The 57,671-nt window shown below is 61.8% G+C and carries 51 protein-coding genes and 1 tRNA gene (1 of these 52 running past the window's edge); 16 read left to right on the top strand and 36 right to left on the bottom strand.

Features of this window, described 5'->3' with window-relative positions; all coding sequences use genetic code 11:
• Positions 1–2,027, top strand: the 3' portion of a protein-coding gene (locus P3T23_RS37570) for a beta-galactosidase (RefSeq protein WP_429321117.1). It extends 448 nt beyond the left edge of the window; only the last 2,027 of its 2,475 coding nucleotides appear in the window; the start codon falls outside the window, past its left edge; its stop codon occupies positions 2,025–2,027.
• A 49-nt stretch (positions 2,028–2,076) separates the two neighbouring features.
• Here the strand turns inward: P3T23_RS37570 and P3T23_RS37565 are convergent, their stop codons facing one another.
• From P3T23_RS37565 to P3T23_RS37540, 6 genes are all read right to left on the bottom strand, one after another.
• The gene (locus tag P3T23_RS37565; protein ID WP_429321116.1) at positions 2,077–2,838 is read right to left on the bottom strand and encodes an ABC transporter permease; all 762 of its coding nucleotides are present in this window, start codon (positions 2,836–2,838) and stop codon (positions 2,077–2,079) included.
• A complete protein-coding gene (locus tag P3T23_RS37560) occupies positions 2,835–3,761 on the bottom strand; it encodes an ABC transporter ATP-binding protein (RefSeq protein ID WP_429321142.1) in 927 nt (308 codons plus the stop codon). Before P3T23_RS37560 ends, P3T23_RS37565 begins: the two co-directional genes overlap by 4 nt.
• Before the next feature lie 123 nt (positions 3,762–3,884).
• Positions 3,885–4,310, bottom strand: a complete 426-nt coding sequence (locus P3T23_RS37555) for a PRC-barrel domain-containing protein (RefSeq protein ID WP_429321115.1) — start codon at positions 4,308–4,310, stop codon at positions 3,885–3,887.
• A 93-nt stretch (positions 4,311–4,403) separates the two neighbouring features.
• The gene (locus P3T23_RS37550; RefSeq protein WP_429321114.1) at positions 4,404–5,231 is read right to left on the bottom strand and encodes a DUF72 domain-containing protein; all 828 of its coding nucleotides are present in this window, start codon (positions 5,229–5,231) and stop codon (positions 4,404–4,406) included.
• Positions 5,232–5,516: 285 nt separating this feature from the next.
• Entirely contained in the window at positions 5,517–6,359 is an 843-nt protein-coding gene (locus P3T23_RS37545) for a class I SAM-dependent methyltransferase (protein WP_429321113.1), read from the bottom strand.
• 68 nt (positions 6,360–6,427) lie between these two features.
• Complete coding sequence (locus P3T23_RS37540) at positions 6,428–6,784, bottom strand: GFA family protein (protein WP_429321141.1); 357 nt, start codon at positions 6,782–6,784, stop codon at positions 6,428–6,430.
• Positions 6,785–7,069: 285 nt separating this feature from the next.
• Between P3T23_RS37540 and P3T23_RS37535 the strand changes: the two genes are divergently transcribed.
• Positions 7,070–8,185 (top strand): AraC family transcriptional regulator, encoded by a 1,116-nt coding sequence (locus P3T23_RS37535; protein ID WP_429321112.1) that lies wholly within the window; start codon positions 7,070–7,072, stop codon positions 8,183–8,185.
• 153 nt (positions 8,186–8,338) lie between these two features.
• Here P3T23_RS37535 and P3T23_RS37530 read toward each other — a convergent pair whose 3' ends face one another.
• The 3 genes from P3T23_RS37530 to P3T23_RS37520 all read right to left on the bottom strand — a co-directional run bounded on the left by P3T23_RS37530 (position 8,339) and on the right by P3T23_RS37520 (position 12,213).
• Positions 8,339–8,788 carry a (2Fe-2S)-binding protein gene (locus P3T23_RS37530; RefSeq protein ID WP_133664575.1) on the bottom strand — a complete coding sequence of 150 codons (450 nt, stop codon included), beginning with the start codon at positions 8,786–8,788 and terminating at the stop codon, positions 8,339–8,341.
• A 16-nt stretch (positions 8,789–8,804) separates the two neighbouring features.
• On the bottom strand, positions 8,805–11,075 hold the full coding sequence (locus P3T23_RS37525) for a molybdopterin cofactor-binding domain-containing protein (protein WP_429321111.1): 2,271 nt from the start codon (positions 11,073–11,075) through the stop codon (positions 8,805–8,807).
• 532 nt (positions 11,076–11,607) lie between these two features.
• On the bottom strand, positions 11,608–12,213 hold the full coding sequence (locus P3T23_RS37520; RefSeq protein WP_429321110.1) for a histidine phosphatase family protein: 606 nt from the start codon (positions 12,211–12,213) through the stop codon (positions 11,608–11,610).
• 304 nt (positions 12,214–12,517) lie between these two features.
• On the opposite strand from P3T23_RS37520, the gene P3T23_RS37515 reads away from it, so the two are divergent.
• Positions 12,518–13,372, top strand: a complete 855-nt coding sequence (locus P3T23_RS37515) for a PA4780 family RIO1-like protein kinase (RefSeq protein WP_429321109.1) — start codon at positions 12,518–12,520, stop codon at positions 13,370–13,372.
• Positions 13,373–13,441: 69 nt separating this feature from the next.
• On the opposite strand, the gene P3T23_RS37510 is transcribed toward P3T23_RS37515, so the two are convergent.
• Both P3T23_RS37510 and P3T23_RS37505 read right to left on the bottom strand, forming a co-directional pair.
• On the bottom strand, positions 13,442–14,008 hold the full coding sequence (locus tag P3T23_RS37510; protein ID WP_429321108.1) for an HD domain-containing protein: 567 nt from the start codon (positions 14,006–14,008) through the stop codon (positions 13,442–13,444).
• A 266-nt stretch (positions 14,009–14,274) separates the two neighbouring features.
• Entirely contained in the window at positions 14,275–14,826 is a 552-nt protein-coding gene (locus P3T23_RS37505) for a YdcF family protein (protein WP_429321107.1), read from the bottom strand.
• Here P3T23_RS37505 and P3T23_RS37500 point away from each other — a divergent pair, their 5' ends adjacent.
• Positions 14,827–15,150 carry a hypothetical protein gene (locus P3T23_RS37500; protein ID WP_429321106.1) on the top strand — a complete coding sequence of 108 codons (324 nt, stop codon included), beginning with the start codon at positions 14,827–14,829 and terminating at the stop codon, positions 15,148–15,150.
• Here the strand turns inward: P3T23_RS37500 and P3T23_RS37495 are convergent.
• The 4 genes from P3T23_RS37495 to P3T23_RS37480 all read right to left on the bottom strand — a co-directional run bounded on the left by P3T23_RS37495 (position 15,142) and on the right by P3T23_RS37480 (position 19,382).
• Positions 15,142–15,915 carry an N-acetylmuramoyl-L-alanine amidase gene (locus P3T23_RS37495; protein ID WP_429321105.1) on the bottom strand — a complete coding sequence of 258 codons (774 nt, stop codon included), beginning with the start codon at positions 15,913–15,915 and terminating at the stop codon, positions 15,142–15,144. The two genes, P3T23_RS37500 and P3T23_RS37495, sit on opposite strands and share 9 nt — an antisense overlap.
• 2 nt (positions 15,916–15,917) lie before the next feature.
• Positions 15,918–16,493, bottom strand: a complete 576-nt coding sequence (locus P3T23_RS37490) for a PAAR domain-containing protein (protein ID WP_429321104.1) — start codon at positions 16,491–16,493, stop codon at positions 15,918–15,920.
• Positions 16,486–16,866 carry a PAAR domain-containing protein gene (locus tag P3T23_RS37485; protein WP_429321103.1) on the bottom strand — a complete coding sequence of 127 codons (381 nt, stop codon included), beginning with the start codon at positions 16,864–16,866 and terminating at the stop codon, positions 16,486–16,488. Before P3T23_RS37485 ends, P3T23_RS37490 begins: the two co-directional genes overlap by 8 nt.
• A 203-nt stretch (positions 16,867–17,069) precedes the next feature.
• Positions 17,070–19,382, bottom strand: a complete 2,313-nt coding sequence (locus P3T23_RS37480; protein WP_429321102.1) for an FdhF/YdeP family oxidoreductase — start codon at positions 19,380–19,382, stop codon at positions 17,070–17,072.
• A gap of 164 nt (positions 19,383–19,546) precedes the next feature.
• Between P3T23_RS37480 and P3T23_RS37475 the strand changes: the two genes are divergently transcribed.
• From P3T23_RS37475 to P3T23_RS37450, 6 genes are all read left to right on the top strand, one after another.
• Entirely contained in the window at positions 19,547–20,959 is a 1,413-nt protein-coding gene (locus P3T23_RS37475) for a PLP-dependent aminotransferase family protein (RefSeq protein ID WP_429321101.1), read from the top strand.
• Positions 20,960–20,981: 22 nt separating this feature from the next.
• The gene (locus tag P3T23_RS37470) at positions 20,982–21,257 is read left to right on the top strand and encodes a winged helix-turn-helix domain-containing protein (RefSeq protein ID WP_429321100.1); all 276 of its coding nucleotides are present in this window, start codon (positions 20,982–20,984) and stop codon (positions 21,255–21,257) included.
• A 156-nt stretch (positions 21,258–21,413) separates the two neighbouring features.
• On the top strand, positions 21,414–21,842 hold the full coding sequence (locus P3T23_RS37465; RefSeq protein WP_429321099.1) for a TOBE domain-containing protein: 429 nt from the start codon (positions 21,414–21,416) through the stop codon (positions 21,840–21,842).
• 219 nt (positions 21,843–22,061) lie between these two features.
• Positions 22,062–22,553: a molybdopterin-dependent oxidoreductase gene (locus P3T23_RS37460; RefSeq protein ID WP_429321098.1), complete on the top strand. Its 492-nt coding sequence runs from the start codon at positions 22,062–22,064 to the stop codon at positions 22,551–22,553.
• A 185-nt stretch (positions 22,554–22,738) separates the two neighbouring features.
• Positions 22,739–23,308, top strand: coding sequence for a nitrogen fixation protein NifQ (locus P3T23_RS37455; protein WP_429321140.1), 570 nt, complete (start codon positions 22,739–22,741; stop codon positions 23,306–23,308).
• 59 nt (positions 23,309–23,367) lie between these two features.
• On the top strand, positions 23,368–23,766 hold the full coding sequence (locus P3T23_RS37450) for a winged helix-turn-helix domain-containing protein (protein ID WP_429321097.1): 399 nt from the start codon (positions 23,368–23,370) through the stop codon (positions 23,764–23,766).
• A gap of 22 nt (positions 23,767–23,788) precedes the next feature.
• Here the strand turns inward: P3T23_RS37450 and P3T23_RS37445 are convergent, their stop codons facing one another.
• From P3T23_RS37445 to P3T23_RS37435, 3 genes are all read right to left on the bottom strand, one after another.
• A complete protein-coding gene (locus P3T23_RS37445) occupies positions 23,789–25,114 on the bottom strand; it encodes a DUF2325 domain-containing protein (RefSeq protein WP_429321096.1) in 1,326 nt (441 codons plus the stop codon).
• Positions 25,115–25,168: 54 nt separating this feature from the next.
• Positions 25,169–25,675 (bottom strand): hypothetical protein, encoded by a 507-nt coding sequence (locus P3T23_RS37440; protein WP_429321095.1) that lies wholly within the window; start codon positions 25,673–25,675, stop codon positions 25,169–25,171.
• 330 nt (positions 25,676–26,005) lie between these two features.
• Positions 26,006–27,172, bottom strand: coding sequence for a porin (locus tag P3T23_RS37435; protein ID WP_429321094.1), 1,167 nt, complete (start codon positions 27,170–27,172; stop codon positions 26,006–26,008).
• A 575-nt stretch (positions 27,173–27,747) separates the two neighbouring features.
• Between P3T23_RS37435 and P3T23_RS37430 the strand changes: the two genes are divergently transcribed.
• Positions 27,748–28,722 carry a lysylphosphatidylglycerol synthase transmembrane domain-containing protein gene (locus P3T23_RS37430; RefSeq protein ID WP_429321093.1) on the top strand — a complete coding sequence of 325 codons (975 nt, stop codon included), beginning with the start codon at positions 27,748–27,750 and terminating at the stop codon, positions 28,720–28,722.
• A 47-nt stretch (positions 28,723–28,769) separates the two neighbouring features.
• Here P3T23_RS37430 and P3T23_RS37425 read toward each other — a convergent pair whose 3' ends face one another.
• Together P3T23_RS37425 and P3T23_RS37420 are read right to left on the bottom strand one after the other, a co-directional pair.
• Positions 28,770–29,534 carry a glycosyltransferase family 2 protein gene (locus P3T23_RS37425; RefSeq protein ID WP_429321092.1) on the bottom strand — a complete coding sequence of 255 codons (765 nt, stop codon included), beginning with the start codon at positions 29,532–29,534 and terminating at the stop codon, positions 28,770–28,772.
• A gap of 454 nt (positions 29,535–29,988) precedes the next feature.
• Positions 29,989–31,677 carry a hypothetical protein gene (locus tag P3T23_RS37420; RefSeq protein WP_429321091.1) on the bottom strand — a complete coding sequence of 563 codons (1,689 nt, stop codon included), beginning with the start codon at positions 31,675–31,677 and terminating at the stop codon, positions 29,989–29,991.
• 605 nt (positions 31,678–32,282) lie between these two features.
• Here P3T23_RS37420 and P3T23_RS37415 point away from each other — a divergent pair.
• On the top strand, positions 32,283–32,549 hold the full coding sequence (locus tag P3T23_RS37415; protein WP_429321090.1) for a hypothetical protein: 267 nt from the start codon (positions 32,283–32,285) through the stop codon (positions 32,547–32,549).
• A gap of 218 nt (positions 32,550–32,767) precedes the next feature.
• Here the strand turns inward: P3T23_RS37415 and P3T23_RS37410 are convergent, their stop codons facing one another.
• The 6 genes from P3T23_RS37410 to tssB all read right to left on the bottom strand — a co-directional run bounded on the left by P3T23_RS37410 (position 32,768) and on the right by tssB (position 42,094).
• Complete coding sequence (locus P3T23_RS37410; protein ID WP_429321089.1) at positions 32,768–35,035, bottom strand: S8 family serine peptidase; 2,268 nt, start codon at positions 35,033–35,035, stop codon at positions 32,768–32,770.
• 36 nt (positions 35,036–35,071) lie between these two features.
• The gene (locus tag P3T23_RS37405; protein WP_429321088.1) at positions 35,072–36,337 is read right to left on the bottom strand and encodes a phosphatase PAP2 family protein; all 1,266 of its coding nucleotides are present in this window, start codon (positions 36,335–36,337) and stop codon (positions 35,072–35,074) included.
• A gap of 45 nt (positions 36,338–36,382) precedes the next feature.
• Positions 36,383–38,167 (bottom strand): adenylate/guanylate cyclase domain-containing protein, encoded by a 1,785-nt coding sequence (locus P3T23_RS37400; protein WP_429321087.1) that lies wholly within the window; start codon positions 38,165–38,167, stop codon positions 36,383–36,385.
• A 365-nt stretch (positions 38,168–38,532) separates the two neighbouring features.
• Positions 38,533–39,564, bottom strand: a complete 1,032-nt coding sequence (locus tag P3T23_RS37395) for a cyclic nucleotide-binding domain-containing protein (RefSeq protein WP_429321086.1) — start codon at positions 39,562–39,564, stop codon at positions 38,533–38,535.
• Between the two features lie 407 nt (positions 39,565–39,971).
• Positions 39,972–41,426, bottom strand: a complete 1,455-nt coding sequence (tssC, locus tag P3T23_RS37390; protein ID WP_429321139.1) for a type VI secretion system contractile sheath large subunit — start codon at positions 41,424–41,426, stop codon at positions 39,972–39,974.
• A gap of 164 nt (positions 41,427–41,590) precedes the next feature.
• Positions 41,591–42,094 (bottom strand): type VI secretion system contractile sheath small subunit, encoded by a 504-nt coding sequence (gene tssB, locus P3T23_RS37385; protein ID WP_429321085.1) that lies wholly within the window; start codon positions 42,092–42,094, stop codon positions 41,591–41,593.
• A 231-nt stretch (positions 42,095–42,325) separates the two neighbouring features.
• Between tssB and P3T23_RS37380 the strand changes: the two genes are divergently transcribed.
• A complete protein-coding gene (locus P3T23_RS37380; protein ID WP_429321084.1) occupies positions 42,326–43,960 on the top strand; it encodes an ABC transporter substrate-binding protein in 1,635 nt (544 codons plus the stop codon).
• Between the two features lie 95 nt (positions 43,961–44,055).
• On the opposite strand, the gene cyoD is transcribed toward P3T23_RS37380, so the two are convergent.
• The 5 genes from cyoD to P3T23_RS37355 form a co-directional block, all read right to left on the bottom strand.
• Entirely contained in the window at positions 44,056–44,388 is a 333-nt protein-coding gene (gene cyoD, locus P3T23_RS37375) for a cytochrome o ubiquinol oxidase subunit IV (RefSeq protein WP_429321083.1), read from the bottom strand.
• A complete protein-coding gene (gene cyoC / locus P3T23_RS37370) occupies positions 44,389–44,994 on the bottom strand; it encodes a cytochrome o ubiquinol oxidase subunit III (RefSeq protein WP_429321082.1) in 606 nt (201 codons plus the stop codon).
• Positions 44,994–47,018 (bottom strand): cytochrome o ubiquinol oxidase subunit I, encoded by a 2,025-nt coding sequence (gene cyoB / locus P3T23_RS37365; protein WP_429321081.1) that lies wholly within the window; start codon positions 47,016–47,018, stop codon positions 44,994–44,996. Before cyoB ends, cyoC begins: the two co-directional genes overlap by 1 nt.
• Positions 47,019–47,021: 3 nt before the next feature.
• The gene (gene cyoA / locus P3T23_RS37360) at positions 47,022–47,912 is read right to left on the bottom strand and encodes a ubiquinol oxidase subunit II (protein WP_429321080.1); all 891 of its coding nucleotides are present in this window, start codon (positions 47,910–47,912) and stop codon (positions 47,022–47,024) included.
• Between the two features lie 364 nt (positions 47,913–48,276).
• Entirely contained in the window at positions 48,277–49,824 is a 1,548-nt protein-coding gene (locus P3T23_RS37355) for a complex I subunit 4 family protein (RefSeq protein WP_429321079.1), read from the bottom strand.
• Between the two features lie 567 nt (positions 49,825–50,391).
• Between P3T23_RS37355 and P3T23_RS37350 the strand changes: the two genes are divergently transcribed.
• From P3T23_RS37350 to P3T23_RS37340, 3 genes are all read left to right on the top strand, one after another.
• A complete protein-coding gene (locus P3T23_RS37350) occupies positions 50,392–50,871 on the top strand; it encodes a lysozyme inhibitor LprI family protein (protein WP_429321078.1) in 480 nt (159 codons plus the stop codon).
• A gap of 768 nt (positions 50,872–51,639) precedes the next feature.
• Positions 51,640–51,951: a putative quinol monooxygenase gene (locus P3T23_RS37345; RefSeq protein WP_429321077.1), complete on the top strand. Its 312-nt coding sequence runs from the start codon at positions 51,640–51,642 to the stop codon at positions 51,949–51,951.
• Positions 51,948–53,108, top strand: a complete 1,161-nt coding sequence (locus P3T23_RS37340; RefSeq protein WP_429321076.1) for an iron-containing alcohol dehydrogenase — start codon at positions 51,948–51,950, stop codon at positions 53,106–53,108. Before P3T23_RS37345 ends, P3T23_RS37340 begins: the two co-directional genes overlap by 4 nt.
• A gap of 149 nt (positions 53,109–53,257) precedes the next feature.
• On the opposite strand, the gene P3T23_RS37335 is transcribed toward P3T23_RS37340, so the two are convergent.
• The 5 genes from P3T23_RS37335 to P3T23_RS37315 all read right to left on the bottom strand — a co-directional run.
• Entirely contained in the window at positions 53,258–54,499 is a 1,242-nt protein-coding gene (locus tag P3T23_RS37335) for a Zn-dependent hydrolase (RefSeq protein WP_429321138.1), read from the bottom strand.
• Positions 54,500–54,971: 472 nt separating this feature from the next.
• A tRNA-Val gene (locus P3T23_RS37330) sits at positions 54,972–55,048 on the bottom strand.
• Positions 55,049–55,168: 120 nt separating this feature from the next.
• Positions 55,169–56,026, bottom strand: coding sequence for a 3-hydroxybutyryl-CoA dehydrogenase (locus tag P3T23_RS37325; RefSeq protein WP_429321075.1), 858 nt, complete (start codon positions 56,024–56,026; stop codon positions 55,169–55,171).
• A 34-nt stretch (positions 56,027–56,060) separates the two neighbouring features.
• Positions 56,061–57,248 carry a beta-ketothiolase BktB gene (bktB, locus tag P3T23_RS37320; RefSeq protein WP_429321074.1) on the bottom strand — a complete coding sequence of 396 codons (1,188 nt, stop codon included), beginning with the start codon at positions 57,246–57,248 and terminating at the stop codon, positions 56,061–56,063.
• 60 nt (positions 57,249–57,308) lie between these two features.
• Positions 57,309–57,671, bottom strand: a 363-nt coding sequence (locus tag P3T23_RS37315; RefSeq protein ID WP_429321073.1) for a 4Fe-4S dicluster domain-containing protein, incomplete at its 5' end; no start/stop codon positions are given.

Below are 57,671 nucleotides of genomic sequence, written 5' to 3'. Positions count from 1 at the left end.
CGTGGGTGCATGCCGAGGTGCGCTATGGCGGCATCCCTGAATGGATCGTGAACCAGATGCCCACCCGCTCTGACGATCCCATGTACCTCGCACACGTCGAGCGGTTCTATCGGCAGATCGCCGCGCAGCTCGAAGGTAACCTCTGGAAAGACGGTGGTCCGGTAATCGGCGTGCAACTCGAAAACGAGTACAACCTCACGGGCCCGAACCAGGGTGCCGCGCATATCGCGACCCTGAAGCATCTCGCCGTCGACGCCGGCCTCGATACGCCGCTCTATACGGTGACCGGCTGGGACAACGCGGTATTCCCACACCGGGAAGTCACGCCGGTATTCGGCGGATATCCGGATCTGCCGTGGGCAACGACGAGCATCGCATCGCCGCCAAACGAAGTCTATGCGTTCCGCTTTACAAGCCGCGTCGGCGGCGACCTCGGCGCGCAGACCAAAGGCGGGGCGGCCGGCGACGCCGACGCTGTCGCCCTTGAAACGCCGTTCCTCGGCGCGGAATATGGCGGCGGAGTGCCGACGATGTACCGGCGTCGCCCGGTCATCGACCCCGACGACATCGGCGCGATGTTGCCGGTTCAGCTCGGCTCCGGTGTGAACCTGTACGGCTATTACATGTTCCATGGCGGACGCAATCCGCCTCACCCGCTGCACGGACAGGAATCGACGGCCACGGGCGGCTGGAACGACCTGCCTGTCATCAACTACGACTTCCAGGCGCCGCTCGGATCGAATGGCGAGGTGCATCCGGTGCTGGGCAAGATTCGTCCGATGCATCTGTTCCTGCACGAATGGGGCACGGCGCTGGCGACGTACGCGGTCTGTCAGCCCGATCTCACACCACGGTCCGCCGACGATCCCGACACGCCGAGGTTCTCGGTCCGCGCGAATGGCGAACGGGGTTTTCTGTTCTTCAATAACCACGTGCGCCAGCATCCGCTGCCCGTTCGGCATGGCGTGCGCTTTGCCGTAAAACTGCGGGACCGAACGGTGACGTTGCCTGCAGAACCGGTCGATATTCCGTCGGGGGCGTATTTCGTGTGGCCGGTCGCGTTGCCTCTGCACGATGCGCAATTGCGCTACGCGAGCGCGCAACCGATGACGCGGCTCACCACGCTCGAGGGCGACACCTGGGTGTTTCGTGCTGTCGATGGCATTACGTCGGAGTTCGCGTTCGAGACGCACAGCGTAAGAAGCATCACCTCGGACAGCTGCCAGAATGTGCCGGTACGCGTGGTGGACGACGCGCTGCTCGTGAACCTCAGCCCTGGCGACGCGATTTCCGTGACGACAGCCAGCGGCCGCCGGTTCATGGTCGCCCTGCTGTCGCAGCGCGACGCCGAACGTGCGACGGTCGTGCCGATCGAAGGCGCGCGCCGCCTCGTCATCACCGACGCCACCGTGTTCGAATCGCACGGACAACTGGTGCTGCGCTCGGTCGGTGATTCGACGTTCGCCTTCGGCGTCTATCCGCCGCTCGACGCGAAGCCGCCATCGACCTTGCCGCTTGACGCACAGCCCGATGCGGGCATTTTCCAGATGTACACGGCCCATGCGAATCCGCATTCCGGCACGGTCGCTGTGAGTCAGATACGCGGTGCAGCGGAAGTACCGCCGATCGCCCACGGTGGCCCGGCGAACGCGAGCGTCGAACCTGTGCCCGAAACGTACGGCAAATCCGCCGCGTGGCGCATCACCTTGCCTGCCGATGCGACCAAGGGGCTCAGCAACGCGTATCTGTCGATCCGCTACACGGGCGATGTCGGACGGCTTTTCTGCGGCGCGGATCTGGTCGACGACGATTTCTACACTGGCCTGTCGTGGAATATCGGGCTGCGCAATGTGCCGATCGATCCGGCTGTGCCGCTTACGCTCACCGTGCTGCCATTGCGGGCGGACGCACCGGTCTACCTCGACGAACGCTTCGACCCGCGTCAAAAAACAAAGGATCAGGTGGCAACGCTGGACAGCGTAATGCTCATCCCGGAGTACGAGATGCGGATCGGCCGCCCGGGTTGAGGAAACAGGAGGGATTCCACGCACATGCCCAGACAGGCATGCAGCGACGTCAAGTCTTCAGCCGGTATCCGGTCTTGAATATCCACGCCACGATCGCGAGAAACACCGCAAGAAACATCGCCGTCATGGCGAGACTGACTTCGACGCTCACATCCGCCAAGCCATAAAAACTCCAGCGAAAACCGCTCACCAGATAGACGATCGGATTGAATAGCGTGACGACCTTCCAGACCGGCGGCAGCATGTTGACGGAATAGAAGCTGCCGCCCAGAAACGTCAGCGGCGTGATGATGAGGAGCGGCACGAGCTGCAGCTTCTCGAAACTGTTGGCCCAGATGCCGATGATGAATCCCAGCAGACTGAACGTGATCGCCGTCAGCACGAGGAACAGGATCATCCAGAACGGATGAAGCACCTGAAGCGGCACGAAGAGGCCCGCCGTGGCCAGGATGATGAGACCGAGCGCGATCGATTTGGTCGCCGCGGCGCCGACATAGCTCACCACGATCTCCAGGTAGGAAACGGGCGCTGACAACAGCTCGTAGATCGTGCCGGTGAACCGCGGAAAGTAGATACCGAATGACGCGTTGGAAATGCTTTGCGACAACAGCGACAGCATGATCAGGCCAGGCACGATGAAAGCGCCATAGCTGATGCCGTCGACTTCCTTGATGCGCGAGCCGATCGCCGCACCGAACACGACGAAATAGAGCGATGTCGAGATGACGGGCGCGATGATGCTTTGCATCAGCGTGCGCCACGTGCGGGCCATCTCGAAGCGGTAGATGGCGCGGATGGCGTGAATGTTCATTGATCCTTCCTCACCAGACTGACAAAGATGTCTTCAAGAGAACTCTGTGTCGTCTGAAGATCCTTGAAACGGATGCCTGAATCGTTCAGGTCTTTCAGGAGCGCGATGATGCTGCTGCGTTCGCCTTGCGTATCGTACGTATAGGTCAGCTCGGTGCCGTCGGGCGACGGCTCCAGCTTCCACGGCAGCAGTTGAGACGGAATGGTTTCGAGCGCGCGCTCCAGTTGCAGCGTCAGCTGCTTCTTGCCGAGCTTGCGCATCAACTCGTGCTTCTCTTCGACCAGCATGATTTCGCCGCCGTTGATCACGCCGATCCGGTCCGCCATCTCTTCGGCTTCGTCGATATAGTGGGTGGTCAGGATGATCGTCACGCCGCTGGACTTGAGCGAGCGCACCAGATTCCACATGTCGCGCCTCAACTCGACATCGACGCCCGCGGTCGGTTCGTCGAGAAACAGCACCTGTGGTTCATGCGACAACGCCTTCGCGATCAGGACGCGGCGCTTCATGCCGCCCGAAAGCGTGATGATCTTGTTGTTGCGCTTGTCCCACAACGACAGGTCCCTGAGCACCTTTTCGATGTGCGCGGGGTTCGCCCGTCTGCCGAACAGCCCCCGGCTGAATGACACCGTGGCCCACACGGTTTCGAAGGCATCGGTGGTCAGTTCCTGCGGCACGAGACCGATCAAGGTCCGCGCGGCGCGGTAGTCAGCGACGATGTCGTGGCCGTCCACGACCACCTTGCCTGCAGACGCCTTGACGATCCCGCAGATGATGCTGATGAGCGTGGTCTTGCCGGCGCCGTTCGGCCCTAGCAACGCGAAGATTTCTCCTCGCCGGATGCTCAGGTTGATGTGCTTCAGCGCGTGAAAACCCGTGGCGTAGGTTTTCGAAAGGTCAGATACCGAGATGATTGGCTGCATGAACGAGACGATAGCAGGAGCAGTTGGATAGCTGGATGTGTCGAAAGCGATCATGCGGGTCCGGGTCCGGCGCCACGCAAGGCGCATCCCTCTGCCATGCGCGGCGCTTTTCCCGCGGACCGCTTACTGGGCCTGCAGCTTTTTGGGCTTCGGTGGCGACTCCACCTTGCTGTACTGGAACTCCGGCGTTGCCTTGAGCGCGTCCTTCGTCGCGCCGGCCAGATAGAAATTGCCCTCGCGGATATCCAGCGCGCCGATCGGAACGGCGACGTCATGCGACGCCACGCCAAGGAAACCGCCGGTCGACACGATCGCCGCCGACAGCGAGCCATCGGGCGAGATGACAAGATCGCGGATCGAGCCGATTTTCTGGTTGTTATCGTTGTAGACGGCCTTGCCCAGAATGCTTTTCTTCGCGCTCCAGCCGTTCAGCAACGCGGTGGACTGCTCGACGGTCACGCTGAGCGGTTGCGCCCCCGCGACCTGCGCATGCACGCCACTGTTGCATGCCAGTACTGCAGTCAGCACAATTGCCTTGTTCAAAGTCATGTGGTCACTCCGTGGTTGGGCCTGCGTGTGGACATCCCTTGAAGGCGACCTCGGGATCATACCCACTATGCCGTCACCCTGCTCGCAGCGTGATCAGGCGCCGCTGGCAAGCCGCTCGATCATCGCGATGCCGGCAGCCGGGTTAAGCGCCTTGAATCCGCTGATCACATACAGATAAACGTCGCGTGCTTCCTCTTTGGCCGGTGGCTTGCGGACTGTTTCGAGTCCCTTCGGCGTGCCGCCCGCTGCCCAGACACGTGCCCGTTCAGTCCACAGATCGAGCGCTTCGTCGGCATAGCCCTGAGGATGCGATTCGGTCGTGCCCATGATGCGCGCATAGACGAACGGCGCGGTGGGGTCCGCGATCTGCGGGTACTTCGAATCCCCCGCGACCACGATCGCGACACCATACTCGCGTGCGAGCGCAACGAATGCCTCGTCGCGAAAGCTGTCGTGCCGTACCTCGACGGCGTGGCGTATTCTCCGTCCGTCGATACGTTGGGGCAGCAGTTTCAGAAAGCCTTCGAAGTCTTCAGGGTCGAATTGTTTGGTCGGGGCAAATTGCCAGTTGACTGGTCCCAGCTTGTTCTTCAGTTCCAGCACGCCACTGGCGAAAAACCGCTCGATGGTTTCGCCGGCCCCGGCAAGCACGCGCCGGTTGGTCGCAAAACGCGGCGCCTTGAGGGAGAAGACGAAGTCGTCCGGCGTCTCGTCATGCCATTTTGCGAACGTCGTGGGTTTCTGCGAGCCGTAGAACGTGCCGTTGACTTCGATCGTCGTCAGCTTGCGGCTGGCGTATTCGAGTTCGTGCTTCTGCACGAGCCCTTCCGGATAGAACACGCCGCGCCACGGCTCGAACGTCCAGCCGCCGATGCCGACGCGGATCTGCGCCGCTTTGCCTGCTGTCTTTCGGGTTGCCATGAAAAACGCCTCTCCATGAACACGGGAAGCGTCCAGTGTAGCGAATCGCTGCCGCGCCCGTCTTATGCTGCTCGCAAGGCTTGTCCCCGTGCACCGGTCTCGCCCTCCAGGGTGGCTCGAGGCCGGCCGAGCAACGCCCACTTCAAAAAAAGAGCTGGGAACAAGTCCCAGCTCTAACACACACGCGACGACGGTCAGGGCTTGCGGCTCATCAACGGCATCCTGGTCCGCAAAAGCAGAACCCCGCCAAAGTGGGGTTCTGCACTAGCCTGTCGCTCGATGACATCATTTCCGTACGATCACGACCTCCAGATATTCACTCGGCAATACCAGTGTCCCGTCGCCCGAACGATTGCGGCTATGCATAAGTGCCATCAGGTCATCCGTGAAGGCGCTCTGCTTCTGCGAATCGAGTGCAGCGAACGCCTTGTTCATCGGACCATACCAGGTGCGGAACACTTCGATCCAGTGCGCCGGCGACCGGTAGCGAAAAACAAACTCACGGTTCGTCACGCGAATCTCGCCCGCGGTTTCGCCGAAGAGCTCTTCAAGCCGGGTTGTCGTACCCCACAGTGCAGGCGATCTCACCCCTGCCGCGGGCGGAATGTATTTGCCGATCGTCCTGAACACCTGTCCGATGAAACTGTCCGGCGTCCAGTTCGCGAGGCCGATCTTGCCGCCGGGCTTGCAGACACGCGCAAGCTCGCTCGCCGCCTTGTCCTGGTCTGGTGTGAACATCACGCCAAAGGTGGACATCACCGCGTCGAACGATGCGTCGGGGAACGGCAGGTTCTCGGCGTCGGCTTCCTGGAACTGGATCGCGTGGCCTTCGGCCTGTGCACGCGCCCGTCCCGACTCGAGCAGCGACGCCACATAATCGGTTGAGGTCACGTCGCACCAGCGGCGCGCCGCCGCGAGCGTGGCATTGCCATTGCCGGCCGCGACATCGAGCACCCGTGCGCCGGAATGCAGGTCGAGCGCCTCGCACAGGTTCTCGCCGACGATCTGTAGCGTCGTGCCCACGACAGCGTAGTTGCCCGCGGACCATGCGGCTTGCTGGCGGGTTTTGACTGCGGCGAGATCGGTTGCTGGCGATGAAGCGGAAATAGTGGAACTGATTGCGGACATAGCTGTACTCCGGATAGCCAGGGATCAAACCTGGCGTTGATATATGAATGCTTCAGGGAGTGAATGGGTCATTCCGGCAGTGCGACGCCCGAACCACCCATTTCCGCAGGCATGTCCTGCATCTTTGGCAGCCCGTCCCTCATTCGCAGCATCCTTTCCTGATAATTGACATGGACGCCGGCTTCGAACGGGAACTCTGGAATCACTGCCGCGTACACGTCGGTGACTCCCATGCCGGGATGCTCGGTGAAGACATGTCCTCCACACGTCTTGCACCATTTACGAAAGCTGTGCGGCGTTTTGTTGTAAGTGCCGATATTGTCCGCACCCTGGGTGATGCACACGGCTTCGGGTCGCCACAACGTGAAAGCGTTGACGGGCCCCGCGGACCAGCGACGACACGACTCACAATGGCAGTACCCCATTCCGGCCGGCTCACCGCTGACCGTGAACTGCACTGCACCGCAAAAACAGCTACCTGCATAAGCCTTTCCATTACTCACAATGCGTCTCCAAAGTTAGTTCGAACTCGTGCTGCTGACGACGTAGCGTTTGGGGCGCCTGCCTGCATGCGTGCGCCCTCGGGTGGTTTGTGGTTTGTAGTTGCTGCTTTGGGTGGATGCTAGTATCTTGCAATCAGCTTTCTGGATAAACGATCAGGCGTCCGGATTTATTGCGCGAGACGCCAAAAATTTTGATGGACGCTGTTCATGGATGCCGTTTCGGACGTCCTGCGCGCGGTGCGCCTCGACGGTGCGGTTTTTCTCAACGCGGAGTTCAGTGCGCCCTGGTGCCTGTCTGGCCGGACGGATGCGGCGCTCTGCGCGGCGTATCTACCGCGCTCCGAACGTCTCGTTTCCTATCATCTGATCACCGAAGGAAGTTGCTGGGCCGCCATCGCCGGCGACCCCGGCACGGCCGTTCACGTCAACGCCGGCGAACTGCTGGTCGTGCCGCAAGGTGAAACGCACCTGATGGGCAGCGGCCTGGATGTGCCCCCCGTGCCGTCGGCACGACTCCTCGCGAGCCAATTGGAGACGGCACCCGGCGAGGTGATGCGGCTCGCCTATGGCGGCGGCGGAGCACGCACACGCATCGTGTGCGGCTTTCTGGCCTGCGACGACACGCTGAGTAATCCGTTGCTCTCGTCGCTGCCGCGAATCTTCAAGATCGATATGCGCAACGATCCTCACTCGGCATGGCTCGAGTCGTCGCTCGAGTTCGCTGCCGCGGAGGCAGCCGAATTGCGCGCCGGTGGCTCGATCGTTCTGTCCAGACTGTCGGAGTTGCTGTTTGTCGAAGCGGTGCGCCGTTGCATCGATACGCTACCCGCGGACAGAAAGGGATGGCTCGCGGGGGTGCGCGACCGCTTCGTCGGGCGTGCGCTGTCGATGCTCCATGCCCAGCCGGCCCACGCCTGGACCGTCGATGAACTTGCACGCAAGGTGGGGTTATCGCGTTCGGCGCTGGCGCAACGCTTCACCGACCTGTTGGGACAGCCGCCCATGCAGTACCTCACACGTTGGCGCCTGCAGATCGCGGCGCAGGAGCTTCTGAGCGGCGGCACGTCGCTCGCGATCCTGGCGGAACATGTCGGCTACGATTCGGAAGCCGCATTCAACCGGGCTTTCAAGCGGGAATTCGGCATGCCGCCGGCTGGCTGGCGCAAGTGCCACAACCAGGCGGACGGCGCGGGCGCATCGGAGAACCCGTCAGGGCCCCTAGGCGAACCAGCGGCAGACGAGGGCTCGTCAACTCATATACCGCCAGATACTTTTACCGGACAACAACGGGTCAGGAAATCAGCAGCAGAATCAGGGTCGTGAAGGTCAGCGCAAACAGGGACCCGGCAAGCGCAAAGAAATACATGGGTTTCATCGAATGCAACGAAATGTAACGTGACCAGCCAATAGTAGTGGTTTACTGCTGGACCGAAAGTCAACCATTGCAAACCCCGTCAAGACGTTTCCCCGCGGGTACTATCGTTTTGCCGCCTGATGAATCGCCGCCCGGATGCGTGGGTACGTGCCGCAACGGCAAACGATGCCGGAAAGAGCCAGATCGATGTCGGCATCGGTGGGATGCGGCTTCTGCTTCAGTAGCGCGCTGGCCGCCATCAGTTGCGCGCTCTGGCAATATCCGCATTGCACGACGTCCAGATCGAGCCAGGCCGCCTTGACTGCCTGAGCCTCGGCGCCGCGCAGGCCTTCGATCGTCGTGACCTTCTGCTCGCCGACTGTCGAGACCGGCGTTTGACACGAGAGCGCCGCATGGCCGTCCAGATGCACGGTGCAGGCGCCGCAGATTCCCACGCCGCAGCCGAACTTTGTTCCGGTCATCCTGAGTTCGCACCGGAGCACCCACAGGAGCGGCATATCGGCATCCGTCTCGACACTGACGATCCTGCCGTTGACGTTCAGAGATGTCATCGCGCTTCTCCCGTATTCATGCGACTTTCAGCGGCAACGTGCGCAGACGCTGGCCCGTCAGCGCAAACAGCGCATTGGCCACGGCTGGCGCGATCGGCGGCGTACCCGGTTCGCCGACGCCTTGCGGGTGCGCCTCGCTCGGCATGATCTCGGTTTCGATGACCGGACACTCGCACATGCGCACAACCGGGAACTCGAGGAAATTCTGCTGCTGCACCTGCCCGTTGACGATCGTGATCTCTTCCTGCAGCGCGGCCGACAGGCCGAAGACAATCGCGCTCTCCATCTGCTGACGAATCAGGTTCGGGTTCACCGGCAGACCGCAATCGATCACACACACCACCCGGTGCACACGAACGGTCTTGTTGGGCGCCAGCGAAACCTCCGCCACCTGCACGACGACGCTGCCGAACGCCTCGTGCAGCGCGACGCCGCGTGCGCATCGCGCGCCATCGGCGGCTCGCGCGAGCGGCTTGCCCCAACCGGACAGCGTCGCCGCGCGCTGCAACACCGCCTGATGACGCGGATGCTCTGTCAGGAGGCCGAGGCGAAAGGCCACCGGGTCCTGGCCCGCCGCGACCGCGAGCTCGTCCATGAAGCTCTCGGTGAAAAACGCCTGATGCGAATGACCGACCGAGCGCCAGAAGCCCACGGGCACCGGCAGGTCGACGATCTTGTGGCCGACGCGCACATTCGGCCATTCGTATGGCTGGTCGAACGCGCCTTCGGACGTGGTCTTGTCGATCGGAATGCGCGGTATGCCGTAATTGCGCGCGAGTGACTCCGGCACGATCGCCTGGCTGGCCGACGTGTTGTGCCACGCGATCAGCTTCCCCGAAGCGTCGAGACCTGCCTTGAAGCGCGAGCGGCAGGCCGGGCGATAGAAGTCGTGCGTCATGTCCTGCGCGCGCGACCAGATCGTTTGCACCGGCTTGCCTCCCGCTTCACGCGCGATCGCCGCGGCCTGCGAGACGAAGTCCATCTCCAGCCGCCGTCCGAACGCGCCACCGAGCAGTTGCGACTTCACGCAGACCTTGTCGGCATCGATGCCCAGCACTTTCGCAACGTGCGTGCGAGCGAGCGCCGGCATCTGCGTCGACACCCACACGGTGGCCTCGCCGTCCCTGAACTGCACCGTGCAGTTGACCGGCTCGACCGGGCCGTGCGCAAGGTATGGCGCGCGATATTCCGCGGTGACGGTCTGCGCGGCCTTTCTCAGCGCGGCATCGACGTCGCCAAGTTTGTAGTACGTGTGACCCTCGCTGCTGTCGAGCGCCTGCCCGAGGCGGCGGTCGACATCGGCGCTCGACAGGGTCGCAGCCGCACCGTTGTTCCACTCGACTTCGACGGCGGTAACCGCATTCATCGCGCGAAAGGGGTTGTCGGCAATCACCGCGACGCCGCCGGTACCGCCGTTGTACGGCGCAACCGCGAACACCTTGACAATGCCAGGCTGCGCCGCGAGCGCGGCGCCGTCGAAATGCCGCACGGAGCCGCCAAGTGTCGGACACATCACCACGCTGGCGTATAACAGGTCGAGGGGCTGTACATCGATGCCGAAGCGCGCGGCCCCATTGATTTTCGACCCGGCTTCGATGCGCCGCAGGGGCTTGCCGATGAGCCTAAACTCAGACGGTTCCTTCAACACCACCCTGACGGGCAGCGGTTGCTGCGCAGCCAGCGCGGCCAGTTCGCCGAAGCGGGCTGCATGGCCGGACGCATGCAGCACCCTGCCCGCCTCCACGCGGCATTCGGAAGCCGGCACCTTCCACAGGTCGGCGGCAGCGCCGACCAGCATCACACGGGCCGACGCACCGGCTTCGCGCATGGGCATCCAGAGATCGTTGACGCTCGACGAACCGCCCGTCATCATCGTGCCGCCTTCGCGGGCAAGCTTGCGCGCCAGCCAGTCCGAGAGACGGCTGAGTGCGCTGTCGTCGTCCGGGCGAAACGGCAGGTCGTCGACGACGCCCTGCAGGTTGTTGTAGATCTTGTCGATGGGCGAGTTTTCGACCTTCACCTGCGACCAGTCGGCGTCGAGCTCGTCGGCCAGCACCATCGCGAGGCCGGTGTGGATGCCCTGCCCCATCTCCGCCTTGCACATCATGACGGTGACGCTGTTGTCCGCGGCGATCTTGACCCAGCCGTTGAGCGCCACCTGGGCACCCTCTGCCGGCAACGGCGCTGAAGCCGTCAGACGCTGGCGCGGCGGCAGCGCCGACCAGCCAATCAGCAGTGCGCCCACTGCGCCGGCACCACCGATCAGGAAGGTTCTGCGCTTCATCATGACGTGGCTCACCAAGAGTTCACGATAGAGAACCGGTACAGATATTCATGGGTGTCCATGTCGTATGGACACCCATAAAACGTGCAAGCTGGCGATAGAATGAAATGCGGCTGCCACCTCCCTGTGGGGCCGCGGCCCGCGCGGCTACCTGTATCTCCCAAGATTTGTCTCGCTATCGTACGCCCGGACCCCGCTCCGGAAGCTCCATGACAAACCCTGACTTCGCGGCTCGCAGGCCCGCGCGATCCGATCCTAGCTTCGTTGTGAAGACTGACGCCGATATCGGCTCGCCCGCACTTCAGCAACGTCGAATCCGGCCGTTGTTACATCCACGGAAATAATGGCGACGCGCTGGTTGAACCTGCAAAAAGTGCCGATCTTCAGCGATCTGGAAACTGCTCACTGGTTATCTGGAACACGCTAGAAGCGATTCGGTCCGGAAGATTGACGACCGGTCGCGCCGCCGGCATCAGCGTGCCTTGGCGCGGCGCACAACGATGCACCCACAGCATGTCGATTGACAGCGCGGCCTTCACGGCGCGCAACGCGTATTCCACTGACGGATCGCGCGGTTCTCGTGATCGAAGCCAAGAATACTGATCGACGCCGTGTCGAGAAAGAGATGCGCGCCGAGCGCGGCTGAATCGCCAATCCAGCAGCCGCCGAATACGCGAAGAAAATGCGCGTGCGAGAACAGCGCGATGCGCCCGCCTGATGCAAGCAGACGCTGAATCAGCGATCGCGCCCGCGCCTGAATCTGCTCGAGGCTTTCGCCCTCGGGAATCGGCGAATTCCACACGGACCAGCCTGGCACGCTGTTGCTGATCTCTTTGGTTGTGCGCCCTTCATAGATGCCGTAGTTCCATTCGCTCAGGTCCGGCTCCACTTCGGCCTGCTCGCCAAGCCCCGCCTGATGGCAGGTTTCCAGCGCGCGCGACATCGGACTCGTCAGCACGCGATCGAAGCGCTGCCCCACGAGATGCGATGCCAGCGCGTGCGCCTGTTCGCGTCCGCGCGGGGTCAACGGGATATCGGTGCGCCCCGTATGCTGGCCTGAGAGGCTCCATTCGGTTTCGCCGTGACGGATCAGCCAGATCTCGGGGCGGGCGACGGCTTGAGCGGCAGCGGTTGCGTTCATCGGCTAATCTCGAAGCTGAAGACAAAGGGGATGATCCGGACGATCACATCAAGGGCACGGGTTTCACAAGCCTGTCGATTTTACGGCTACAACCGGCTGCGCCCGTATAATCCGGCATGACTTTCATCCCTTCGCAGGCCGTTTGCCTGCCGGCCGCATTCTGCGGCCCAAGCCCCCGTTTCCCGATTGCGCTTACCGTTAAAGGGACTCAGCCTGTCCAGCGCCGCCCCCAGCGGCTGTCGGCTCGCACCTCACGATCCGCCCCTTTCTGCGCCGCATGTCCCGCGGTCTCCCGGGCGGCCGCATGAAAGTACCCAAACGACTCATCCCGCTTGTCGAAGAAGGTCTCATCGACGAAGTGATCGGCCAGTTGATGAGCGGCAAGGAAGCCACGGTCTACGTCGTGCGCAGCGGCGACTCGACGCGTTGCGCGAAGGTCTACAAGGACGCGAAGCAACGCAGCTTCCGGCAGGCGACTTCGTATCTGGAAGGCCGCAAGGTCAAGAACAGCCGACAGGCGCGCGCGATGGAGAAAGGCACGCGCTACGGCCGCCAGATGCAGGAAGAACTGTGGCAGAACGCTGAGGTGGATGCGCTGTTCCGGCTCGACAATGCGGGCGTGCGCGTGCCGCAGCCCTACATCTGCACCGACGGCGTGCTGCTGATGGAACTGGTTGTCGATGCAACAGGCGACGTCGCGCCGCGCCTGAACGACGTGGACCTGACCGAAGCACGTGCCCTGGAACTGCATGCGCTGCTGCTCAACCAGGTGGTCCGCATGCTGTGCGCCGGTGTGATTCACGGCGACCTGTCCGAGTACAACATCCTGCTCGCGGCGGACGGGCCAGTGATCATCGATCTGCCGCAGGCCGTCGACGCGGCCGGCAACAACGAAGCGGCGGCGATGCTTGAACGCGACGTCGACAACCTGGCCGCCTACTTTGGCCGGTTTGCGCCGCAACTTCTCACCGCGAGTTACGGCAAGGAAATCTGGACGCTCTTCGAAGCGGGCGCATTGCACGTCGATGTCGAACTGACCGGCCGTGTCGAGGAAGACACCCAACCCGTCGATCTCGATGCCGTGCTGCAGGAACTCGAAGAGACGCGTCTCGACGAAGATGCGCGGGTGCGCAGACAGCAGGAACTCAGCGCCGGTTGACCGGCGCATAGTGCAGTTAGGTTGGAACGAGGGAACGATCGGCGGGGCCAAGCCTGCGGCAGTGATCCATCAGGCCCGTTCGTCGGCCCTCTGCCGGGTGAAGTAATCGTCGATGATTGCGCGTACGTCACTTCGCAGGCGTGCATCAGCTCGCGTCAGCACGTCGAGCAATAGCCGTTTCTCACGCATGTAGATTGCAGCGAACTGCGGATCGCGAGCCTCTACCGTGCGCAGGTTCGATATGAGATCAGCCGCCTTGATCGTCTGCGCCGCTGCCGATGCGTGCGCTGTATGCGCACGGTCCAGTGCCTTGCGTGTGGCCCGGTCGCCATCATCAGGTGCCGATATCGCGGTCAGCTCGCCGACGAGTTGCCCGACGCGTGCACCGAACTCCGTCTCAATCAATGTCAGCGGAACGGCGGTATCCTCGACCGTATCGTGCAGCCAGGCAGCGGCAACCATTTCCGCTGTCACATCCTGAACCCGCAGTACCAGCGCCGCCACTTCGGCCAGATGCACCGCATAAGGCTCGCCCGTGTATTTGCGCCGCTGATTTATGGCAGCGTGCGCACCAAGCGCAAACGCTCGCGCGCGGCCTACCAGGGCGAGATCCTGGTCTTTGCAGTTTTCCTTCATCGTCATCCCCAGTCAAACCGCCATGTTCCGCATGTCTTGCCACATGGACAAACCTCAACATCATGATGCATCGACACGGCTTTTCCTGAGCAGCGACGGCCACTTATGGAAGCGTGGGCGAAACACGTGTGCAGCAGCCAGGCCGATCGTGCCGTGAGCCGACTGGTAGGGAACGCCGATTGTCGCGAAGCCAACAGGCTAGCAACTTCGCCCGCACGCTGCATATTCAGTGGCAACCCCGCCACCAGGCACCTTCAGACCCAACGCTAAAGCGGGCGGATGCCGTACCAGATTAAGGCCGGTACTTCACGCGCAATCGAATAGACGTCACGCACCTCCCAGAAAGCAGGATACGCACCGCTAACCTCACGCACGCCGAAGCGCTTAAGCGCGAACATCGCCCTCGGAAGATGAAAATACTGCGTCACTACCAACGCACTCGACAACCCCCGATTCCGCATGAAGGCGCTTGCGTTACGCGCAGTAGACCAAGTGTCGTTTCCCGCACGATCAACCATGATGTTGTCTGACGGAACGCCACGACGCACAAGATAGGTGTGCATCGCCTGCGCTTCGTCGGTACCGGACGCATCAATGCCACCGCTCACAAAAACGAGTTTGCATTGCCGTTGCTCATAGCACTGGAAAGCTCTGTCAAGCCTTGCCGCCAACCGTGGCGACGGACTACCATCGACATATACTGTGTTTCCCAGCACGATGACGACGTCTGCCGGGCGCGGCAGCGAAAACAGACCCACCGAAGCCAGCACTACCCCCGAAAACAAGCATAAACAAGCAATGATCTTTAAAAGGCGCAAATGAAAATCCTCATCGGCATCTGTTCTGTTATCGTTCTCGCGTGGCTTTTCGTTACTACCAGCGTACCGCGTGCCCCAGTCGTCCAGCCGTGTACGCAAGAGTGGTTTTCATATCTGGACAGCCACTACTTCGATATTTCAGATGGGGAAGGGCACGGGCCGGACTTGGGCAATAGTGAATGGTTCAACGCATTTGAGGAAAAAGCCAAGCTGCCCGTGACGAATCGTCTTCCAGGACAGCAACGCTGCCAGCTAATTCAAGGCCAGCTTGAGCGCCGCACCTACGTCATTAACGAACAGCTTGGCTGGACAATCTCACTTTGAAGGTGCCCTAAGCACAAATTTCGCGCGCATTTCCTCGACCACCTGCATGCCATACTCACCCGGACATGCCCGCCCCTCATTACCAGGCGCTAGAAGCTGATATTCGCGATGCCCGCCTAACGCCGTGATGTTGAAAAACTCTTTCAATGTTGCTATCAAGGCCGACAGGGCATCAATCTGCGCCTTTGTCGGCATTGCATGATCAAAGGCCACTGCATCTCTCGCGATATCCATCGACCCTTTGAACTTCTGCCAAAGCGATTTCCGGCTGTACTCCTGCTGCCAGGCTTCGCCGGCTTCGGCCAGATTCTCAAGCAGGACGATGCCAAGCTTACCCGTGTTGTCGCCTTTCACGTGGGAACCGGTGAAACGAATGTCACGGGCTTCGATCACCTCACCAGGGCATGAAACGGCATAGTGATAACCAACGTCATCAAACGATCGCTCGCCCATGTCATAGGATTGAACCTTCTTCATTTGTTCGTTCGCGCCGTGTTCGTCCACTGCACACGAATAACTGTGCCCTGCATGGTGAATCACAATATCGCGATAGTCCCAGTGTGATGGCGTTAATGTGTTCTTGGGTGGCATTGCGCCCCATGACGATCTTTCTCGTAATGTGTAGCCCTTTTGCTTCAACTGCGTGATAACGGCCTGTCGTGTTGCCGACCGATCGTCAACCTTGATCGAGACTGCATCGTCTTTGCTGCTGCCAACCATCGTACAAGCCGAAGTCCAATGCTCAATGTTGTAATCTGTTGCCACGACTAATTTCCTTGACGGGGTTTCAGGACGCGCTTCGGCGACGAAAAGATGACATGGATGTTGAATGGTTGCTCGCCGTTGGTCTCGATCTTCGCGTAGCCCTGTCCATCCGTCTTTCCGGACTGTCTTACGCCTTCAATATCGGCAACAAACTCCCGATTGGCCATCGACTCGCCAGTAACCTGGTCCCACACCAAGCACCAGCGAGTATGCTTCGCCTCATCAACGGCCTGCGATGGGGATACTGCGGCGGCAAGGCTGCTCGCGCTCGCCGCATTGCTCGCGCCCGTCGAACCCCGGTCGGTGTTGAGAAAGATTCCCGGATTGCTGCCGACGACAACCCGGTTCTTTCCGCACGGGCAAAGTACGGAATCGCCATCGACAACCACCGCCCGTCCCTTGTCCGACATTCCTTTTCCGGTTCCGAATATCCTGTATGTACCCTTGCAGTTACCACAGGTGGCGTGATCGTCAGTCAGGGCAACCTTCTTCCTCTGATCGTTAATCCTGGTCGAAGTGCCAATGACATACCCGCCCGTTGTTGTAGGATCGCCGTCGCGGACCGCTGCTCTACGCATGAATGCTTCCTCGATCCGTGGTGGCGCTCAGCGGCAGCATGTATGCTGGATCGAACAGGCCGGGAATCTGTTCGCCATCGCGAACCGTGATGCACCATTCATCCTGCAATGTTTCTGTGATCGTATCGCCGTTGCTCAGACGGGAGCCGACCAGGGTAAACGGCGCGTCATCCCACACGGCGGCAGAACCTGCGCCGTCAGCGATGGCAGCCTCGCTGCCGACCTCGTAGGTGACGATATCGCCGACACGGGCCAGCGCCATCCCCTGATACTCTGCCGTGGTCGTTACCCGGGTGACGCGCCCGCCGCGCTCAGTGTGCGAACCGATGGTGACAAAATGGTACGTCGTTTCGCTGTTCTGCTGTTCCGACATGCTTAAGTCTCCTACGTAAATAAACGCCGCGCCCGACAGGGTGGCCTCGCTAGAGTAACCGCAATTCCTCAGATGTTTTGTCAAAAATCGTCAGGCGTTGACAGGCTTCAATCAGTCGCGCGGATGGTCCGACCATGCCCAAACAAAAAGGCCGCCCCGTGCGTAAGCGGAACGGCCTTTTCTGTTACGTGCAACCTGCACAGTCAGGCCGCCACAGCCTCCACACACGCCGTCAGCAGCACCGGAATCGACTTTGACGTAGGCGTGCCGGCCCCATCCGCTACCGACGACAGCGGCACGAGCGGATTCGTCTCCGGGTAGTACGCGCCGAGGCATCCGCGCGGAATGTCGTACTCGACGAGCAGAAAGCCATCGGCACGACGTTCGATTCCGTCATCCCACACGCTCGTGATGTCCACGCGCTGGCCCGCCGCAAAGCCGAGCATCGCGATGTCTTCCCTGTTCGCGAACAGCACGCGGCGCTGGCCGTACACGCCGCGATAGCGGTCGTCCAGACCGTAGATCGTCGTGTTGTACTGGTCGTGGGAGCGCGTGGTCATCAGCGTCATCAGGCGCTGGCCGTGCCGGGCGCGGGCGCGGTGGATCGGCGTATCGACCGCGATGGCGTGCACGAGGAACTGTGCCTTGCCGCTCGGCGTCTTCCAGATCCGCTCCCGGGACGCGACGCCCAGATGGAAACCGCCCGGATGCTTCAGGCGCTCGTTGTAGTCGTCAAAGCCGTCGATCACCTTTGCGATGCCGTCGCGGATCAGCGCGTAATCGTTCGCGTGCGCGAGCCAGTCGACCTTGTCGCTGCCGAGCGTCGCATGCGCCATGCGCGCCACAATCGCGATTTCCGACAGCAGATTCGGCGAGGCCGGCCGGTTCATGCCGTAGGAAATGTGCACCATGCTCATCGAGTCCTCGACGCTCACGCCCTGCGCGACCCCATTCTGCAGATCGATTTCGGTGCGGCCGAGGGTCGGCAGGATCAGCGCATCGCGACCGTGTACGAGATGGCTGCGGTTCAGCTTGGTCGTGATATGGACGGTCAGGTCGCACGAACGCATCGCTTCCCACGTGCGCGGCGTATCCGGCGTTGCGATCGAGAAATTACCGCCGAGTCCGATGAACACCTTCACCCGCCCATCGAGCATCGCCTGAATCGTGTTGACGACATCGAGGCCATGTTCGCGTGGCGGTTCGAAGCGATAGACCTCGCCAAGCCGGTCGAGGAACTGTTGCGTGGGCTGTTCCTCGATGCCGACCGTGCGGTCGCCCTGCACGTTCGAGTGTCCGCGCACCGGGCACAGCCCCGCGCCGCGCCGGCCGATATTGCCGCGCATCATCATCAGGTTCGACAGGATCTGCACGGTCGGCACGGAGTTCTTGTGCTGCGTGAGACGCATGCCCCACGTCGCGATCACCGCGCGGCCCCGCGCGTAGATGTCGGCGAGCTTGAGCACCTCTTCGAACGGCACGCCCGCTTCCGCGACGATCGTGTCCCAGCTTTCGGCGCGCAGATCGTCGGCGAACGCATCGAAGCCGACCGTGTGCGCGGCGATAAAGTCCACGTCGAGCACGCGTTCCAGCCCGGACACGACAGCTTCGTCGTCGAGTTCGATCACGCGTTTGGCGACGCCCTTGATCAGCGCAAAGTCGCCGCCAACCTTCGGCCGGATGAAAACGGAACTGATCTTCGTGCTGCCCATCGTGAGCATTTCAACCGGGTGCTGCGGGCTGGCAAAGCGTTCGAGCCCGCGCTCCTTCAGCGGATTGATCGACACGATGGTCGCGCCACGCTTCGCGCACTCGCGCAGTTCGCCGAGCATGCGGGGATGGTTGGTGGCCGGGTTCTGCCCGAACAGAAGCAGCGTATCGGCGTGTTCGAAGTCGTCGAGCGTCACGGTGCCCTTGCCGACGCCGACCGTATGCGGCAGGCCACGGCTCGTCGCCTCGTGACACATGTTCGAGCAGTCGGGGAAGTTGTTGGTGCCGTACATGCGCACGAACAGCTGGTACAGGAACGCGGCTTCGTTGCTCGCCCGGCCGGACGTGTAGAAGGCCGCGCGGTCCGGATCGTCGAGTCCCTTGAGATGCCCGGCGATCAGGTCGAACGCCCCGTCCCAGCCGATCGGCACGTAGCGGTCGCGGAGCGCATCGTAGACCAGCGGGTCCGTCAGCCGGCCGTGCTGTTCGAGTTCGAAGTCGGACTGCCCCATCAGTTCCGAAACTGTGTGCTCCTCGAAGAAGGCGGGCGTCACGCGTTTGCCGGTCGCCTCGGCGGCCACGGCCTTGACGCCGTTTTCGCAGAACTCGAACGTCGACGCGTGCTCGCGATCCGGCCAGGCACAACCGGGGCAATCGAAGCCGTCCGGCTGGTTCTGGGAGAGTAGCGTCCGGTAGTTGCCGCCCGCGACCTTTTCCTTGATGAGATTGATGGCAACGTACTTCAGCGCCCCCCAGCCTGCCGCCGGATGCGTGTACGGTTCGATACGGGCTTCTGGTTTCTTCATGACTTTGGGGCTGGCAACAGCCTGATAAGCAGACGGAAAGGTGGATGAACGCAAGCGTACTGTGTTCCAAAAATGGCGCGGCACACAGAAAACATGAAACTGAAGGGATACAGTTACAGGCAATCTGACATAGACTTGCGTCATTCCACCCGCAACCAGAACCCGTGAAGCTTTACGAAAAACTTGCCGACGAGATCGAGGCAGCCGTGCGGCGCGGCGTGTTCGCGGCGGGAGAGCGGATACCATCGGTGCGCAAGGCCTGCCAGCAGCACGGCGTCAGCATCAAGACGGTGCTGCATGCGTACGCATTGCTGGAAAGCCGGGGTGTCGTCGAGAGCCGACCACAGTCGGGCTACTTCGTTCGCGAACCAGGACCTGCGCGCACCGCGCGCAGTCCGGCTTCCGCGCCGCCCGCGGTCGCCTCGGAAGTCGATGTCAGCCGCCTCGTGCTGTCGACGCTGCGCAGCATCCGCACGAACGATGCGATGCCGCTCGGCTCGCCCTATCCCGACCCGTCGCTCTTTCCGTGGCGCCGCATCAACCAGTACGCGAACGCAATCGCCCGGCGTCATGCAAGCTGGAACCTGATGGACGACCTGCCGCCCGGCAATCCCGAACTGATCCGCCAGATCGCGCGGCGCTACGCCGAAAACGGCGTACCGGTCGATCCCGACGAAATCATCATCACAGTGGGTGCAACCGAGGCGATCAACCTGAGTCTGCAGGCCGTCGCGAAGCCGGGCGACACCGTGGCCGTCGAATCGCCGACCTACTACGCGATGCTTCACGCGATCGAGCGGCTCGGCATGCGTGCCATCGAAGTCCCCACCCATCCCGTCGATGGCATCGATCTCGACGCACTCGCACAGATTCTCGCCAGCCAGAAGATCGCGGCATGCATGGTCATGCCGAACTTCCAGAATCCGCTGGGTTTCCAGATGCCGGACGAACGGAAGCAGCGACTCGTCGAACTGCTCGGCGCGCAAGACATTCCGGTGATCGAGAACGATGTCTATCAGGAGCTTTACTTCGGCGAATCGCGGCCCTCGACATTGAAAAACTTCGACACCCAAGGGCTCGTGCTGCATTGCGCGTCGTTTTCGAAAAGCCTGACGGCTTCGTACCGGATCGGCTGGGCAATGCCCGGACGATATCGGGCGCAGGTCGAGAAGCTCAAGTTTCTCAATACGCTGACGACGCCTTCCGTGCCGCAGGTCGCGGTCGCGGACTATCTCCGCCAGGACGGTTACGATCGCCATTTACGGCATGTGCGCAGGGTGTACCGGCAACAGGCGCGCATCATGACCGCGATGGTTCAGCGCTTCTTTCCCGCCGGGACGCGCACGTCCGCGCCGCAAGGCGGCTATGTGCTGTGGGTCGAACTGCCAGAGCGCGTCGATTCGATGCGGCTCTATCAGGCTGCGCTTGCCCGCGGCATCACGATCGGTCCTGGCTACATGTTTTCGACACGCAACGTGTTTCGCCATTTCATCCGGCTGAACTACAGTTATCCGTGGACGGCGCAGACGGAAGACGCGCTGAAAACGCTGGGCGAACTCGTCGCACAAATGGCCTGAAACGGCCCGCAAGGAGACGCAGATGAACGATGATATCGATCCTGTGCTGATCGATGTACTCACGCAACTGTGGCGCGCGGAGCATGAGACGCCGGGGCGCGCGTGGTCGCTCGCGAAGCTCTCGAAGCAGGCCGATGTGCCGATGAGCGGCTTGCGACGTCACTTGACGGCGCTCGTCGATGGCGGATTCGTCGAGACGACATTCAGCGAGGACGGCACCGGCACCGCGCGCCTGAGCGATGCCGGACGTGCGTTGTGCGCCGACGTTTTTTCCGGCTTGCCGCCCGCCGCCGGCTGACCTTTGCGGCGTGCAGAACAGCAATGTCCGTGGTCGCGGGTCCCGCCACCAGACTGGCCATGTGTGCCGGTCGCAGGTTCCCGGGTACACTCGTGCAAACACCATCAACCACCGTTTTCCCTGGGCACGGGGGAAATCCCGCACACGGAGATGACCATGCGAACCAGCGCCCGCAACCACTTTGTCGGTCAGGTAACCGCCGTCAAGCCAGGCGTCGTCAATGATGAAATCACGCTGCGCACGCAGGAGGGCCTCACCATCGTCGCTATCATCACGCACGGCAGCGTCGCATCGCTTGGTCTGGCCGCCGGCACGCCAGCGTTTGCGCTGGTGAAGGCATCGTCGGTGATCGTGATGGTCGATGTCGACAGCAGCAAGGTGTCGGCGCGCAACTGCATTGCTGGCAACGTTGCTTCGGTGACCAAAGGCGCCGTCAACTCGGAAGTCGTCATCACGGCGCAAGGTGGCACGCAGGTCGCAGCCATCATCACCAACGAAAGCGCAGACCGCCTTGGGCTTGCCAGCGGCAAACCCGCCGTCGCGATCTTCAAGGCGTCGAGCGTGATCGTCGGCATCGATCAATAAGGCCCTGATGCGCCGGCCGCCATCGCTGGCGGACGTACCGTTTCATTTCGGTGCGAAAGTAGACGCGTGACGGGTGTGGCCGCGCCAGATCCAGAATATGCCGCGCGATATGATGGATATCGATCGATTCGATACACCACAGCGCGCGATCGCATCGTAATATACCTGCGGATATAGCGATGAGCCAACCGGCTTTCGCAAGACGCAGGAGAAAAGGCAATGGAGAGCGCAGGCACTGCGGCAGTACCCGACGAACAGGCTATCGAAGGCGTGATCGCGCTGACGGGCGCCGTATTGCGCCCGATGTCGATTTCCATCGACGATCTCAGGCAGCATGGGAGCACGCTCGCCGATCCTTTCGATCTGCGCTGCTTCACGACGAACCGCTTTATTCGCACAGTCGACCGGTATCGGGGCGTGTTGCTGAAAGACCTGATCGGTCTGGCGGGACTGCGTTGCGACTCGCCAGGCGACTTCAAACGGATGGTCTTCGTGGCGATCGCACACGACGGCTACGCGGTAACATTTTCATGGCACGAAGTGTTCAATACGCCAGTGGGCGAACGGGTGCTCGTCGCGCATGAATGCGGCGGCCGGCCACTGAGTGTCGACGAAGGTGCGCCCGTGCTGTTCTCCGGCGCAGACATCCTGCCGGCGCCGCGTCACGTCAAGCGGCTTGCGAAGATCGTGGCGCGGATCATCGAACCGTGAACGGGCAAGCCTCGTAGACGTCGCGCCGCACGCGAGCGTTGCTGCGCGCACAGGAATGCCATCCGCAGTACCATGACGCGACTACCCTCGACGTCGACACCATGCACGACGACAACGCCTCGAACCGTGACTCCCCGGTCCGCTCCGCGACGACACACCCCACGCCAGACGAAGCCTGCGATGTCATGCGCGCCTGTGCGCAGCGCAGCGATGAACTGGTCGCCTGCGCCACTGACGCCGCAACGCCCGATGCAGTACTGTTCGCCCGACTGGTTGCAGCGCGCGAGATGCGTGGCGAGTTGCCGTTGCTGGGGCTGTCGCGTGCGCAACTGACGGATCTGTTCGAAAGACACTTCGCACACTGCGAGCTGCCGGAAGCGTCCCGTGACATGAGCCCGATACCGCTGAACGATGCGGCCCATGCCGACTTTGTGGCAGCGTTGCGCGCCCTGTTGCTGCAGCACGCCAACAAGTCCGTCGTCGTCGACGACGCCCAGTGCCTCGCATCGATCATCGCTCATGCGTGCCTGAGACCGGATCACCTGTGGCGCGACCTCGGGTTGAGCGGCCGTGAAGAGGTATCGGCGATGCTCGAGCGTTATTTCCCGACCCTTGTCGCGCGCAACGTCGCCAACCTGCGCTGGAAAAAATTCCTCGCCCAGCAGCTCGCGTTTTCATTGGGCGAGGAGCCCGGTCCCGCTCCAGGCTGTCCCGGTTGCGAGGACTTCGCCATCTGCTTTCCGCCCGGGCGTTAGCACGGCCGGCACCGCTCCAGCCGCGCCTGCCCGGCAGCCCGTCGTGCAGGGCTTCGTGTATGCTTTTGCGCATGGCTAAATCCCTGACTCCCAGAGATCCTCTCAAGAAAACCGGGCCGCAGGTGCAATTCCGGATGCGCATCCGCAAAGGCGACACCGTCGCGCTCGGCCCCGGCAAAGTCGCGTTGCTCGAAGCCGTGCGGGAGCACGGGTCGATTTCAGCCGCGGCCCGCAGTATGGAGATGTCCTACCGCCGTGCGTGGTTGCTCATCGACGAACTGAACCGCTCGCTCAAGTCTCCCGCGACCGTTTCCGAACAGGGCGGCCAGAGTGGAGGCGGGTGCGTTCTGACGCCCGTCGGCGAAGACATCATCCGTCTCTATCGCGACGTCGAAGTGCAAGCCCATGAGGCCTGCGCAAAACAGATCGCGGCGCTGAAGAGACTGATGGCGCTTTGAACGCGTCAGGACCGGCCGCTGCCTAGCCGTGCCGCAGACAGAACGCAGAAACCCGCTTCTGGCATGACGACAGATCCGCATCCCCAGCCTGCTCGCGCGCCATCAACGCCAGAAAGCTTGCGACACTCGCGGTTCTAACCGGGTAGTAAGCCACCTGATGACGGTCGCACAGGCGCTTAAGCGTATTCATCGAGTCGTGGTCGATGCAGTCGACCGGAAACACCACCATGTCCGCGCCGGGAACCAGTGCGGACAGGATGCCCTTGCGGTCTTCCACCCCGCCGTCGTGCACGGCCAGCCGTCCTCCGGCCGATTCCACGAGTTGCCGCAGCGCGGCATTGGAGCCAGGACGGCCGCCAACATACACGATACGCTTGCCCTCAAGCTGCCTGAGTGGCGACTGGTTTGCTGACGCATCCTCAATGGACTGCAGCACGGCCTCTTCCATCGCACTGGCTTCGTCCCTCAGTATCGTGAGGGACGCCAACGCATCGTCGAGGCGCTCCCGCAAGGCCTGTGAACGATCCTGCTCTTCCCTCAGCCGGCGCTCCGCGGCCTCGCAACGGCTGGCATGCAGCGCCACGCGTTCGTCCCGTTCCTCAAGCGCATGGCGAAGCCGGGAAACCTGTTCGTCCGCGTCGCTATTCGGGGCGGGCGACTGCCGGCTGGCCACCGCGCTCAGTTGCTCTTCCAGTTCGCGGATGGTGGCGTCCCGCTGCGTGACGATCTCGTGCAGGCGGCCTTGCTGGCGCTCGACCTTGTTCCGAAGTGCCGCATTGTCCCCTTCGAGGGCAACCAGGCGGCGGATATCGGCCCGGTTCGATGCCCCCACCAGATGCGACAGCATGTGGACGTCGCCAAACGCGAGTTGACGCATTTCCAGCGTCGTCGACGGGTGCGTCATGACGGCCCAGTATGCTGGTGGGACGTCGCCCGCCTTGAGCGCTTCGGCCCACAGACCGCGCAGACCGTCGACATCCTTTACCGCACTGAAACGTTTGATCGCCACCGCGTAGCGGCTGTCGAGCGCCTTGTGCACCGCCTTGGCGCCCTCACCGCCCTCGACTGCGAGTTCGACGGCGGCATGGTGAATCTGCAGGTCGGTCGCCCGGTCGCGGTCAAGATCCTTGAAACGCGGCACCAGCTTGCGCAATTCGGATGTGCTCAGACAGGTGCCGATCACCGAACAGTGAATGTGCATGTCGAGTTCCGCCAGCCGCGTCCGGCGCGGCGCGGCCGGTTGCTTCGTCGCGGCCGGTTCGCAGCAGTGCTCATGTAGCGGATGAAGGTGCCGCAAATCCGGCTGTCCGGAGGGCGACCTGGCGAGACGGAAAGGAGGAGCGTCCATCAGGAACCTCGTTCGGATTGAGTTTCGACGGGAGCGTGACGTGCAGTGTCCGGCTCAGGCCGCTGCGGCCGCTCTCGAACGCGACTGCGCATGGCGTTCGATGACATGTTCGACACACAGACCGATGAATGCGGCATCGAGCCGCTCGAGTTCCGTGGCGGCGCTGCGCAGCATGACCTCGCTGGCGGCCGGCGATTGCAGGAAGATGACGTCCCGATGGACTTCGGCCTGCGCGGCACGCTCGATGATCTGATCCAGTTCGGAGAGACGTGCGAATTCCGCCTGTCTCGCGAGATGTGCGAGCGACGAAAGCAGCGTCCCGAACGATGGCGCGACGGGCTGCGACGGCACCGATGCGCGCGGCTCCGCGGCGGCGTCGCGGGCCAGCATCGCCGTGAAGCGGAACACGCTGCCGCGCAGGCGCACGAACGCATCGACCACATCCCTGATCAGTTCCGCGCGCTGACCATCCTCGGCCGGCCTCAACGGCGTGATCTTTCCCGCGAACTCGTGCTGGCGATACCGGTAATCGCCTGGCACCGGCTCATCTGGCTCATTCATGTCCCGCCTCTTCGAAATGGCTCGATGCCCCCTGCCGCCTCCAGGGACGGCGAACTGCATCATCGCTGGTCGATGAGTCGTAATATACAGCAGAATATAACGACGGGTGTAAGAGCGGTCACGCTTTACGTGGTGGATGAAGATGTCGTGTCGGTGAAGAAATGATGACGCCGGTTAGTCGCAACAGGTGCGACTAACCGGCGTTGTACATCGCATACGAGGCCGAAGGCAGGGAGCCTTGGGACGACCTGCAGGTGAGGTTCCGAGGCGGGACGCTTTCAACTGCAGAAATCGTTGCAGCAAAGACCTCTCACGTTCACGCAGACAAGCTTAGAAACGCGTGCGCAGTCCCACGGTGCCGACCACCTGATTGCCCGTCGACGACGCGCCACCCGCCGTATTGATGAACGCGACATAGTTCTGGCCGATAGCGCGCTGATACATGCCTTCGGCGTAAACATCCGTGCGCTTCGAAAACGCGTAGACGGCCTGCAGGTTGACCTGATTGAACTTCGGATCCGTGCCGAACGCAGGCTTGCCCGCAAGAGTCGCGCCCGACAGACGGCCGTCGGTGTACGTGTCAGCGATGCCGAGCGTAATCGCCGGTGTCAGCGTGTACTTGGCATTCAGTTCATAGTTGGAGAAACGTTGCGAGCCGTTGTTGAGATTGAACGAGTTGGTGCCCTGGAAATGGCTGTTCGTATAGACAAAACCCACCACTGCCGGACCGAAGGTGTAGTTCAGGCCTGCGCCGAACGTACGCTGAACGTTCGACCCGAGCAGGAAACCACCCGTGCCGTTCGCGGTCGATTCGCCCAGGTCAACTGCGCCGCCGGTATTCGTCGTGCTGTTCGAACCGTTGATCTGCAGGTAGCCGGCGGCCACGTTGAACGGGCCATAGTTGAAACTTGCGCCAGCGCTGTAAGCACGGTTGATCGAGAAGTCAGTGCTGTTCGAGAACGCGTAGAGGCCGCCGAACTTCAGGCCTGAGTAGTTGTTGCTCGTGTACTTGATCGCGTTGCTCATCCGCACCGAGTGGTTCAGATTGTCGTTGTCGAACGGGTGCGCAAAGCCGGTGTCGCCGAACGTCCCAGCCGTGGCCGACAGCGGCGCGACGAAGTCGACCAGCGAATCATACTGGCGGCCCAGCGTCACAGTGCCGAACTCGCTGCTGCTCAGGCCCACGAATGCCTGACGACCGAACAGGCGGCTATTCTGCCCAAGCTTGCCGTTCTGCACGTTGAAGCCGTTTTCCAGCACGAAGATGGCCTTGAGACCACCACCGAGGTCCTCGGCGCCTCTCAAACCGAAGCGGCTTCCGTTGATGTTGCCGCTCGTTGCCTGAAAGAGCGAGCCCGAGGTGCCGCCCTTGGCGACGTTGTTGGTGTACATCAGACCGGCGTCGATCAGACCGTACAACGTCACGGAGCTCTGTGCGTAAGCAGACGATGCAGCAAGCGCCGACGATACCGCTATGACGAGAGGAATTTTTTTCACGAGGAAACTCTATGGTGTTGGAAGCCGCGGGAGGAAGTCGACCCCAAGTATAGAAATCCGCGCGCGTCAAAGTAATGACAGCAGACGAGGAACACTCTTGCGGTATCCGGAACAGACTTTAATAATTCTGTAGCAATAGTCGTGTTCGAGAGAGCTGAGGCGGGCACGCGAGGCGCCGCGCCTTGACGAGTGCCCGCCTCGCCAGGCACCGCTTCAAACGTCGGTCGAGAGCGAAGGTCTCCGCGCGCAATGCCTTGAACAAACCCGACATTATCGCGTTAGAAAATACTGGTAGGATCGCGACCCATGGTGCCCCTTAGCGAACCACAGCGCCCGATAGCGGGACAGTGCAGCGCGCTCCACTGTTCCGCTTCGCGCCCATCCAGGTCATCACGCTGCAGTCATGATCCACCGATCCGCATGCACATGCCCCAGCCTGCCCAAGCTCAGCTTGCGATGAAAAATCCAACCGCGTCGGCGTTGTTGAGCGACGCACGGACCTCGGCGCTCGCCGCCCTTCAGCGTGCACCAGGGCGGCCCGTTTGAGCGGATCCCGCGTCCGTAGTGCCGCCTTGATGCTGGCCCTGCTCGGGGGCGGACTGGCGATGGCCGCGCCTTTCCTGCTGGGGGCGCATGAGTTGGCGGCCGGTTTGCGGGCCGTACCTGCGCATGTGTTTCTGCTGCTGGCCGCGAGCGCCGCCGTGAGTGCGCTGGCCAAGGCCGGCAAGCTGCAGTTGCTGCAAAACGCGCTTGGCCTGCGGCTTCGTTTCATGCGCACGGTCGCCATCACCTTCGTGACTGACTTCGCCTTTCTCGTCTCACCGCTCGGAGCCGCGGGGTACGGCGTCAATATCGGCTTGCTCCAGCGCTCAGGGGCCTCGTGGGCGAAGGCCACCACAGTCGTCAGCGCCGACCAGGTGCTCGACCTGACGTTCTTCGCGGTAGCAGTGCCGATCGCCCTGTTGTCCCTGGTTGGCCCGCTAGCGACGGGTCTGCCGGGGATCAACCTCTCCATCATCGCGGGAGTGGTGGCCAGCGCGGCAATTCTTGTGGGTACGCTATGGGTTTCCCGCCGGCCTCTTGAGCACGCGCTAGACGCCGTTTGCCGCCGCATTCTGTGGTTCAGGGCACGGACGGCCCAACTGGCCCGTTTCCGCCAGAATGTGCGCGCGCAATGGGCGAGCCTCATGACCGGACCTCGCGACCGGTTTTTCGCATTGGTGCTGCTCACCACACTGCAATGGCTGCTTCGCTACGGCGCGCTGTGGTTTGCACTGCTTGAGCTCGGCTACCCGTTGCCGCCCGGATTCGTTCTCGCGGTGCAGGCGGTGGTGCTGCATGCCGCGCTCTGGACCGGCATCCCCGCCGGCGGTGGAGGCGGCGATCTTGCACTAGCCGCGGTGTTCGCCAGTTGGGTGCCGCGGGCGACGATGGCGACGGCGCTGGTCCTGTGGCGCTTCGCCACGCTCTATTGCCCGCTGATGCTGGGCGCCGCGGGCTTCGCCGCCCTCGAGTGGCGCCGGCGTTCGCGAATGCCGGCGGCGGAATAGGGCCTGTTCACGCTAATAACGGGCTTGCGCTGGCCCCTCGACGCAGCTCAGGCCAGGTTGCCGCGCGGCTTCCTGATCCGTACGAGAAACGGCACGCGGCTGGCATGATCGACCCGCAACGAAAACAGATGAAACGTCTGCGAAAGGAGTGCGAGCGGGTAAGTGACCTTCAACAGGTCGGCGATCATGCGCCATTCCGCGCGCATACCCTTCCAGTAGCCGAGCTTTTCGGTCTTCCGGGCCTGCGTGACGTGAGGCCAGTGCGTGACCGCGATCGGCAGTCGCCGCGCGATGATGCGGCGATTCATGAACACCTCGATTCCAAAGCGCGGCAAGCCGCGAATTTCATTGAGCGTGTCCCCGAGCAAGGCCTTGCTGACCACTCGCTCGCCAGAAACGAAGTCGAGACCGATTGCGCGAAACACCAGCAGACTGTTTTCCCGCAGGCTCATGCTGACAGCCGCGGCGCCACTCAGAACGGGAGCGGCGAGCGCCGTGATGTGTCCGGGAGCGAGTCCCTTGAGATCCGCATCGAGCAACATCAGCCACTCGTTGCGCGCGGCGTCGATGCCTTTCGCCATCGCTGCACTCTTGCCCTGGTTAGAGGGGGATGTAATCAACCTTACCGAAGGAAAACGCCTGACGACCTCGGCGGTGCCATCGGTTGAGCCGTCGTCGACCACGATCACTTCGTCCAGCAGCGGATGGGCGGATGCAACCGCCAGCACCGCGCCGATCCGGGGCGCTTCGTTGAATGCGCAAATAATGCATGAAACACGGGGACGGCTGGACACTATGGGATTGTCGGTCATGCGGGATGGCAGATGAACGATGCGAGAAAACAGCCCCATGAACCCGGGGCCACGGCCGATCATGAAAACAGTTTGCGATCCGGCATGGGCCGCCTGCCAGCAATCCAACGCGTTGCCGAATCGAAGAACTCTCAGTGATCCGCCGGCAGGAGCGTACTGACTGTTTCGCAAATTGCGTAGTGCGAAGGCCATGCTACCAGACAATCATTCCGCGATTGTGGCGACTGCGTGATCAGCACAACGAGAACGAATCCTGACGGTGCTTGAGAGTGGCTAACCGCGGGTACGAGGGAGATCAATCGAATCGGCGGCAGCGAAGATACCGCGCATCCCGGGCCACCCACACTGCCCGGCGCGTGGCCAGTCTCGGCCACGCCAACCTGCTGACATCGCAGAACGGACGCGGCAGATTCCCGACCGCCCGCCCGTTCGGTTTCAAAACAACATCGCGATATCAGAACCGGTGATCCAGGTCCGTGCCCGGTGTGAACGACACCCCGCGCAGCACTTCGGCAAACCCCGCACTGCGCAGCACGACAAATTTCTCGCGCGCAGCACCGGCAGCCGTGGTGTTCTTCAGCACGTCGCGAATCGCTACCAGTCTGTTCGGATCAGCGCCGACATCGCCGTTACCGCTGACCGTCGACGTAATCGCCCAGATCGTCACCGAGCCGTCGTCCTCGACGCGTCCGGTCAGGTTGCGCAGGCCGTCTGTCGAGGGTGCCCAGGGCAGACCGGTCGCCGTGTTGGAGCCGGTCGGATAGCCGGGCACCGTATACTGCGTGCCGAGATTCAGACCCGCCTGCAACGTGTAGGCCAGTGTCCATTTTTTCGCAGCCGCGTTGTACACCCACTTCTCCAGGCCGGCGCCCGTCTGTGCGGCCGCGTGCGAATAGAGGTCCGTGCCGCCGGTATAACCGTCGCCTTCGTCGGCCACGTAGAGCGTATTGGCATCGGCGAACCAGACTCCGAACGGGTAGGAGAGCGACGTCGCGGACTTGTTGGGGGTTGACGGGAAACCTGCCAGCACGCACATGTTGCTCGGCAGGCCGCTGGTTTGCAGCGTGGCCGGGTTGTAGGCGAGCGGCGCGGTGGGCAGCGTCGCCGTAGCCGACGGCACACCTACACCCGACGGACAGGCCTTACCCGTCGTATCGAGGAAGTACACCGTGTTCACGCCGTTGCTGCCGCTGCCCTTCGTGAAGTACAGCACGTTGTTGAATACCGTCATGCCGCGGAAGTTGTCGTCCTTGCCGATCTTGTCGGCTTTGGCGCCGAGTTCGGTGACCGAGAAACTGCCGAGCGGCGTCGGTGTGCCAGGATCCTGCTGCGCTTCGTGCTGCTTCGATGCATCGATGAACTGGGCGCCCGCGCCGAGAATCACGCGATCCGGTTGCGGGTTGGCGCCGTTGCCGGCATTGCCCGCCGTGTAGAAGATGTCGTGACCGTTGCTGTCGTTCAGGATCGCCGAGCGACCGTTGTTGCCGCTATAGGCGTTGGTTTCGGTGAAACGGAAATGTCCATCGCGGTCGACGCGAGCGACAGCACGATAGATATTCTCTCCAACGGGGTTAGTCGGATCGATCGCACCCGGAGTGTTCGAGTTCGATACGTCGAGCGTATTGACCGGCGCGACGTAGCCCATGAAGGTCAAATACTTGCCGTCGGTGGACAGATGCAGGCCGAGTTCCGATTTCGAACTGAAGCTGGTCACCATCTGGTCGCGCGCGAAACCCTTCTGCAGGCTGTTAGGCACTTCGAGTGTGCTCACGAACCCGCCTCCCGGCGTGATCTGATCGAGGAAAATCCGCGACGTAATGCCGAAACTGCCGTCATAGCCGTCGTTGTTCCATACGTACGGATACATGCCGTCGCTGGGCGCACCGGTTGATGCAGAGCAGCCTCCCATCGTGTTCGCGCAGTTCGGCGGCAGGATCGAGCCGACCTGAACGTTGCTCGACAGATTGTCGTAGGTACTGCGGCTGATCACCAGGAAACCTGGCTGAAAGCGGCTTTCGCCACCGACAGAAGACTGTTGCGCATGCGCGGCGATACTGGCGGCAACGAGTGTGAGCGCAACGAGTGGTCGACGGCCAGCAACGAGAGGATGGCGAGTCTTCGGGGGAAGGGCGGTGGTTTGCATTGATAGTCTCCGTACGGCATTAGGGGGATTGTTCGTATACGGACTGACAGGTGTAACCGCGCTACCCTAGCAGCGCTTGATGAAGGATTGATTGCGTGACCGTTACGCGTTGCTGGCGGCGCCAGCATTCCGTGGTCGTGCTGGCGCCGGATGCATTGATCATGAAATTATCTAGAAAGCTTATTGTCAGATTAAACCTGTGCTTGCGCTCGTTCGGATGAGCGTCCGGTACGCGTTCAGTTATTCCGTCACGCTCCCGATGAGCTCTGCTCCAACACTTCATACAAATGAAATCAACAGGATAACTTACTATATGTAATCAACCTTCTCTTGCGCTATCCAACCCGAGGGCTGGGGACGGGTTCAATTCCCGCGCACTTCGCTCGTCTGATCTGCATGGCGGACTGCGGGCCGTGCTCCTTCTCAAAGCTCGTTTCCTCACGCACGTTTCTCGTGCATCCAGCTGGCTGGCTATCAAGAATGAGAACCGCCGCCATCACGTCCCGGTGAGTGTGCCTGTCTGTTCGGCGTCATTCGTCGTACGCGTCGTTCCTGCGAATCTGCGCAGTGCAAAACCGCACTGACTATCTTGAAAGGAGACTCAAATGAAAGTGGCTTACATACTTGCAGGCGGACTGCTTTGCGCATCGTCATGGCAGGCCAGCGCTGCGGACGTCAGTCCGGATTCAGCGACTGCACCCACCCAGGCAACCATGGACGCCGAGGGGCCCTCAACCTCTGGTGGCGCCATGTCAGGCGGCCCCGCCATGTCCGGTCCCAAAACCCGGAACGACACCTATCAGGATTTGCTGAGATCGCAACGCAATGGCGAACAGCAGCGCATGCAGGAGTTTTACAAGGGAGGCAGCTGACCGCATAGATTGACGCCATCGCGTCGTGCAAGCTCTTGCCGTTGAAGTCGAGAACCGCCGCTGGCCGCCAGACGACCGAAGACATGTCCGCAATACCTGACACACGTCGCTGGGGCCACACGGCTTGCGTTACCTGCGTTGCCTCATTTTGCGTTGCCGGAAAGAGATCCGCCAACGGAAGGGGCGCCAGTCGCGCTCCCATCCGGGTCGATCGCGCATCAGGTATCGAAATCGAGCGTCTTGATCCTGTCGCCGGCAGGCGGAGGAATGCGGCCAGCGCCGGCCCGCTCGTCCGGAAGTCCTGTGTTGTCCGCGTGCGGTACGGCATGTGGAGACGGCCCCTGCCCAGCGTTCGTTTCGTGCTTCTCCGACCTCGCCCGCTCGTCCTTCGCCGCCCTTGACTCGACCCAGTTACGCGCCCACTCGTGGTCCGTTACGCTGTGGGCGGTCAGGACGGCCGGTTCTCCGGCGATACACCGGGCGTGCATCTGCCGCAGCTTTTCCTTTGCCAGCATTCGCGCGATCTGAGGGCCAGCGACACTGGTTCCATCCATGGCGACTACGCTACGGCTTCGCGTACCTGCACCAAGGACGCCAAAACATGCGGCCGAGTCGTCGCTGACAGCGGCTGCGTCCGGTCCCTTCCGCAGCGGCTTGCCCAGGTGCCCGGGCTCTACGCCAGGTCCGGTGGCAGAGTAGCGCGCCGCCTCGCCGTCGCTGCCGCGAAAGCCGGCAACGACAACCGTGTATTGACCTGTCGCCACGGAGTTGATCGTCCCCTTGCGTTTGACCCAGCTATTTTCGTTGCCATCGTCCGTGTCCTTCTCATGCCCCCAGCGATCGAAGCGCCTGTACCGGCAATCTTCGAAGCGTGTCTGGCGGCCGCGCAGCGGATACCCGTACGCGGTCTCATCGCGCTGTATCCACGCATGCACAGGAAGATCGAACTTCCCGCTGTTTGTGACGCGGATCATCCACATGCCAACGTCCGCTGTATCGCGTTCGGGATCGTGCGTCGTGGTGGGCGCGAGTGCGACGAGAATCATCTGCCGGTTCCCCGATGCGACGCGACGCAGATAGACCACCGTGCACAGGACGTCGCCCGCCGGCTTCCACGTATGCACTTCGTTTAGCCTGATAGACGGGCTTTTGTCGCCACGGGGCGTGGTGATCTCGATTTCGACCTGGCCTGCATCGGCGTTGGGCGGCAGCCAGACTTCCAGAAAACTCGGCGTGGCGTCATCGGGCAGCGTGCGCCAGTTGAGCGTATGGGACTTGTCACGTTCGAGAAGAAATTCCGCATGACACCGGGCCAGATTGCTGTTGCCGACGGGAATCACGATGGAAAGATCAGGATGCCGTTCAATCAGTTCATCGATCGCGTCTTCGATCATCGAGCTGCCGTCGTGCGGTCCTGCAATGTAGCCGTAGCTCAGGTTGACGATCACCGGACACGGGCCCCTGGCAAGCTGGTTCGCGCGATGCAGGATATAGCGGAGCGCGTCGAGCGCATATACCCCGAACCAGAGACCCGAGGTGTCGCGGATCGTGCGTCCCGGCGGGTGAAACTGGACACAGATGATGTGCGGCTCGCCCACCTCTTTCGCGCCGGCGGCGCCGTGCGCGTGGTGCGTGGGCTGAGGCGCTTGCGCGCCTGCCGCCTGCGGTGCTTCGGCCGGCTTCGCACCGCATGCCAGGTCCATGATCTGAGTACCGTGCGCCCATCGGTGCCGCACGCTCATGTATTCGGCCTCTCTGTACAGGGCGTCCTCATCCACCAGTCCGCCGTACAGGCATTGCTTCATCAGGTCATCGATGTCGCGCTTCAGAAACTCCCGCCCGTAGACCGCATCCGTCGGTATGCCGGGCGGCCCCTGGTCCCAGAAACATTCGATCCGCGTCGACGGTTCGTCAGTATCGACTTCGCGAAAGCGTTGATGGGCAAATGCCAGGCCGTCGTCGATAACGCCCATGAAAACCGGGTGGCATCTTTCATCCACTCCTGCAAGGGAGGCGAGCGGACGATCGGGATCGAACGGGTGACTGACCTCCGGTACGGGCACGACGGCATCGTCGGGGACCACGGGCAGTCCAAGCTGGACACGCGCCACGATACCCTTGAGCAAACCGTCGAGTTCTGCAAAGAACCGCTTCTTGACCACTGCGGTGAGAAAGCGGGTCTGCACAAGTTCCGCAGGCGGGTTCAGATACAGCGGCGACACCTGAAGCCATCCTCCCCAGTCCTGGCTCTCGACCATACGCGCAAACTGCTGCGCATTCTCCGCTCCCTGGGGTGGGTGCTGGTCCACCAGTTCGATCATCACGCGAACCCGATGTGCCGGCGCCGGCGGGTGGCCTAGATCGACGAACTGCGTCGCGTCCGCCCAGACGAGATACGGATCGATACGCGCGGCATCATCCGCGCGCCCGGTCCAGTCCTGACGAGTCCAGCTATCCGCGATGCCCGACATCCAGTGCGTGCCCATGAGTCCACCTCTTTTGCAGAAAGACGGGAGGTCAGTTCAGGTACCGGGAAGCCGCGTCGTGGCAAGCGCCCGGTTGTCCCACTCTGCGGCTGCCTGATTCCATATCCACGCGAGAAGTTCAGATCCTTCGACCTCCGATTCGGTATCGCACCATTCGATCCACCCGAACTCGTCGCGACGTACCGTCTCAGGGTCTTTGTCGGGGACCCTTCTGCACCAGGCAAGGAGTTCGGCCGTATTCAACGGCTGGTGCGGCTCGAAGTCGAGATGCCCATTGAACTTTGGACCGTTGAACGTTCTGGGTGTGAATCCGCCTCTCTTCCCAGGCACGTATTTGCAGCGGTGAACGAAATACTCGGCAAGCGTGGTGCCGAGCAACCGCCCCGCGATGTGGTCCACCGGGAAGTGCACACCGGCGATCGTCCGGTTGATGGTGACGCGGTACGCCTGGCGCATGAGCTGTTGCCCGAACACCGACGTTTCCGGCTGGCCGCGCAGCGCGCACAGGACGTTCGAGACGATATAGGCCTGCGTGCCGTGACCGCTCGGAAGCGAGCCATGCCCCGGTGTCTGGATCATCGGCTGCACCTGCGGCGAGTATTCGATGGGGCGCGGTACCGCCAGCGCGTGTTTGAACCTCATTTCCACGAAGATCGCAAAGCGCACCACTGTATCCAGCAACTCCAGGGTCTTGGGCGTACGCGCCGGATGAAGGTTCGCGATCGAACTCCAGAACGCGAGCTGCGGCCCCATCTGGTAAAGAATCTCCGACGCGCGGTCCTCCCGCAGATCGGCGTATTCGTCCATCTTTCCCAGTTGCTCGATGAAGGCCCTTTCCGGCGGCCGGATCATGCTCGCGATCCGGGTCATGCTGGCTCGCCCGCCACCCTTGCCGCATTCGTCCTGACCGCTCCCACCCGTCCCCTGTCCGCCCGGCGCACCGCCCTTGTGCCACAGACTCACCCTGCCATCGCTCGACCTGGAGAAGTGAAGGTTGGACAACAGCTCGAAATCGAATACCGTTGCCCGCACCCACGGTTCCCATCTCCAAAGCTGCGCCGGGTCTTCGACGAGCCGCAGCGCCGGTCCCTCGTTGAGGTCGACCTCGAGCTGCTTGCCCTTCCAGCTGCCGACTATCCCGTCGCGGTGACCGATCAGGGCATCCGCCAACAGCCAGGATTCGTAGGTCACCCCTCCGCCGGAGGCGGGTGCGCCGCCCACGTCGTTCCCTCCGCCCGCACCACCGGCGCCGCCAGCGCCACCCGCGCCGCCTGCCCCGCCTGCACCACCGAGTCCGCTCACGATCGCTCCTCCGTCTTCGATATCAAACCAGCCCGTGAACTGCGGCTACGCGGGCAATCCTGCCCTCCTCAACGCCTCGGACCAGATCGGACCGGTCTTGTACCCGGCACATGGCGAACGCTCCAGATAGCTCGTGACGGTCAGCGTCGAATCGTAGGCGAGTACCTCGTTGACCGTCGCGTGAGCCGCTTCAATCTGCCCCAGCAGCGATTGGGCAATGGCAAGCGCGCGCAGCGTCGATGTGTTGGTGCGGTTGGCGCGCAACGAGCGTTGCGCGAGTTCGATCGCCCGCTCGTAGCGACCCGCGGACAGAGCGGCCGTGGCGCCGAGCGATTCATAAAACGAGCGCCGCGGATCGAGGGGAGACAGCCTGAGCGCGCGCTCGGTGGCGTCGACCGCGGCCGACCCTTCGCCCTTGAATGCATGCAGGGTGCCGTCGAGAAGCCAGGCGAGCGAATCGTTGGGATTGACGCTCAGCGCCTCTTCATAGCGCTCCTGCCCGATATCCAGCCGCTTGAGCAGACTGGTATGGACGAAGCCGTCGATGGCCAGTGCCAGCGAACAGCGCGGATCGACGTCGAGCGCCCGCTTCGTGCAATCGAGCGCGGCTTTGGCCTCGCTCAGCCTGTCGTTAGTCCAGCCGCGGTTGAAACGCAGTACATGCCATTTCGCCAGCCATGCGTGCGGCGTCGCCTGACGGCGCGCGCGCTCAGCGAGGACATCGAGCATGTCCCGCGCACGGTGAAAATCGTAGGCCACGCCGCGATGCATCAGCACGATCGCACTCATCAACAGCGTGCAGCTTTCGAGTGTCGGCAATGCCTGCGACTGGGCACGCTGCACCTCGTGGGCAATGATCGCCGTGCTGATTTCGGCGACGACACAATGAGTCAGGTCATCGTCGCCATTCATGATTTCGGCTATGCGGCCCGTGAGGCTGTCGCTCCACACGACACGGCGCGACTTCGTTTCCGCCAGTTCGGCGACGAGTATCAGATGATCGCCCGAGATCCGGTAAGCACCCGACAGGACGTAGTTGACGCCGAGAAAATTGCTGACGTCGTCAAGCGTCGCGTCGCGTCCGCGAAAGGCGGTGGTGGATAAACGCGAGATGACTTCCAGTTCCGATGTGCGGCACAACGACGAAATGATCTCATCGGCCAGCACCTCGCCAAGCACAAAGTGCTCGGGCTGGACGCTGCGCGCGGTGAAGGGAATGACGGCGATCGTCGGACGAAGCTCAGGCAGAAATGAGCTATGCGGCTCGATCACAGGCCGCGGCCCCGGAGCGCCAATGCGATACGCCCGCACCGGACGCTTCAGGTGCTTGAGGTGGCAATCGCCGAGGTCCTCGATGTCGGCGTCGAGTTCCGCGGTCAGCTGGTCGCGAACCTCCGCCGAGACCACGATTTCACCGGGCCCGGCCAGGGTGTAGAGGCGTGCGGCCAGATTGACGCCGCGCCCGTACACGTCGCGCTGGTCCTCGAACAGTTCGGTGACATGCAGGCTCATGCGCAGCAGCAGGTGCTGGGCCGGCACAAGGTTGGCGTTGAGGCTCGCGCACGCACGCTGGATCGCGAAGGCGGCCAGCACGGCGTGGTGCACGCTGACGAACGTGACCATCAACCCGTCGCCCTCTGTCCTGATCAGGCGGCCGCTATGCGCCGTTACGATCCTGCTTTCGATATGGGCTCGCAGATCGCGCCATCGCGTGGCCGCACCCGCTTCATCGTCCTCGATCAGGCGACACGATTCCACCAGGTCGGCGAACAGCACTGTCCGGACCACGCGCACGAATTCATCGGATGAATGCGAAACGGTTGGGGTCACTTTGTTGGAACCTGCTTTTTGGAAGCCCTTGGCATGGTGAGGTCCGTCGGCCCTGACGGACGTCCTCATGCCTCGGCTCACGCGTTGCCGGATGGCGCGACAGCACCTGGCGTGCTGCGCCGACGCCTGGCGCACGCTACTGAAAACCTGTCTGGATAAGGCGCACGTATCAATGGATGATGCGTGACTCTGGGTCGTCTTCACCGGATTCGGGTTTGTATGAGTTATAGGCGATAAACGGTTTTTCACTGCGCATTTTTAACGCGCTGCGGAGCGTTGCAGGCGAGCATGTCATCGCATGCATGACACGCGGGCAGAGGTATCAGAGTGGTTCGTGCGAGGCTTCGCAAGCGGTGCACGCGAAGCTAGGACGAGGAGCGCCGTTTGTCCGCCTCTAGCCGGCGCGTAATCAGATGAATGAGGTATACCGCGAACTCCGGGTCCTGGTAGTAGAGCCGCATCGCGTCGGTGGCCGTGACCGTCAGCAACTCCGTGTCGGTTTCGCAGCGGGCCGTGCAGGTGCGTCTGTGATCGGGCGAGAACAGTCCGATTTCGCCGAGCATCGTACCGGGACCCACGTCGACATCGATCTCCTTCAGCCGGATCGTTCCCCGCACGACGTAGTACAGCGCGTCGGCAGGATCGCCTTTGCGAAAGAGCGTCTCGCCGCGGCGGTACTGGGTGCGCGTCATGTATCCGAGCAGGCGCCCGACTGAAAGCTGTCCCTCCAGCGCCTGGCGGATCTGCTCGTCGGCAACGGTTTTCAGGCGCGTCGCAGCGACGCTGGCCTGACTGCGGCTACTCACCTTGAGTGCCTTGTACGCCGTGTAAAGATGCACCTTGACGGTCCCTTCGGCGATGTCCAGGTGACGCGCGATCGTCTTGTTCGATTCGCCGCGCGCGGCCCTCGCCAGCACTTCGATCTGTCGTGGAGTCAAGGCGCGCGGGCTGTCCTGCGACTCCTTGTCCGGCTTTGCATGCGGAATTTCGCGCGGTCCGTGCTGGTTCACCGCGAAGTCCACCAACGCCCTCGGCAGATAGATGCCTCCCGATAGCACCAGACGCAATGCGTCGAGCAGTACGGAGGAGGATTCAGATTTGTCGAAACAGCCTGTGACGCCTGAGGCGATCAGGTTTTCGACAGTGTTCGGATCGGTTGTCGTGAGCAGCACCACGATAGGCGGAGCGGGTACGCGTTTGTGTATCGCGTCGATCGCCTGCAGCGCCTCTTTCTGATAGTCGCCGTCGAGCACGACGAGATCGGCCGGCGCGCTGGTGTCGAGCACTGCCCCCGCATAGTCGACGCACGTGACTTCTGCCGCCGGATCCATATCGCGCAGAATGCGTGCAACTCCGTCAGGAAGTAATCCGGCGGGGCCGGCGAGAAGAATGTGCATGCGTTTCTTCGCTTTAGGAGGAGCCTTCTTCCTGCGGCGTCGGTCATGCGCAAACGGTCGACGAATGCGCGCCCGGTTTCGAACTGCCTCATTACATTATGGTCTGCTTCGACCCAGAATATTTTCGACCGGGTCAAATTCTCGGACAACGACATGTTGCTTATTTGAATATCGGGAAAACCGGCATTTACGCAAGGGCAGAAAGTAAGCCAGATGGCGCTAAACCGTTGCGGTACCGCGCGGAGTAAACAGTGGGAGGCATTGTTTCAATCTGAGAGCCAATGACACAAAGTGGCTGGTGCCAATCGAACGCGTCGCTGAAGACTGAGAAGGAAGACTCGCGATGAAGAAACATCGCGCATGTGGCGCAGGAGAGCGGCGGGCAAAACCGCTTGCCCGCTCGACGCTTAACCGGCAAATTTTCCGGAAGGCAGCGTCGACACGATGCATAGCGAAACGGTGAGCCCTTCCAGCTGGTAGTGCGGCCTCAAAGAAAACCATGACGTGTAGTAACCGGGCGCGCCTTCGACTTCCTCAATCCTGACTCTCGCAGCGGCAAGCGGCTTTTGCGCCCTGGTGAATTCGGACGAATGGGCCGGATCCCCATCGACATAATTCATGATCCAGTTGTTAAGCCACCTCTCCATGTCGGCGCGCCCCTCGAATGTCCCGAGCCGGTCGCGCGCAATACACCGGAGATAGTGCGCAAACCGGCTGCAGGCGAAGCAATACGGCAGGCGTGCGGCCAGAGCGGCATTCGCCGTCGCATTGGGATCGTCGTATTCAGCGGGCTTTTGCACGGACTGTGCGCCTATGAAAGCGGCGAAGTCCGCGTGCTTGCGGTGAATAAGCGGCATCAAGCCGTTCTTCGCCAGTTCCGCTTCACACCGGTCCGAAATCGCGATCTCGGTCGGACATTGCATCTCGACGCTGCCATCGTCGCCCGGAAAACTGTGCACCGGCAGGCCTTCGAGCGCCCCGCCCGATTCCACGCCGCAAATCCTCGCACACCAGCCATACAGATTGAACGACCGGTTGATATTGACGGCCATCGCATACGCCGCGTTGGCCCACACATATTTCCCATGCTCCGCCGAACCGGTGTCCTCCTCGAAGTCGAACTGGTCGACCGGCGCGGTGTGCGCGCCATAGGGCGTGCGCGCCAGAAAGCGGGGCATGGCGAGGCCGACATAACGCGCGTCCGCGGACCCGCGCAGCGACCTCCAGCCAGCATATTCGGGCGCGTTGAAGATCCCGGCCAGCTCACGCCGGTTCGCCAGCTCCTGCCACGAATCCATCTGCATCAGGTTCGGGCTCACGCCCGCGATAAACGGCGCCTGCGCAGCGGCCGCGAGCCTCGCCATCCCGCCAAGCAGTTCGAGATCGGGCGGTCCGTGATCGAAGTAGAAATCGCCGATCAGCGCGCCGAACGGCTCACCGCCGACGTGCGCGAAAGGTTCCTGGCAGACCGACCGGAAGAGCGGACTCTGCTCCCACGCGTCGTCCCTGAAACGCTCGAGGGTTTCGCCAAGCTCGCGCTTCGCGATGTTCAGCGTGCGAATCTTCAGCATCTCGCTGGTGTCGGTGTTGTTGACGAGGTAGTGCAAACCGCGCCACGAGCCCTCTAGCTGCTGAAATTCCGGATGATGCAGGATCAGGTTCAACTGCCCTGCGAGCTTCCCGTCGATCCCCGCGACCAGTGCCTGGATCGTCCGAACGGCATCGTCCGGGACAAGCTGGTCTTGCAACAGCGCCTGCTGCGCCAATGTCCGCACCGCACTCCGCAGCGCCGTCTTCGCCCCCTCCGTCTTCGACCTGAACTCCTTTTCCAGCAGGGCGGCAAGGTCGTCGCCTGCGGGCATCGCCCCCTGTGCATCTGGTCGAGTCGGCGGCGGGCCGGAGGATCGAGGTGTCTTGCACATGGTGGCACTCTCCCGGTACATGCTTTCGATGAGTGGTATCGACCGGCGCTTGTAGCCCCTCGGAGCGGCGGAGTTGCGACAGCTGCGCAAACCCCTCTGCGTCATCATGTGCTTCCGACTGGCGGACCGTTTGATGCAAGCGTCTTGAGCCACGCCGGATCTTTCAGCATCTTCGCAATCAGTTCTTCCGCGCCCGCCTTGCCGTCCATTCTGGTGAGCAGCTCGACAAGCTGGGTACGCGCCTCGAGCAGCTGGCGAAGCGCGTCGATCCTGCGGACGAGTGCGCCGGGCGCAAAGTCGTCCATGCTCTCGAAGGTCATGTCGACGCCGAGGTCGCCTGCCTGCGTCAGCGTATCCGGCACCTCGAACGCGACGCGCGGCTTGATCGCCTTCATCCGGCTATCAAAGTTATTGGCGTCGATCTCCTCGAATCTGCGTTCCGCGACTGGCGGCAACGAGTCTGCAGGCTTGCCCGACAGGTCGGCCAGCACGCCCATCACGAACGGCAACTGGATTTGCTGTTCGCCGCCGTCCAGCTCGACTTCGTATTCGATCTGCACGCGCGGAGCGCGGTGGCGAACGTTGAATTTCTGCCTGCCGGTCGACATGACGCCTCCCTCCCTGGACGCAAATCCCGTCTCCTTAAACGATCAGGGAGCCGGCATTTTGAAGCCACTGGCGTGTGCGCTGACGGCGCGAGCGTCGTTCATGGACCGAGTACCGGCTCTCAGTTGGGGAGCGCAATCTCCATACCCGCGACGGAAAATTTTTACTAAGCTTTCAACACGTCGCTTGACGCATCGCTCGCGTCACACTGGTTTTCCGAGAGGAGCGCGCCCATGTTGCAACGTCTTCGCTTGTCCGCCTTTCGTGTGGTCGGGTTTGCCGCCCTGACGGCCCTTGCGCTCGCCGGCTTCGACGCGACGTGCAACGCCGCGCCGCTGCCCGACAAGACCATCGTGTTCTGTTCGGAAGGCAGCCCCGCCGGCTTCGACTCGGCGCAATACACGACCAGCGTCGAGTTCACCGCGGCGTCTTACACGCTGTACAACCGGCTCGTCGAGTTCCAGCACGGCGGCACGAAAGTGGAACCTGGGCTGGCGGAATCATGGGAAATCTCCCCCGATGGCCTGACGTACACGTTCCATCTGCGCCACGGCGTCAAATTCCACACGACGTCCTACTTCAGGCCGACGCGCGAGTTCAATGCCGACGATGTCATGCTGACGTTCGAACGGATGCTCAATCCGAACAACGCTTTTCGCAGCGCCTACCCGGTCGCGTTCCCGTATTTCACCGACATGGGCCTCGACAAGAGCATCGAAAAAATTGAAAAACTCGATCCGTACACGATCCGCTTCACGCTGAAGGCGGTGAATGCACCGTTCCTGCAGGCACTCGCCATGCCGTTCGCGTCGGTGATTTCCGCCGAATACGCCGATCAACTGATGAAGGCCGGCAAGCCGGCGGACATCAACCTCAATCCGGTCGGCACGGGTCCATTCATCTTCCGCAGCTATACGAAGGACGCGACCATCCGCTTTGACGGCAACCCTGACTACTGGAAGCCGGGCGTCGTGCAGGTCGGCAAGCTGATCTTTTCGATCACGACCGATCCGGCCGTGCGCGTGCAAAAACTTCGGCAGAACGAGTGTCAGGTGATGAGCTTTCCGCGCCCGCAGGACATTGCGTCGCTTGCCGCGGATGCGAATCTGCAACTGCCGCATCAGGTCGGCTTCAACGTCGGCTTCCTCGCGTACAACACGACGAAGAAGCCGCTCGATCAGGTCGAAGTGCGTCAGGCGCTGGACATGGCGATCAACAAGCAGGCGATCATCCAATCCGTGTACCAGGGCGCGGGCCAGGCTGCGAGCAATCCGATGCCGCCCACGCAATGGTCCTACGACGGGAGTCTGCGCGATGCGCCGTACGATCCGGCGAAGGCAAAGGCGCTGCTCGCGAAAGCGGGCCTTCCGGACGGCTTCGAACTGACGCTGTGGGCCATGCCGGTGCAGCGGCCGTATAACCCGAACGCGCGTCTGATGGCGGAGATGATTCAGGCCGACTGGGAGAAAATCGGCGTGAAGGCGAAGATCGTGACGTATGAATGGGGTGAGTACATCAAGCGCGCGCATGCGGGGGAGCACGACGCGATGCTGATCGGCTGGACTGGGGACAATGGCGATCCGGACAACTGGCTGGGCGTGCTGCTCGGATGCTCGGCGGTAAACGGCAGCAACTTCGCCAAGTGGTGCTACAAACCGTTCGATGACTTGATCCAGAAGGGGCGTCAAACGACCGATACGGCGGAGCGCACGAAATACTATACCGAGGCGCAGGAGATCTTCAAACAGCAGGTGCCATTCACGCCGATCGCGCACTCGACGGTCTATCAGCCGTTGCGCAAGGACGTCACCGGCTTCAGGATCGATCCGTTTGGCCCGACCCAGTTCTGGTATGTCGGGCTCAAATAACGCAGAGGCCGGTCAACCTGACGTCCGGGCGCTTCCCTACCTGCGCCCAGCCTGGCCTCAGGGCGCGATGACATGCCACCAAGCCGCGAATGCTTCTAGCGGGACATCATGTGCATGCTGACGTTGTGCATGATCCACAACGAACCGACGATCAGAATGACGGCGGTCAGCACGGTAAACCCGAACGCCATCACGTTCCACTTCTGCGCGGACGACGTGTTCATGTGGAGGAAGAACAGCAGATGCACGACGATCTGCACGAACGCGAGCGCAGAGATCGCCAGCAACGCGCTGTGGCCGGTCAGCGTGCCCGTCATCACGATGCCGAACGCGGCGGCGGTCAGCAGCACCGACAGAATGAAGCCGGCCGTGTAACCGCCGGCGCTGCCATGGCTTTCACCCGAGTTTGCGGTATGGCTATGGTCCATTTAAATCACACTCGCAAGATAGACAAAGGTAAAGACACCGATCCAGACGATATCCAGAAAGTGCCAGAAAAGACTGAGGCACGTCAGGCGCGTCAGCTCACGCCCGGTCAGTTCAGGGTTGCGCGCGACCTGGATGGCCAGCACGATCATCCACAGCAGCCCGAGCGTCACGTGCAGACCGTGCGTGCCCACCAGCGTGAAGAACGACGAAAGGAACGCACTGCGGCTCGGCCCTGCTCCGACTGAGATCAGATGCCCGAACTCGCGCATTTCGAGCACGAGAAATGCGGCGCCAAGCAGAAACGTCACGCCAAGCCACGTCAGCAGCGTGCGCTTGTTGCCCTTGTGCGCACCCAGCATCGCAAAGCCGTAGGTGATGCTGCTCAGCAGCAGCACCGCCGTTTCGAGCGCAACGCCCGGAATTTCGAACAGGTCCCTGCCGCTCGGGCCACCCGCGAATTCGTGGCTCATCACCGCGAACACGGCGAATAGCGCGGCGAAGATCACGCAGTCGGTCATCAGATACAACCAGAAACCGAAAACCGACTGCGACGGCACGTGATCCGGCGTCAGGTGCGGTTCCGCAACAATAGTTTTCTGCAACATCAGTCGACCTCCGCTGCGACGCGCGCACCGGCGCGTCTGTCTTCACCCACTGCGGCCTTCCCGCCGCCACTACGCCGTTCTTCAGTCAACCGAACGCTATCCGCGGGAATGTAGTAGTCGGTGTCGTTATCGAAGCTGCGTGCGATTACCGTACCGATCATCCCCACCATGCCGACGATGGCCAGCCACCAGATGTGCCACACTGCCGCAAACCCGAGCACCAGAGAGAAAACGCTCACGATCAGACCCGCGCTCGTATTCGCCGGCATGTGGATGTCGCGATAGACGGGTTCGCTCACTTCGCGCTTCGCACGCGACTTCATTTCCGTGAACGCATCGAGTTCGCGCACCACCGGGATCACCGCAAAGTTGTAGACCGGCGGCGGCGAGCTCGTCGCCCATTCGAGCGTGCGGCCATTCCACGGATCGCCGGTGAGATCGCGGTTTTCCGGCAGATTGCGGTCGCGGATGCTCACATACAGCTGCAGGAGCTGATGCGCGATACCGATTGCGATCAGCACGGCCCCCACCTCGGCCAGCAGCAGCCAGGGGTGCCACGCGGGATTGTCGTAGTGATTCAGACGACGGGTCATGCCCATGAAGCCGAGCACGTACAGCGGCAGAAATGCGACATAGAAACCGACCAGCCAGAACCAGAACGCACGCTTGCCGAGCTTTTCATTGAGCTTGAAACCGAACGCCTTCGGGAACCAGTAGTTGAAGCCGGCCAGATAACCGAACAGCACACCGCCGATGATCACGTTATGGAAGTGCGCGATCAGGAACAGGCTGTTGTGCAGCACGAAGTCTGCGCCCGGAATTGCCATCATCACGCCGGTCATCCCGCCGATCGTGAAGGTGATCATAAAGCCGATCGTCCACAGCACCGGCGCCGAGAATTCGAGGCGCCCCTTGTAGATCGTGAACAGCCAGTTGAAGACCTTCACGCCGGTTGGGATCGCGATGATCATCGTCATAATGCCGAAGAAGGCGTTGACGTCCGCGCCCGAACCCATCGTGAAGAAGTGGTGCAGCCACACGAGGAACGACAGCACCATGATCGCGCAGGTCGCGTAGACCATCGTCTTGTAGCCGAACAGCGGCTTCTTTGCGTAGGTCGCGATCACTTCGGAGAAGATGCCGAACGCGGGCAGGATCAGGATGTACACCTCCGGATGCCCCCATGCCCAGATCAGGTTCAGATAGAGCATGGCGTTGCCGCCGGCATCGTTCGTGAAGAAGTGCATGCCGAGGTAACGGTCCAGACCCAGCAGTGCCAGCGTCACCGTGAGAATCGGGAACGACGCCATGATCAGCACGTTGGTGCACAACGCGGTCCACGTGAACACCGGCATCTTCATGAACGTCATGCCCGGCGCACGCATCTTGATGATCGTGACGAAGAAGTTGATCCCGGTGAGCAGCGTGCCGACGCCCGAGAGCTGCAGACTCCACAGGTAATAGTCGACGCCCACACCCGGGCTGAACTGCAGCTCCGAGAGCGGCGGATAGGCGAGCCAGCCCGTCTGCGCGAACTCGCCGATCACGAGCGACACGTTGATCAGGATCGCGCTGACCGCGGTCATCCAGAAGCTGAGCGAGTTGATGAACGGATACGCGACATCGCGCGCGCCAATCTGCAAAGGTACGATCAGGTTCATCAGGCCGATCATGAACGCCATCGCCATGAAGAAAATCATGATGACGCCGTGCGCCGTGAAGATCTGGTCGTAGTGATGCGGCGGCAGATAGCCGGGGCTGTGATAAGCGAGCGCGAGTTGCGTGCGCATCATGATGGCGTCGGCGAAACCGCGCAGCAGCATGATCATCGCGACGACGATGTACATGACGCCAAGCTTCTTGTGATCGACCGAGGTCAGCCACTCGTTCCACAGATAGCGCCACTTGCCGAAGTAAGTGATCGCGCCCAGCACGGCGATGGCGCCGACGCCCATGAGCACGGCGGCGAACATGATGATCGGCTCGTGGTAGGGAATCGAGTCGAGGGTTAGTTTTCCGAACATGCGTTACCCCTTGGGCCCACAGTTGCTGTCCTTCATGTCGTCGAGGACGTTGCCGTTGTTGTATCGGGCAATGATGTTGTGAAAGAGCTTCGGGTCGACCGACGAGAAGTACGCGACCGGCTCTTTCTCGCCGGGCGCCGACACGACGCGATAGCGGTTCATGTCGAGGCGGTCCGACGACGCGCGCACATTCGCAACCCACGCGTCGAACTGCCCGGGCGAAGACGCAATCGCGCGGAATTTCATGTCCGAGAAGCCCTTGCCGCTGAAGTTCGCCGATTCGCCCGCATAGTCGCCCGCTTCGCCAGCAATCAGATGCAGCTTCGTCTGCATGCCGGCCATCGCATAGATCTGGCCGCCAAGCTGCGGAATGAAGAACGAATTCATCACCGTGTCGGACGTGATGCGGAAGTCGACGGGCGTGCCCACCGGGAACGCGAGCTGGTTGACCGTCGCGATGCCGAGATCGGGATAGATGAAGAGCCACTTCCAGTCGAGCGCCACGACCTCGACATTGATCGGCTTCACAGTCGAATCGAGCGGACGGTACGGATCGAGCTCGTGCGTGCTCTTCCACGTGAGCACCGCGAGAAACAGGATGATCAGGGTCGGAATCGTCCACACCGCGATTTCGATGGCGGTGGAATGGGCCCACGTCGGACGGTACTCCGCGCGTTGGTTGGATGCGCGATAGCGCCACGCGAAAATCAGCGTAAGCGCGATCACAGGAATCACGACGATCAGCATCGCCCATGTGGACGTGGCGATCAGCGCGCGCTCCGATAAACCTACGCTTCCCTTCGGGTTCAGTACATCGAGGTTGCAACCCGACAGCAACAACGTGAGGCCAATGGAAAGGACACTCATCGACCCTCGCAGAGTCTTGCCTTTCATATCCATCGCCCGCTTTTTACGATCTCTACGAACGTCATTCGACCGCTCTCCCTTGGTAAGCGGTTGCATAATAGAGGGACGTTATCTCGGCATAAACACTCGAATCGGCAATGATCTTTTGCGACTCCGGCTCATGCGACACGTTGCCGCATAGCCGCGCGGACGTGAAAGATCGACGGCGTGATCGACTGGAAAATTCGCGATGATCGATGCGCTTGTGCCGCGACAAAAAGCGGCGAAGTCCTGATGTATGCGCGCACGTATACGAACGCGTGCCGGCACGCGCACACGGACTTGAAGCGACGGGATATGCGTGAGATAGAAGGGCTGCATCCGCAAACGGAATGCAGCGTTCATGCGGCGATCAGCCGGGCAGGTGCACAGTAACGACAGTCGGCACGCTGGCGCGCAACGGGACGCTCTCCGACGGCGCGGAATCGTCCGGATGTCCTGCATGCTCTGCCTGCGCCATCAGATTGCCGACCGTGGGATCGATCGCATCGGTGAACGGCTTCGGATCGAGACCGATCGCGAGAACCAGCAGCGCCATCGCACCAAGCAAGACGAATTCGCGCCGGCCGAGATCGGACAGCTTCGCTACCCGGGCGTGGGCAATGCCGAAAATCACACGCTTGTAGAACCACAGCGTGTAGGCGGCGCTCAGCACGACCGTCGATGCCGCGATCGCGCCGATCCAGAAGTTGAAGCGGATCGCGCCCATCAACACCATGAATTCGCCGACAAAGCCGGACGTGCCCGGCAAGCCGAGATTCGCCATCGAGAACAGCATCGCAAAGGCGGCGAACTTCGGCATCGTATTGGCGACGCCACCGTAAGCAGCGATTTCGCCGCTTTGCGTGCGGTCGTACAGCATGCCGGTGCACAACAGCATCGCGCCGGACACGACACCGTAGGACAGCATCTGCACGATCGCGCCTTCCTGACCGATACGGTTGAAGATGAAGAGACCCAGCGTGACGAGCCCCATGTGTGCAACGGTCGAATACGCGAGCAGCTTGCGCATGTCGGTCTGCACGAGGGCCAGCAGGCTCGCGTAGATCACTGCAACCAGCGACAACGTGATCATCGCCGGCGCAAAGAAATGACTCGCATCGGGTGTGATCGGCAACGCGAAACGCAGCAGCCCGTAGCCACCGAGCTTGAGCATGCCGATCATCACGGCCGCACCCGTCGGACCGTCAAGGTGAACGTCCGGAAGCCACGAATGCAGCGGCCACATCGGCACCTTGACGGCGAAGGCCGCGAGAAAACCGAGGAAAATCAGCACCTGCGGCAGCAGGTCCAGATGCAGTGCACGCCAGCTGTCGAGGTCGAAAGACTTCGTCTGGCTATACAGGTACAGCATCGACATCAGCATTGCCAGCGAGCCGATGAACGACAGAAAGAAGAACTTCACTGCCGCGTACGTGCGGTTCGAATGCCCCCAGCCGCCGATCAGCAGGTAAAGCGGAATCAGCGTCGCTTCGAAGAAGATGAAGAACAGCATGCCGTCGAGCGACGTGAAAACACCCTGCATGAAGCCCGACAACATCAGGAAAGCGCCGAAATACTGCGCGACGCGCACGGTAATTGAACGCCACGAAGCGATCACGATGATGATCGTGGTGAGCGCCGTCAGCACGACCAGCCACAACGAGATGCCGTCAATGCCGAGGTGCCAGCCGATGCCGAACTCCGGCAGCCAGTTGACGTGCTCCACGAACTGCGCAGTTGCAACGCTGTTCTGAAAGCGGACGACGAGCGGGATCGCCGGCAGAAGACCGGCAATCGCGCCGATGAGCGCGAGCCAGCGCACGCGGTCGGCGGAACGATCGGAGCCAGCGCGCATGACGATGGCGCCAGCCGCAATGGGAATCCAGATCAAAAGGCTGAGAAGCGGAGCGGATTGCATGTGCTATTTGTTAAAGCCACCAGGAAAGCGAAAAAACGGATCCATCAGCGCAATCAGAATGAAAGCGTTGAAAGGAAAATCAAAACGGGGGGTTGCGCGGGAGAGGCGCCCTCGATGTCGCACGAGGCCGACAAACGTACTCCCGGGAACCATCGAGGTCTCCGGGTTTACGAGGATAACCCGAACTCAAGAATTTTGCAGCGCACCATTAATAAAAACGCGGTCTGAAACTCATTATTGCTGGATTTGCTGTCGCGGGATCGCGATCTGATGTGCGCCTGCACAATACTGGGGCACCGTCGGCGGCGAGACCATCGGGCGAGGGCGCGATTCTACCGGCTAGCCACTGTGTTTTGACGATGCAGGCTACCCGGACAGCAGCCCGGAAATCTTTGGTAAGGGCTCCGCAAACCCTCCCTGTTATTGCGGAATGACGATCAGCGAATCGCCTTAAGCTCATCTCACGCCCCGCATTCATGGCCGCTGGTGAAGACCGACCAGACTCGGCAGCCATCCGAAATCGGGCGTCACGTATCGAATCCGACATGTCGCTTAAGGAGCGTCCACATGCCCGCACACACTGAATATTCGCTAACCCCTAAGTGGCTCTCGAAGTCTGCGAAAGCGCTCGTGGTTTCTTCCATCGCTGCCCTCTTCTGCATCGATGCGTCTGCCGCAAGCTTTCATTGCACCGACAAGTTATCGGCTTCGGAACGCATCGTCTGCCAGGACAAGCAACTATCGGCGCTCGACGACAAGCTCGCCATCGCATACCAAAGAGCCCGGGACACAGCCGCCGACCCACGCTCGATTGAAGCAGACCGAACGCACCAGTGGCTCTGGCGACAACACAACTGCACGGACAACGCATGCGTCTCCGCCTGGTATGAGCGTCGCATCGCGGAACTCGATGCCGACTACGAGCAGGCAAAGGCCGTGCAGAACGATGCCTTCGAAGCCGCGCTGTCCGCGCAAAAGCTTGCTCCGTCCGCTGAAGCGGCAGTCCGCCAGATGAAAAAACCAGCCCCTGAAGTTGCGGCACGGTAGTCCAGCCTGAACAGGCGAAAAGCGGTGGCTTCCTCAGCCGCGAGTGCTGTGGGCAATGCCGGGACTCGACACCGGGCATTGCTCACTTTCATATCGGCGCGACATTCGCGGGCACATGCTTGATGGTCTATAAGCACTTCGTGGATCCTCTTTCGATCACCATGAAGTCCTGGGGTGCATGGGTGGCCCGCCGCGCACCCTCTGGCAGATAAAACGCAAATCGCTTTCGGTCCAACCCGGCTTACGAACTTCAAAACTAAAAAAACGCCTATGCGTAGCATTGTGATTGCACTAACGTTGACGGGCGCTCTCAGCCTGCAAGGTTGCTCGACTACCGTTGGCACGTTTGCCCTGGGCGGACTGATCGGCGCAGTAACCGGCGTGTCCGCCCTGGTATGTACGATCGCGTGCAGATAGTGCTGCCCGAAACACTGGCGACGTCACCAGCCGGAAGGTACATTCGTACGCGGGCATGACGTCGAGTGACGTTGGCCGCTTCGGCGTTCCACACTGCTGATTGTTGCGGCAAAGTTCATCACGGCACCCCGTCATCGCGCATCTGTTTGTAGAAGCGACAAACAAGGCGCGAATCTCCCGAGGCAGGCACGCAACGTCACCAACACCGTGTCGATCAAATACAATGCGGCGTTGAGGCACCGCAACAGCGCCAGCCTGTTGCGGACGCGGCACGCCGCGCGGCCACCAGCAACAGCGAACCGTTGAATCGGGACCTTGAACGTTGAAGTGCCGAACTTGATGGAGTGATCGATGGCTGATGCTTATCTGCAGGTGATTGCGCATTACCATGCCAGCCCGGGCAACGGCGACAGGGTTGTGCAACTGCTGGCGGAACTCGCAACCGCCACTCGCACGGAGCCCGAAAACCTCTACTACGAGTACTTCCGTGCGCCGTCCGACCCGGATCATTTCGTGATTCTGGAAAAGTACAGCGATGCCGACGGCCTCGCCGCGCACCGCGATACCGAACATTTTCAGCAGATCGGCTTTCAGAAGATCATCCCGCTGCTCGCGCGACGCGAAGTCACGAGCCACATGGTCCGCGAGGGCGACAAGCGATGAACTCATTTCGCTTCCAAACCGTCCCGACGCTCGTCGTCGAGTTTGGCGCGGCGCGCCGTCTGGGTGTTTTGCTGCGCGAGCAGTTTCCGACGCTAACGCGGTTGTGCGTCGTCACGGACGGGTTCCTTCACAGGAGTGGCCTGCTGGATCCGGCGCTGGCCGATCTCGCCGCTAACGGCTGGAACACAACGGTGATCGACGACGTCATCGCCGATCCGCCCGAACATATCGTGCTGGCGGCGACGTCTCACGCACGCGAGGCGGGCGCGGAGATCGTGCTGGGGCTGGGCGGCGGGTCGTCGATGGATGTCGCGAAGCTGCTTGCCGTGCTGGTCCCGCAACAGCAGCAGGTGCTTGCCGACATGTACGGCGTGAACCGGATCACGGTTTCGCGATTGCCTCTGGTCCAGATGCCGACTACAGCGGGCACCGGTTCGGAAGTGACCGCCGTATCGATCGTGAACGTGGGTGAAGCGAAGAAGATGGGCGTCGTTGCACCGCAGTTGATCGCGGATCTGGCGATTCTGGATGCGGAACTCACGCTGGGGCTGCCCGTCGGCGCAACCGCTGCAACCGGCATCGACGCGATGGTGCACGCAATCGAGGCGTACACGTCCGCGCGATTGAAGAACCCGGTGTCCGACATGCTCGCGGCGAAGGCGCTCGAACTGCTGTCGCGCAATCTGTTGAGCGCGTGCGAGAACGGGAACAATCGCGAAGCGCGCGAAGCCATGCTCCTTGGCGCGATGTTCGCGGGCCAGGCGTTCGCCAACTCGCCGGTCGCCGCGGTTCATGCACTGGCGTATCCGATCGGCGGCATCTATCACGTTCCGCATGGCCTTTCGAATGCGCTCGTGCTCCCGCATGTGCTGAAGTTCAACGCCGAGGCCGCGGCTCAGCTGTACGCGGAGCTCGCTGACGTGGTCGTGCCGGCGGCGACTGGCAGCGCCGAAAGCAAAACCCAGGCGTTGATCGCGCACCTCGAACAGATGATCGCCGCAACCCGGATTCCTTCCACGCTGCGGGAAGTGGGCATCGAACGAGACGGCCTGAAACGGATGGCAAGCGACGCCATGCTGCAAACGCGGCTTTTGATCAACAATCCGCGGCCCGTTTCCGAAGCTGACGCGTTGGCGATCTATACCGCTGCGTTCTGACGCGGCATTGCGCGTGTAGTTCGTGTCGAGATCGACGGAGGAGCGGCCAACATCAGGCCGCACGTGCTTCAAGTGCCTCGCAGGCTGCTGCCGTCAACCAGCAGCTTCTTCGCATCGCGACAATGACAATGGGTGATTGGCAAACGTAATCAGGATCGTTTCTCCCACCCTGTCCGCAGGATCGCGGCGGCAGCCGTGGCGGCTACCTGGCAGCCGAGGACGATATGCTCCTCGGCCGTATCCTCGATGAAGTCGTGGCTCACGCCACCGATGCTGGGCACGAACAGCATGCAGGCCGGGAGATGAGCCGCAATGAGCTGGGCGTCGTGAGCCGCGCCGCTCGGCATGCGAATCCACTGACCGGGCGCCACGGCCTCGGCGGCGCTCGCGATATGCGCCTGAAGCGTCGCATCCATGGTCACCGGCTCCATGGGTTCATCGGCATCCGTCAATACCACGGCCACCGGGCCTCGCGCATTGAATTCCTGGACCAGCTCCGCCAGCCTCGTTTCCATCGCCCGCAGGCGTGCAGCATTCGCGTCGCGGAATTGCAGATACATATCGGCCTGGCCAGGGACGACGCTGAGCGAGCCCGGATCGAGGTCGATACGGCCGACCGTCCACACGGTATCGGCGTCGGCCAGTTGCCCGAACGCTTCGTTCATCCTGGCGATAAACGCAACGAGCGCAGCGCCGGCATCGCGGCGAATCGACATGGGCGTCGTGCCGGCATGATTGCGCTGGCCGGTGAAGCGCAGCCGCAATTCGCGAAGGCCAACGATCGTGGTAACGACACCAATGGATTTGCCCGCAGCCTCCAGCCGTCCGCCCTGCTCGATGTGCGGCTCGAGGTAACCCATGTGCCGCCCCTTCTCCAGGCGAACCCGTGGCCTGCCGGCAAGCCCCGCAACCTGCAGCGCATCCTGAAGAAGCAGCCCCTCGCGGTTTCGCGCGCTACGGATCGACTCCTCGACGGAATCGCCGACGAAGCTGCGGCTGCCTAGCAGCCCGGCGAAGGTACCCTCTTCATCGATCCACGACGCCACATCGACCGCCAGATGGCTCGTGTCATTGTTTTCAGCCAGCGCGCGCGCAATCTCGATTCCATAGATCACGCCCATCGCGCCGTCGAGCCAGCCACCCGTCGGTTGCGTATCGGTATGCGAGCCGATCACAAGCGCCGGTCCGCTTTTGCGGGAACGTCCGAACACCGTGCCCACGCCATCGATGACAGCATCCAGTCCCGCGTCGGTCATGCGCTCGACAAGCCAGCGACGCGACTCCATATCGACAGGCGAAAGCGCCAGGCGCACGACGCCTGGCCCGGTCGCGCCGAAGCCGCGCAACCGCTTGAGATCGTTCAACAACCGTTCCGGATTGATCTTCAGCACTGTCATTCCTCTGTTCATTGTTCACGCATGTCGCCGGGCCCACATCGATACAGGCAATCGGGCTCGCCCCCTTCCAGATCGAGAGCTTACACGGACTCGCTGGGCGTCCTGCCGGAGCGCGGCGTTCCACCTTAAAACCCGCACTGAACCTGATGATGCGACCATTCGTACGACATAAGCGATTGACGAGCTTACTTCGGAATGCAAATTAATCAGGTGAAAGGAATTTCCTGCGTAAATACCGATGCTCCGTCCCGCCGAGGCTCAAGTCGCATCCGAACGCGCCGTCTAAGCGACGCCCGCTGCGTCGGCACGAACCGGCATGCGTTCGTCTGCTGCACGGTGCCGCTCTTCAAGCGGCCGCGCCCACGACAATCTGTGATGAGGAATGGATCTGAAGACGTGACGACGAATGGAAGCGGAAGCTGCCGGCAACACGTTGCGACAGCTTCCGTCCACGTCGATTGTGCGTTGGTAGGCTCGATTGGACTCGAACCAACGACCCCCACCATGTCAAGGTGGTGCTCTAACCAGCTGAGCTACGAGCCTGTTGAGGCGCGGATTATAGAGACTCTGCGATCGTCGCACAAGCCCCCGGCGACATCTCCGCTTTCGAGCCGCCCCATTCGACGGCGGGAACCTGTGCGCGCCCCGAATCAGATGGAAGCATTACGCCTGATCGTAGCGATAAACGCCCCGGCCAGCTTTGCGTCCCAGATGACCCGCCGCGACCAGTTCCCGCAACAGCGGACAGGCGCGATACTTCGAATCGCCGAAGTCTTTCAGGAAGACATCGAGGACCGACAGGCAGACGTCAAGCCCGATCAGGTCCGCAAGCGCCAGAGGTCCGATCGGGTGATTCGCGCCGAGACGCATCCCCGCGTCGATCTCCTCCGCCGTGGCGACGCCTTCAGCCAGCACGAAGAACGCCTCGTTGATCATCGGCACGAGAATGCGGTTCACCACGAAACCCGGGGAATTCTTTACGCTGATCGGTGACTTGTCGAGCTTCACCGTCATTTCGCGCACGGCTTCGACAGCGTCGGCGCTCGTCTGCACGCCACGAATGATTTCGACCAGCGGCAACAGCGGCACCGGGTTGAAAAAGTGCATGCCGATAAAGCGCGACGAATCGCCAAGCGTCGCCCCGAGCGCCGTAATCGAGATCGACGATGTATTCGATGCAATGATCGCGTCCGGGCGTGCCACCGATTCGATCTGCCGCAGGATACGAATCTTCAGTTCGGTGTTTTCCGTGGCCGCTTCGATCACGAGGTCGACGGTAGCGAGCCGCTGATAGTCGGTCGACGTTTCTATGCGCGAGAGAGCGGCATCGCGCACCGCCGCGTCCAGCTTGCCCTTCGCGACCAGCCGCTCGAGGCTGCCGGTCAACGTGGCCACGCCCTTCGCGAGTGCGGCTTCGGTGACATCGATCAGAACCGCCTTGAAACCTGCGACGGCAACGACCTGAGCGATGCCGTTGCCCATCGTGCCTGCACCGATAATCCCAACGGAGTTGATTGTCATGGCTATTCCTTTTCAGCGACGCAAGGTATTGCGCTTATTGAAGGTTCTCGAATATAGCAGCAATGCCCTGGCCGCCTCCGATGCACATCGTAACCAGCGCAAACCGTCCGTTGATACGCTGCAACTCATACAGCGCCTTGACGGTAATCAGCGCGCCGGTCGCTCCGATCGGATGGCCAAGCGAAATGCCGGAGCCGTTGGGATTGACCTTGCCCGGGTCCAGTTCCAGTTGCTGCGTCACCGCGCAGGCCTGCGCGGCAAACGCCTCGTTCGCCTCGATCACGTCAAGATCGCCGATGCCAAGACCGGCGCGCTGAAGTGCCATGCGCGTCGCGGGCACCGGACCGATGCCCATATAACGAGGATCGACGCCCGCATGCGCATACGACACCAGCCGGGCCAACGGCCTCAGGCCGCGTTGGGCCGCCGCTTCACGCGACATCAGCAGAACCGCGGCCGCCGCATCGTTGATGCCCGACGCGTTGCCTGCCGTAACCGTGCCATTTTCCTTCTGGAACACGGGCCGCAACCCGGAAATTTCATCCGGATCGAGTTGCAGACGTACGTGCTCGTCGGTATCGAAGACGACGCTCTGGCCTTTCACCTTCCGCGTAATCGGGACGATCTGATCCTTGAAGCGTCCCTCGGCGATGGCATGAGCGGCGCGGCGATGTGATTCCACCGCGAGCGCATCCTGCTGTTCACGCGTGATGCCGTACTTCTGTGCGACATTTTCGGCGGTAACGCCCATCGGAATCGCGTGGAACGGATCGTTCAACGCACCGAGCATCATGTCGATCAGGCGCGCGTCGCCCATTCGTGCGCCGAAGCGCGCATCGGGCGTAATGTAGGGCGCGCGGCTCATGTTTTCCGCGCCGCCACCGATCGCGATGTCGGCATCGCCGAGCAGAATCGTTTGCGCGGCGGAGACGATCGCCTGCAGGCCTGAACCGCAGAGACGATTGACGGTGAACGCTGGCGTCGCTTCGGCAACGCCGCCGTTGAGCGCGGCCACGCGTGCCAGATAAAGATCCTTCGGCTCGGTTGCGATCACGTTGCCGAATACGACGTGACCGACCTGGTCTCCGGCAACCTCGGCGCGTGCCAGGACCTCACGTACGACAAGCGCACCCAGTTCGGTCGGCGGCAAATCCTTGAGGCTTCCACCAAACTTCCCGATGGCGGTACGTACCCCGCCGACAACGACGACTTCTCTTTGCACTTTTCGCTCCTTGCTTCTCGTAGCGCACGCAGGCCCTGTTTCGCAGGCCCACGCAACGAATTACCTGTTCGGATAGTTCGGGCCGCCGCCGCCTTCCGGCGTCACCCACACGATGTTCTGCGTCGGGTCCTTGATGTCGCAGGTCTTGCAGTGCACGCAGTTCTGCGCGTTGATCACGAGGCGCTCGCTGTTGTCCTCGTTCTTCACGAACTCGTAGACGGCTGCCGGGCAATAACGGCTTTCCGGTCCTGCGTACGTCTGCAGGTTCACGTTCACTGGCACGGAGGCGTCTTTCAGCGTCAGGTGCGCCGGTTGGTTCTCTTCGTGATTCGTGTTCGAGATGAACACCGAAGACAGCCGGTCGAACGTCAGCTTGCCGTCCGGCTTCGGATAGTCGATCGGCTTGCACTGTGATGCGGGCTT

This window comes from Paraburkholderia sp. GAS448 (genome assembly GCF_050435685.1).
Classification (GTDB): Bacteria; Pseudomonadota; Gammaproteobacteria; order Burkholderiales; family Burkholderiaceae; genus Paraburkholderia.
Note: the sequence above shows the minus strand (reverse complement) of the source record. Positions and strands in the feature narration are given on the sequence as shown.

Excerpts from the sequence above, each read along its gene's own strand:
- P3T23_RS37565 (WP_429321116.1), bottom strand. The coding sequence starts at position 2,838 with ATGAACATTCACGCCATCCGCGCCATCTACCGCTTCGAGATGGCCCGC.
- P3T23_RS37560 (WP_429321142.1), bottom strand. The coding sequence starts at position 3,761 with ATGCAGCCAATCATCTCGGTATCTGACCTTTCGAAAACCTACGCCACG.
- P3T23_RS37555 (WP_429321115.1), bottom strand. The coding sequence starts at position 4,310 with ATGACTTTGAACAAGGCAATTGTGCTGACTGCAGTACTGGCATGCAAC.
- P3T23_RS37550 (WP_429321114.1), bottom strand. The coding sequence starts at position 5,231 with ATGGCAACCCGAAAGACAGCAGGCAAAGCGGCGCAGATCCGCGTCGGC.
- P3T23_RS37545 (WP_429321113.1), bottom strand. The coding sequence starts at position 6,359 with ATGTCCGCAATCAGTTCCACTATTTCCGCTTCATCGCCAGCAACCGAT.
- P3T23_RS37540 (WP_429321141.1), bottom strand. The coding sequence starts at position 6,784 with ATGGGGTACTGCCATTGTGAGTCGTGTCGTCGCTGGTCCGCGGGGCCC.
- P3T23_RS37535 (WP_429321112.1), top strand. The coding sequence starts at position 7,070 with ATGGATGCCGTTTCGGACGTCCTGCGCGCGGTGCGCCTCGACGGTGCG.
- P3T23_RS37530 (WP_133664575.1), bottom strand. The coding sequence starts at position 8,788 with ATGACATCTCTGAACGTCAACGGCAGGATCGTCAGTGTCGAGACGGAT.
- P3T23_RS37525 (WP_429321111.1), bottom strand. The coding sequence starts at position 11,075 with ATGATGAAGCGCAGAACCTTCCTGATCGGTGGTGCCGGCGCAGTGGGC.
- P3T23_RS37520 (WP_429321110.1), bottom strand. The coding sequence starts at position 12,213 with ATGAACGCAACCGCTGCCGCTCAAGCCGTCGCCCGCCCCGAGATCTGG.
- P3T23_RS37515 (WP_429321109.1), top strand. The coding sequence starts at position 12,518 with ATGAAAGTACCCAAACGACTCATCCCGCTTGTCGAAGAAGGTCTCATC.
- P3T23_RS37510 (WP_429321108.1), bottom strand. The coding sequence starts at position 14,008 with ATGAAGGAAAACTGCAAAGACCAGGATCTCGCCCTGGTAGGCCGCGCG.
- P3T23_RS37500 (WP_429321106.1), top strand. The coding sequence starts at position 14,827 with ATGAAAATCCTCATCGGCATCTGTTCTGTTATCGTTCTCGCGTGGCTT.
- P3T23_RS37490 (WP_429321104.1), bottom strand. The coding sequence starts at position 16,493 with ATGCGTAGAGCAGCGGTCCGCGACGGCGATCCTACAACAACGGGCGGG.
- P3T23_RS37485 (WP_429321103.1), bottom strand. The coding sequence starts at position 16,866 with ATGTCGGAACAGCAGAACAGCGAAACGACGTACCATTTTGTCACCATC.
- P3T23_RS37480 (WP_429321102.1), bottom strand. The coding sequence starts at position 19,382 with ATGAAGAAACCAGAAGCCCGTATCGAACCGTACACGCATCCGGCGGCA.
- P3T23_RS37470 (WP_429321100.1), top strand. The coding sequence starts at position 20,982 with ATGAACGATGATATCGATCCTGTGCTGATCGATGTACTCACGCAACTG.
- P3T23_RS37465 (WP_429321099.1), top strand. The coding sequence starts at position 21,414 with ATGCGAACCAGCGCCCGCAACCACTTTGTCGGTCAGGTAACCGCCGTC.
- P3T23_RS37460 (WP_429321098.1), top strand. The coding sequence starts at position 22,062 with ATGGAGAGCGCAGGCACTGCGGCAGTACCCGACGAACAGGCTATCGAA.
- P3T23_RS37455 (WP_429321140.1), top strand. The coding sequence starts at position 22,739 with ATGCGCGCCTGTGCGCAGCGCAGCGATGAACTGGTCGCCTGCGCCACT.
- P3T23_RS37450 (WP_429321097.1), top strand. The coding sequence starts at position 23,368 with ATGCTTTTGCGCATGGCTAAATCCCTGACTCCCAGAGATCCTCTCAAG.
- P3T23_RS37445 (WP_429321096.1), bottom strand. The coding sequence starts at position 25,114 with ATGGACGCTCCTCCTTTCCGTCTCGCCAGGTCGCCCTCCGGACAGCCG.
- P3T23_RS37440 (WP_429321095.1), bottom strand. The coding sequence starts at position 25,675 with ATGAATGAGCCAGATGAGCCGGTGCCAGGCGATTACCGGTATCGCCAG.
- P3T23_RS37430 (WP_429321093.1), top strand. The coding sequence starts at position 27,748 with ATGCTGGCCCTGCTCGGGGGCGGACTGGCGATGGCCGCGCCTTTCCTG.
- P3T23_RS37425 (WP_429321092.1), bottom strand. The coding sequence starts at position 29,534 with ATGACCGACAATCCCATAGTGTCCAGCCGTCCCCGTGTTTCATGCATT.
- P3T23_RS37420 (WP_429321091.1), bottom strand. The coding sequence starts at position 31,677 with ATGCAAACCACCGCCCTTCCCCCGAAGACTCGCCATCCTCTCGTTGCT.
- P3T23_RS37415 (WP_429321090.1), top strand. The coding sequence starts at position 32,283 with ATGAAAGTGGCTTACATACTTGCAGGCGGACTGCTTTGCGCATCGTCA.
- P3T23_RS37410 (WP_429321089.1), bottom strand. The coding sequence starts at position 35,035 with ATGGGCACGCACTGGATGTCGGGCATCGCGGATAGCTGGACTCGTCAG.
- P3T23_RS37395 (WP_429321086.1), bottom strand. The coding sequence starts at position 39,564 with ATGCACATTCTTCTCGCCGGCCCCGCCGGATTACTTCCTGACGGAGTT.
- tssC (WP_429321139.1), bottom strand. The coding sequence starts at position 41,426 with ATGCCCGCAGGCGACGACCTTGCCGCCCTGCTGGAAAAGGAGTTCAGG.
- tssB (WP_429321085.1), bottom strand. The coding sequence starts at position 42,094 with ATGTCGACCGGCAGGCAGAAATTCAACGTTCGCCACCGCGCTCCGCGC.
- P3T23_RS37380 (WP_429321084.1), top strand. The coding sequence starts at position 42,326 with ATGTTGCAACGTCTTCGCTTGTCCGCCTTTCGTGTGGTCGGGTTTGCC.
- cyoD (WP_429321083.1), bottom strand. The coding sequence starts at position 44,388 with ATGGACCATAGCCATACCGCAAACTCGGGTGAAAGCCATGGCAGCGCC.
- cyoC (WP_429321082.1), bottom strand. The coding sequence starts at position 44,994 with ATGTTGCAGAAAACTATTGTTGCGGAACCGCACCTGACGCCGGATCAC.
- cyoB (WP_429321081.1), bottom strand. The coding sequence starts at position 47,018 with ATGTTCGGAAAACTAACCCTCGACTCGATTCCCTACCACGAGCCGATC.
- cyoA (WP_429321080.1), bottom strand. The coding sequence starts at position 47,912 with ATGAAAGGCAAGACTCTGCGAGGGTCGATGAGTGTCCTTTCCATTGGC.
- P3T23_RS37355 (WP_429321079.1), bottom strand. The coding sequence starts at position 49,824 with ATGCAATCCGCTCCGCTTCTCAGCCTTTTGATCTGGATTCCCATTGCG.
- P3T23_RS37350 (WP_429321078.1), top strand. The coding sequence starts at position 50,392 with ATGCCCGCACACACTGAATATTCGCTAACCCCTAAGTGGCTCTCGAAG.
- P3T23_RS37345 (WP_429321077.1), top strand. The coding sequence starts at position 51,640 with ATGGCTGATGCTTATCTGCAGGTGATTGCGCATTACCATGCCAGCCCG.
- P3T23_RS37340 (WP_429321076.1), top strand. The coding sequence starts at position 51,948 with ATGAACTCATTTCGCTTCCAAACCGTCCCGACGCTCGTCGTCGAGTTT.
- P3T23_RS37325 (WP_429321075.1), bottom strand. The coding sequence starts at position 56,026 with ATGACAATCAACTCCGTTGGGATTATCGGTGCAGGCACGATGGGCAAC.